The following is a 56,301-nucleotide window of genomic DNA, read 5'->3' as shown; positions in this document are numbered from 1 at the left end:
ATCAACAAGTACTCTACTTCCGACTTAGACTCAGACTTTCTTTTACGTGCAGCAAAGCACGTGAACCTATTAGTAGGAACGGAGATGTATATGATTTCAGTATTTAAATATTATTTACTTACGTAAACAGACTTATAAACCCAATAGCAAAGCAGTATAATAGGCAGTGTACACAACATGGAAAATATCCAAATATGAGTTAGAGAACTCAATAAACTATTTGGAGCGCTCAAATCGCTAAATATTATCCACTTTACATATCTATTTATGCTTATTTCCTCCGCTATAACTACACTAAATCCAGCTAAGAACGCGAAAAATAAATAAGCAAAAATAGTCCACAAGCCAAACCAATACCGGAAAGGTAAAAACCTTTTAGAATTTAAAAGTATTAGCAAAGCATATATAACGTAGGAAAGCACTATAAATGCTGGTCCGTAATATATCAACGCAAATGCAAATCTCATTGCTTGTTTATTTATAAATCTTCAATTGTTTTACCAGCAACCTCTGAAGCTCCGTTAATAATAGTTACTCTTATAGTTGATTCTTCTTCTGATGCAACTGCTTCATAGGAAGTAGCAGACTGTATATACTCGACAACTCCTTGATCGTTCGTTGGCCAATCAGATGAGAAATCTGATCCAACTGGCACTTGAGCGTGTTTATACATTTTCATTCCGTCAGCATACAGCCCTAGAGGCGTATCATCAACATCATTATTTATATAAATATGGTGAAACATTGTAAAGTCATATAGATGAGTGATTTTTCTCTATCATTTGTCACATAGGAGAGTGGTGTGGGAATACGAGGGAATTAAGAAAAGCCATCCACACTAGGCCCAGCAGAGCGGCTTCCGGCTACTTCTTTACTAGGATGGGCACGGGTACCATAATGCTTATGATTACCGCTTGCCCCTCCTGCTGGCCGGGAATGAAGGGTGGAAGCTGCCGCGTCGCCGCGATAACGGCCGAATCCACGTCGGCCCGTAGCCCCTTCACAATCCGCGGGTGGCGGACACGTCCTTCTTTATCCACTTCGAACGACACGAACACGCGGCCGTCCGGGGCGGCCGGTGGCACAACTAAAGTCCGGTAGATAGCAGCACTACTGGCCATGGACGCGTCCTGGCCGTTCAGCGTCGGCATTTGGTCTACGTAGGTATAGACGCCATTTAAGTCGAAGAACGGTTTTTCGCTGGGCAGGGGGTCGACGGGTCAATTCCATATTCTTGCGCCGCGTAAGGCACCCTTTTTGGCACTGGTGTCGGCACTGCCACCGGCTTGCTGGCGCATTTTTTAGGGCGGGTTTGGGCCAAGGCGTTGCTTGCTGGCAGCGCCACCAACAGGCTAGCGTAACAAGCATATTTCCGAAGCATAGGGAGAGACGGCTTAAGCGCTAGCCAAGATGATGAACTAAACAACGCAAGCGTTCATAAAACGGTCTTTTCACAAACCCTTACGCTCGGTAAGCGCTGGCTTATCGAGGCTTATTAAGGCAACTCATAACGTTCTGTAAGGGAGCCTTTACAGAATGTTATCCGTTATAATTGATCGTTTAGGAGCTTATCGTCTGCCAAGTCATCGGGAATTGGGTAGTGAGCGATCCACCAAGCTCGCACATGCGGTGTTATATGAAAGCCCTTTCCTTCGTACCCCCACAGACACCAATAGTGCGCGGTAGCGGCATGTAAGTCTGCGTTTTGGGTTAAGAGCGCCTCTATTTTTGCCCACGCTACGCGTCGCTTTTGGGGCGTGCGTTGCTCTGTAGCAGCTTGTAGGAGCATTTCCATCAGGACGATCCGCTCGGTATCACCAGCACGCGCATAGAGTTGAAGGTACTCTTCTACACACGCGGCATCTGCCACTTCCCACGGCCAGTCCTGCATATCGTCCTGATAAGGCAGGCCGAGTTGCTCGGCTACCCATTGCCGAGCTTCTGTGGTTTCTCCTTGGGGTGGAGGTATCGGCTTGATCAAAGCAAAGTGTAATTTTAGGCCAGCACTAGTAGCAAGCAAAAATTGCGCTTATTCCGAGAAGGTGGCCATAAGCAACATTATGTTTATCAACTTTTTCCAGGATTCAGACCCCTCGTCAGTCAGGCTCACTTCTTGCTTTCGTCTACTCGCAACTTCATCGTGATGACCCTACTGACTGCGCTGCATACCTGGCTGGCACTTGCGCCTTCGCCACGTGTGCACGTACCCAAAATAACGTATACGTACGGCGAGCTAATCCACTTCGAGCTACGTCACATGGCACCCGGTACAACCGGCTATATTAGCTTGGAAGCCAACTACCAAGACCGCTGGTACGAGGTGGATATGGACATTGCGTGTCAGACGAGCAATGCCGTGTCGCCAAAGGTCTTGCAAAACGGGGCACACTCCTACAATACCAGGCTGCTGGAGAAGACCTATGTGGAAGCGGGGGCCATCACCGTTCGCTTGGTGGTGGTGTATTGCGCCGATCTACACACCTGTACGACTATGTATCGGAGCGATCCGTTTCGGATCAAGAAATAAGTCTGATGGGCCTGCTATCTACCCGCTATTAAACATAACGGGACTTCTCGGACTGCAGTAAGCCTGATTTTAGCAATCCATCGGCACTGGTTTAACACTTGGCATAGGCGTGATAACGCACCCTTACCAGACCCTATTCAAAAGGCGATTGCAACCTGAGTAATTGGTTTCGCGCACTTTAGAGTACTGCCTAATTAACTCCTAGGAACTGCTGACGACACCGCCGCACGCTGCTTAAATAACCGATACAGTAGCAGGGCAAGTATTCCTGCGTTTACCCCCCACCAAAGCCACCAGCCGAACGTTACGCTGCGCTCAAACCGCTGATACGCTTCGTCCTCCAGCAGGTCAGTCTCATCACCATAGCTCATCGATAGCACGATCAAGAGAAGCAACGCCCCACTATCCAGCAGCAGAATGGCGCTGCCTAGTACAATTCTTTTCCAAGGAAGCATAGGTAAGGCTTCTTTTAGTAAACGATACCCAGTAATTCTACATGCGATGACTAGTGGGCTCTTAGTACGCGAGGCGAAGTTAAAAACGCTTCTACCAATCAGCTTTCCTGCAATAACGCGTAGGAAGGCATTTCGCAGACACTACACTAAATACTTTCACGAACACACGTAAATAAAATTTTAGGGGTAGTAGGAAATGGTAATTATTTCCTACTGTATCTAAGAATAATTTCTTTACATAATAATCGATACCAGACAAGCATAGGAATAATATAAATTCCTTGAACCCGCTCGCGATTATATAATCCAGGACTTTTTCTACTATGCTTTCCGCACAGCTTATCAGATATGCTTGTGTTTGGAAGACAATTCCTGTCGCATTAGCTCCATAGCATCAATGATCGTAAAGCTATTGGCATCATAGGTCAGAAACTTACCCGAACCAATGCCGCGCATTGGTGCCGCCGAAAAATGCCCGAAGCGGGTTACTTTCTTTTGCCGGTCCCACCAGAAAAAGCTGCTCTTGTCCTGGTAGGAACTATAGAAGACGACATTCTGGTGACTGGTTGTCAGCGCATGCGCTCCTTCAAAGTCAGCCGGGGTGGGTTGTTCGAGGAGTCGATAATCGTTTAAGCGCAACTCAAGCAACGGAAACTTGGTGTAGGTGTAGGCTAGGATACTATCCCGGCCTAACTTACACATCGCGTAACAATCGAGCAGGAAGTACGACTGACTAGAATTGAGCCCATAGCGTTGCTGGCCTGTGAAGTCAGAGACGGCGAGCCCGTCACTACTGGGTTTCTTGTCACTAGCCACGCCCTCATCAAAGTACGACACCACAATCTGGCGCGCTTGCACCAAGACGTCTTCTACGCCATCACCGGCTTCGAAGCTCAGGAGCTTATTGCCTGCGTAGTCGAAGATGTGCCCGTTGGGCTCGATGCGTTGCCGTCCCTCAATGATCAGGAACCGCGTTTTATCCAAGGCTCGAATCAGGGGAAACCGGAATTGGTGGGGCAACTGCACCTGAAAGGTAGGGGTCCAAACTTCCCCATGACTTAGCAAGGCAATGTAGTTGCCCTCTTCATCGGCATCAAGGTTGAGGATCTGGTGCTTCCCACAAGGCAGCGAATACGTCGTAGAATAGGTCACGGAAACCAGATAAGAGAAGAGAGAGGGAAGATAGAACGTTTTGTAAACATGCGTCAACCTTCCCTGTCGAGCCTATAACGTTTTCTAAAGGTCGAATTGGAAAACGTTATGGGGGTTCTTCTTCCAAAAGGATGGCTTTACACGCTAAGGCCCTGCTTCTCAAATCAGGTGATTTAGACCCTGGCAAAGTCTATGAGAGGCTCTTGCCTGTTCTGCTGGCGCAACTGGTCTATAAAAGTGGCTGTTAGGTGCGACGCTGTTGCTAAAACTTGGGCCGTTGCTGCCTGCCGCGCGACTTCTTGCTGCATGACAGGCGTGGCATCAATGAACTCATTCAGCTCAGCCGGAGGCAGGTCGAGGTCGGTCACATCTTGTACATACATATCCACCGTATCTCGGGCAGCGGTGGCACAGTGCACGACATGTTCCGCCTCTGCCTCTTGGACCAGGGCCAAGGCCTCGCCGAGCGCTACGCAGGCGTCGAAGGCATACGAAGCAACCGGGTTGGTACTTTCGTCTAAATCAGGCCAGAACGCTTCCAGTTGCTGCTGCAGACGGGCAAACTCGGCCATCCTAACGGGCTCGTTTGCCCCGAAGGCGCAGAGAGTATCAATGGCCTTGCGGAAAATGGGTGCACCAGACGACTCTTCGACCTCATCAAACCGAACGATGGAGGGAAGCATTTTCTCACAGGTTAAGGCCGCAAACACCGCTTGATGGGTAAGGGGCAGCGACAAGAGCAGAGGCGCAAGAGTATCTATCGGCATACAGGAGCCGCTAACTTAAGGTATTTGTAAAAGAGCACTGCTTTCGGTACTCGAACCCCTTTGCTTCTAGGCGTAATTATGGACCGTAGCGTACGGGCTCAGCTAGCTTGGACATTTTGTAAAGGGACTATTAGAAGGTGTCCAACCGACCCATCTATTCTGGTCCACTAAGCGGGCCGCGATGAGGTGCTCGACCGGGCTATGGCGTATATCCAGCAGCACTGACGGACCAGCACCAAGTGATGGCGGCAGGAATGCGGAATGCGCTCCTGCCTCGCGCAGGGTAAGCACCTGAGTCGCCGTGCGGGGGCGGATACCATTTCTCGCTCAAGAACCTGCGCTAGGCCAACGCTGCCGTCATGGCCTTGATGGGCAAGCTGCCGTTTCAAGCATGCCTTTAGGCTAACAAACCACCGCCTCGCCCACCGCCTACTTTTTAAGGCATGGCGTCAATAGTTACTACCCCATCGGCTAAACCCTGGGCACTGGCCTTAATCGTGATTTTACCGGTGGCTGCCTTCGCTTTAATTAAGGCAATACAGGTGCCTTTATACGTTTTGCGTTCTGTTGCCTGGTACGGAGCGTGATCGTTGCGATCGGCGTTATCCACCGCCGCGATCACCCCGCCGCCGCTTACACGGAACTGGATAAGCTTAGCGCTATTCGGGCATACCACGCCCTTAGCATCCACAACGCTAGCCGTCACAAAGGAGACAGCATCCCAGTTATTGCCAACTCGAGATTTATCGGCCGTCAGGATGATCTTGGCCGGTTCGCCGGCCGTTTTTAGCTCGTCGGTGGCAACTTCTTGGCCTTGGTTGCGGGCAATGGCTTTCAAGGTGCCTTTTTCAAAAGGTACATTCCAGAACAGCGCCGAATCGAGGGGCGACTTGTGTTTAACCCCCAACGACTTGCCGTTCAGGAACAGCTCGGTTTCATCGGCATTGCTGAAAACCTGTACCCGGGCCGTCGTATAGGTGGCCGGCTCGGCCGGTGTCCAGTCCGACAGGTACTCGATGCCGCCCCGGGCTGCGGCCGCGGTAGGTCCGTCCAGCCCAGCCGCCGGAGTACCGGCAGGGATTGCAGCAGGGGCAGCGCCGGCCGGTACACGCGCCGGCCGCGGAGGAGTTGGTGAACTGCGCTGGATAAACACCACCGGTTTAGCCGACCACCAGGCGGCCCGTTGCAACCCATTGGTATGCCAGCCGCCGGTCCGGTCTAGCAGCCCGAAGGTGGCGCCGCGGCTGGGCCAAACGTCCTCGCCCAGGTAATCAACACCCGTCCATAAAAACTGGCCCGACATAAAGGCATTATCCCGCAGCGCCAGCCATTGAGTAAGCACATGGGTGTTCTCCGTGCCGATCACTATCCGGTCGGGATGTTCCTGGTGATAGGCCACCAATTCATTCTCCCGATAATTCTGGCCCACAATATCCATTTGTTCGGCAAAGCCTGTTTTATAGACCTGGGAGCTACCGTTGGGTTGCAGCAAGGCCATGGTAACCGGCCGGCTGGGGTCCAACGAGTGGATCAGATCCTGCTGCATCTTATATTTTCGAAAGCCCGTACTATCTTTCAGGTTATCGTGTATCTCGTTGCCCACGCTGTAAATGACTACACTAGGGTGATTGCGGTCGCGCAGCACCTGGTTGCGGGTATCTTTCGCCCACCATTGCTTGAAATACAGGTGATACCCCCCGCTGCCGCCCTCTTTGCCCCGGCTTACTTTGTTGGCTTCCCAGGTATCAAAGGTTTCATCCATGACCAGCAGGCCCATGCGGTCGCACAGGTCTAAGAACTCGGGGGCCACTTCGTTATGCGCGGTGCGGATGGCGTTCACGCCAATCGCTTTCAGTTGCTTAAACCGGCGTTCCCAGACGGCAAGCGGAATAGCCGAACCAACCGCGCCCCCATCTTCGTGTAAGCACACCCCATACAGTTTGAGGTTCTTCCCATTTAACCAAAAACCGGTAGCGGCCAGGAATTTAGCTTCGCGGATGCCGACCGGCGTGGTTACCGCATCGGTAGTAACGGTGCCGGCTACTAATTTGGTAAGGACTTTATACAGCTGCGGGTGTTCGGTATCCCACAAGGCAGGGCTAGTCACCTCAAGCGTTTGGGTATAGTCCACTGTTTTGCCGGCCGCAATGGTTTGTTTGCTTTCGCTTGTTTTTACAGTTTTGCCCGTTGGGTCAATAAGGGTGGTTTGCAAGGTATAGCTACCCACCGCGGCCGACTCATTCGTTACGTTGGCCTGCACCCTTACTACTGCCTTTTGCGCGGTAACCTGCATGGGCCGGATAAATACCCCCCACTGGTCGAAATGGGTAGTGCCGGTCGATACCAAACGCACATGGCGGTAAATACCGGCGCCGGTATACCAGCGGGAGGAAGGCTGCGCACTGTTATCCACCCGCACGGCGATGAGATTGGGTTTGCCGCCGAACTGTAGCTGCGCGGTAAGATCGTAGGTGAAGCTGACATAGCCATAGGGGCGTTTACCGACCGAAACGCCATTCACAAACACTTCGCTATTGGCCATGACGCCGTCAAACTCAATTCGTACTTTGCGGTTAGCGTCAGCCGCCGCAACGGTAAACGTTTTCCGGTACCAGCCGATGCCGGCGGGCATATACCCGCCCCCGCGGCCGGTTGGGTTGGTTTGGGCCATCGGCCCTTCAATGCTCCAGTCGTGCGGCACATCCAGCGTCCGCCAGTGGGAATCATCAAAAGAGGGCTGTTCGGCGCCGGGAGCGTCTTCTTTAAGGAAGCGCCAGCTTTTATCAAAGTTGCGGATCGTGCGGCCTGGTTGGGTTTGGGCTTTTACGGCTTGAACAGAGAACAAACCACCTACTAAAAAGAGGAGAAGGCGCGCGTAAACCTGGTTGATCATCAGTAGCTTTAGTAGGATGTTAGGGCAGTTTAAAAGTAGCTAGGTCCCCTCCGCTAACTGTCCTGTTCTATCATGGTGGCTACGGGCCTGAATTCTTAAGCATCGTAAAGCTGACGCTTGGGTAAATAGCTTGGGCGACGTATCGAACAGCTGATCGCTCGAAAAAGGCGAAGAGTAGCGGACAGATGATCTTTCTATTAGGATGGGCATGGAAGCAAAGGGGAGCTAGCGAAGCCGGACACAGTAGGCACGTGTGTTTCGACGTGGTTTGGCGATTGGGATCGAGCCACATGGCCAGGTAAAGCCGGCAGTCGCCCTGCTGGGGTAGGTCGGTGACGAGAGCCTAACCAGACCCAATTAGAGCGGTGGGGACCCGGTGACCGAGCAAGGGGTTGGGCGCAGCGTGGCATGGCCAGACCCGAATTGGTGGGCCGCTGGTCCCGCTGCCGGCACCAGGCGTACGTATCTTCATCTAGCGTCCTTCTTTCCAGGCCGTGAGGTCCGTCGAGCAGCTGGTTGAGCAGGGGTGTGTAATCCTAGGCACCTCCCTTCCTAGAATTACACAGCACGGGTATCTTTGGGCATTTCCCACTAATAACCCGTTCCCCGATGCCCTACGTTGCTTATTATCGGGTTTCCACCCAGAAGCAGGGGGCATCCGGCTTAGGCTTAGAAGCGCAGCAAGCCGCGGTGCGGGGCTATGTGCAGGATCCAGCCGCGATTGTGGCCACCTTCCAGGAAGTAGAGTCCGGTAAGAACAGCCAACGTCCCGAGCTAGCCAAGGCCGTGGCCGAGTGCCGGCGCTTGGGCGCTACCCTGTTGGTGGCCAAGCTCGACCGCATGAGCCGGGATGCCGCCTACATCCTGCGCCTAGAGGTCCCGTTTGTGGCCGCCGACATGCCAGAGTTGAACACGCTTACCAAAGGCATCTTTGCCAGCCTAGCGCAACATGAACGCGAACTCATTAGCCAGCGCACGCAGGAGGCCCTGGCGGCCAAGAAAGCCCGTGGCGAGCCGTTAGGGACTCCCGTGAATCTGAGTACGGCCGGTAGAATCCAAGGGCGAGCCCAACAGCAAGAAAATGCGCGTACGCATAAAGCTAACGTCCAGGCGCAGCATCTCATCCACTTGCTGCGGGAGAAAGGCTTGAGCTTACGCCAGATCGCGCAGGCTTTAAATGAAAAAGGGTATCGCACCCGGCGCGGGTGCGCCTTCACCGGCAAAGGCGTGCAGCTCTTGCTTCAACGATCGGCCTAAGACTAGCAGCAAAAGGCTGGTTTGATAGCTAAACAAACGGCGCATACCTTACGCCTTCCACTACTTTACTCCTTTGTCGCTTGCCTGTATATCCCGGTCCATGAATCGGCACAAACGCTCAGCCATTCTCCACTTACCGGCACAAGAACGCTATAATATCTCTTGTGGAAGGTGGCCGATTTTAGAACCCTCTGGACGCTCATGCGCAGTGTCGTACAACACCAGCGAAACGAGGAAAGACGATCCATACAGATGAAAAAGATATTGCCCATGTACTGGATAGCACACAAAACAGCCCAGCTGCTTTCTCCCCTTGCGCTGGTGCTTCTGGTCGGCTGCGTTGCGAGCGAAGGCCCGCTAGAACGCACGCGGTTTTTCTCCTTCCACGCGTACGGAGAATCCTGCACCTTTTCTGATCGGAACGCCTGCGCTTCCTACTTCTTGTATGGCCGCGATACGATCCGCTACGCCGTGGGTAACCACGTGTGGACCGTCACAGAAGAAGAGCCCTTAGTAGCCGTGATCGCGCCAGGTCAAGAAAACTACTACGCGCTCGGTCCCACCATGCACATTGCCCGAACCGACTACTACGACCTAGATGAGTACCGAAAGCAGAATGTATTTTTCCGACGCCGACACCAGCAACGCTATAAGCTAAGCCGGCCGCGCGTCACGGGCAACGGACTAACCGGCATCTATATCGACAGCATTGGCGCTAACTTGTACGGTATGGTCTCCTTCCACATGTATGGCCGAGACTTGAGTGCGACCCAAGAGGCGAAATTGCTCAAGCTGTTTGACTCAATTACGTTCACCGCTATTCAAAATAGCTGCAACACGGCTATGGTAGACGCAGTTCGTTCCGGAAAATAGAGCCGGTGGCAGGTAGTCAGGAAGCTATAGTACTAAGCCGCAGAACGTCAGTTATCTGTTCCTGCTGCTTGCCTACTTGTTTGTCGTTCGTAACACACTACCCCCACCGTGTGATGTACCCGGTGGAGAGCTTGAGTGTCAAGTGGTTTGAAGAAGGCTATATCACCGTAAACAGCCCTAGTGTTGGGGGTTCTTCTAGCCAAAAAAGCCGATTTATACGTCAGGTCTCCAATTCTCTCTTCTTAGCAGAAGAACTTCTTGAAAGGCTTGTAACTGAGTGTTTCCAGTACAGCCAAGGCACTCACTAACAACTAGTAAAAGGGGAGAAAGCTAAATTGGAGCTTGGACACTTTGTGATAGTCCCTTTGCAAAATGTCCAAGCCTAGTAACGATTGCTTGGCATTGTGGGAGCTTTCATCAAGCTACTACACCTGTTAAGCTTTCTGAATGCACTGATCGTGTGCGTGTCGTGAAAAAAGTGCGTTTGGTGAGGTTGTTGGAGCAATCCTCCAGTAGCACCTCAATCGGCTTCTAAGACGTTTCTTTTAAGCCTGCCACAAATTGATACTCGTCTCGGCCTGAGTAGCTAATCGTGTGAGAGTGCCTTTCTGTTCGCTGACTAAATAAATTCCCTTTTGCCTTGGCAAACACTTTCATGTACGGATTGCTATTGCTTGACGACGACATTTTACGCTTTGCTGCCTTCCTGTTTAAGGCGGTTCCGACGGCTGTTCTTTACGGATTGTCCTTATATTTTCTTCTTAACAAGTGGCGTACCTCGGAGTCCAAGCCCATTGGCGTCATGTTAGCCTGCTTGGTGGCCTACATTGGTTTTCGTTGTTGGCCCGAGCCTACCATCTATGGAGCTCCTAGCACGTCAGACTATTTTCTAGTCTTCTTCTTGTGCATCCCGTTACTAACCGCCGTTTTTATTTACCTGTTAGTGGGAAAATCAGCTGAGAAATAGTCAAGCCGCGCTAAATAAGGCAACATGATTCGAAGCATGCTACTAATATCTTATAGAGGCCTTTACAGGACGTTATAGCTTGAGCGTAACGCCCATAACATCTTCCAAGCAACGGTTAAGAAACGTTATAGGCTTGATAAGAAGGCTTTGCCTACGAATTACAGGCAGGATGTACGCCCAGGTGCCTCCCATGAGTTACCGGGCAGAGGCTTAGGCGATCCAGATTCCTTCCGCCTGCTTGATGCGCCACCGTCCCTTCACTCTTTCCACCCACAACGCCTCCCCAAGCCCACACCGTGGGCCACACTGCCAGCTATAGGCAAGCAGCGCCTGGTCTTGGTGAGCATTGAACACCACGGAGGAGAGAGTAATCGTTCCCCCCGCCTCATGAACCCGCTGAGCAGCCTGCAACGGCACCAGCTTGGCTGTGCAAAGTTGGAACTCCTGTGCCTGCATATGCTGCTGGACCGTGTTGAGACTATCCAACGCTGCTTGTGGCTGCTGCGGCGCCAGCGCCGTGATCAGCGCTGCTAGGCGAGCTAATACTTTTGGTCCCGCCTGCACGGTGGTGAACTGAGTCGGCAAGTTGGCTAACTGCGTTTTATAAGCCCCCATGGTACGCAAATAGAAGGTCTGAAAGCGGGCTGTATCCTGGAAGAGTTGCTGTTGAAAGTGGACTTTTTGCGCACGAACCCATACCGAATCGGCGGCAGTAGGCTCCAGATGATCGCTGGTAACAAAGTGCTGCCAGATCACCTGTTGATCTTCCTTCGGGAGGTATGCATTATGCAAGCGCTGCTCGATGATTTCAATGATCACATCATTGTAGAGCTGCTTGGTGAGGTCTATGTGCGTGTTGGGGCAGGGTCGAAAGTCGCTCGACCCGCAAGCAGAACAGAGTACCAGCAGAACAGAGAGAAATTGACGCATGAGTAACTAAGGTGGCAAGTAGGCTTGCCAATAACGGAGAAATACTGTTTTTTATGCACTAGTACTCGCTAGGCGTAAATACGCTATTCCCAAGAATGTCCGAGAACAAATCTTATCCTATGCTCGAGAAAGGTGATCAGCATTGCTTTGGATACCCCTTCTGTTGAGTGGTAGAACTAAGTTGCACCCTAACGTACGCTCTACCACCCTTAGGCTATTTACGGTTCGCTATTGATAGAGCGATAGGATGGTAAACGTGAAGGCTACTTGGTGGCTCAGTGGATCCATCACGGTGTAGGTGTCCACCGCTTTCCCCTTGTTGATTCGCCGGTACTCCCGTTTGTAGAGCAAGGTTTTGGCTACGACGCCAGCCCCCATCGACGACATACCAGCGATGCCCAACGTTTCCGAGAAGTCTGCGTTGGGCTTATAGGTCCTACGCCATTGATACTCATTACGGCTCAGCGCCCCTTGTGTGGCCGTCACTTGGCGCTTTGCTACCTCAATCTGCCAACTGAGCTGCGTGCTATTGTTGCTGCGCCAGCGCCGCAAGTGGTTATCTATTCGCTCCCGTAGCTCCAGGGTACAGGTATCACCCGTAACGGAACGTGTTAAGTGGTAGCAGGCCACCGTATCGTTTCGTGTTTCATCGGCAAAACTCGTCGCATAGAGCCACTGGCCTTTCTTCGTTGCCGCAGCCTGAACTGTGAGCACGGCAATGGGATCAAAATCTTGCTGGATGAGGAGCTTTCCTGATTCAAAGAACAACTCATCCCGATAATTAGTAAAGACAGCAACAGCGCCTGTTGGATCCACTTTAGCCGTCGTGCCACTGAGCAGGTATTTTGCCTTGCTCACTTGACAGGTATCGTTATTTATGATTTCTAGGAAATAGTTCTCCCGTAGTCGCCGCTCATGCGTTTGATCATTGACGCTATATTCTAGTAAATAGCGCTTTCTACCCAATTGCAAGTAGCGTTTAACTGAGGTGGTGCCCAGCGGTAATACTGCTTCTTGATATTTATAGGTAGTCTCTAGCCGCTGATAGAATGTACTGGTTATGGCTGGCAAAGCGGGCTTAAGGTGTTGTGCATTGGCCACGAGAGAAGCGAGTGCAAAAAAGTGGGTCAATGCGATTCTGTTTACCAAGATTTTTGCTCTGTTATAAAGTGCGTTGCTCATCTAAGTATGCTGCGCCTGATTGCGCAATAGAAAAGAGCTTCAAGTTATCAGTAATAACTGCTTAGAATCATCTACCGTCTACGCTTGGCGTCCGAGAAGTCGAATCCATGTTTAATAGGGCTCGACTACGAAGCAGCCTGCTCAGCTAAACGTTGCAGCACGGTTTGATACAACTCTGCCACGGACCACTCCTTTGTATCCGAAACTTGGCCATCACCGACTTCGATGATCAGCGGCGTACCCGAGGCGGTGTAGGCCACATCCAGCGTGTACAACCAACGGGATTGCAGCCGGGCCAGCACGGGTTGCAACACCACTGGAAAGCGTTTTCTCGCAGCGCCATAGGCCTGTCCCTGGATGGCAAAATAGCGCTCTTCTGGCTGGTTGGAGAGTTCCTGATAGGAGCGAATGAAGAGCACCTCGTCGGCCGCTAAGGCATGCCGCTGTACGAGTGCGGTAAAAGCAGGCAACGAAGAAATCACGGAATCTGCGCCAAAAGATTTGGTCAGGCTCTTGACAAAACAACGATCCTGGAACTGCAAGGCTTGTTCGATCAAGGGGGCTGCTTGGTGGACCGGCGCAAACACACTCGCTGGGGTGAACGGTGCAATCGCCGAATACCAGCCCGAGGCTTGATGGGAAGCCAGGTACAGCTCCGGCGAGATGAACAGCGGCGTTAACTGGGCAAGTTGGCGGTACTCTCGCTCCGAGAGCATCCACCCGCGGTACAGGGTGGGCCACGTCGGATGAGGGGTCTGATAAAGCCGTTGCTGCTCGGCATCATAGAGGCACACCGAGTAGCCGTGATGCTGCGCTTGCTGGGCTTCCTGCTGCCACATCGGATCTAGCATCCGTTGATAAGGTAAGCTTGGGAATAGAAGGTTGAGCATAACGATAAAAGTAGACGAAAACTAGGTTCAGCCTTGTTGCTATGCTTACTGTGTCCTAGAAAAAGTCGATTAACGTAATGTTGCTTACAGGATAGGTCTGAGAATAAAACTAATTTACTTTGTGAGCCTATAGCTTTATAAATTAGGTTTTTCTGGGAAACAGCTTGCCTTTTCTAGCTTATTCAAGTGTTTCGAAGCTTGGCTAGTTGAAAAACAAGTTGACGTTCGAGTTCTGGTAGCGGTAACGTCGCGGAACCGCCAAGGGCCTGAATGCATAGGAGCGCCCCTAGTTGTAGTTGGCGATAAGACTTCTCAGCAGTCGTATCGCCCCTCTGTTCTGCCTGCGCAATCTGAGCATCATAGAGCAAGCCGCCATTTACCCGCCAAGCTAAATTCTTCGCTCCTTGCGCTTGCGCAACGGTATCACCTAGTTCGTAAGTGGACCGCAGTATAGCGGCACACCGTTGCGCCTGGGTCAATTCACCAGCTTGAGTCTGGAGCTTCCACTCCAGCGCTAAGGTTAATTCTACCCAGGTCCAGATATTATAATTGTTGGTAAAAACTAGGTCATTAAGCAATTGGCAGACTTGCAAGCATAAATCGGGTCTGTCCTGCACGTAGAGTTGATAAGCCAAGTTTTTAGTGCGCTCTAGGGAATCGACAACGGTAGACTTGAAGTTTTTGGCCAAGGCGTTGGCTAGCCGAGCTGTTTTCGGATAATCTGTCACTTGACTAGCCACTGTGGCGAGTACTTGGCGCTTAGCTTGGATTACGGCGGTCATTAGGGAAGGGGGAGAGTTAAGCCTGTAAACATAAATGGTTTATATGAACCCTGTTCAGCCTAACAGTCGCTCAGCACATCTCCAATCAGTCATCTGGGAAAGGCTAAAAGCCTTTTTACATTTTATGTTATAAGTCTCATAGCGAAGCTTATAATCTACTAGAAATGCTTCTCCACTTCAACGCGTGCTCAACCAACTCGACCGCTTAGCCCAGCACCAAGAAGCCATACCTGCCTTCGCCTGTGTCGATAGTCAAAGCTGTGAAGCTGGCTCCGCCCATTCATGAGCAGCGCGGGCTTGACAGCGGTAAGCGCGTCAACATCGGACAAAGCGTATTGTGGCCGCTTTGCCCGATGTTGACGCGGCTTGCACCTCACGCACCATATTAACCGCCAACTACTCGCGGCTTCGTGCCGGTTGCGCGTCGCTGGGTGGTGGAGCGCACCTGCGCCTGGTTGGCGTGCTTTCGTCGCTTGGCTGTGGACTACGAGTACACCCCGGACAGCCATGTGACCTGGCTCTATTTGACTAACATCACCATTTGTGTGAATCGTCTACGCTAATTCCTCAACACGCTCTAAATAACATTCAAATCCGCTATTTCAAACGGACTTGAATGTCCTTGCCTCTCAAATAATTGTACTACAGCTTGGGGGTACGCCGTCTAGTATTTTGCTCTAGGGTTGGCTGAATGTCTTTTATCTTCTCTTTTAGTTGGTCATTCCAATCATTAGCTCGCGACTTATCCATTTCTAGCCGCACAGTCATGGGATACGCATTCATCAAAGCTTGATTGAAAAAGGCTAATGCTTCAAGGCGCTTTGGAATGTGAAACCGGTAGCTGTTTTCAGCCTCCTTTGAGGCAATGATCAACTCGCTGGTTAACGTGCTGGAGGTTGCGGGCTCCCGCCCGGCCACTTGGTAGTACCCTTCCGTAACCTGCTGATTGTAGTTCTTGGCCTCGCGGTGCAGGCTGGCGAAATACTTTTCCTGGTCCGAGTAAATACTGACGGTGAGCAGCCCCGGCATATTGCGTTCGATGCGCATGGGCGTGGATGCATGGGCTAGGCCAGTGATAAGCTTCGTGTCAAATAGGTGGCCTTCCATGTTGTTATCGAAGGCTAGCTTCACCGTTTTCAAATTCTGGCTCTCTACCAGCCTCTTGATCTCGCCCACTTTGTTATTGGTCAAATTGCCCGAAGTGGACGCATACATAGTATTGTTTGGCTGCTTCAGCTGGAAATATGACAGGCTGTCGATGGCACTTTCTGATACGATGAGGGTGTGGGTCTTAGCGCCACTGTTGGAAAGCCACAATGCCGACGAATTCAGCGAGTCGGCGGCCTGCCCTTTGAAGCCGTTGGCTTTGATCTCCAAGCCTACAATCCTGTCCTTGTAGAGCTGCGGGAAGGCAGTGTTTACAAAACGATACGGCTGGCCATCCTTGCTTTTGCCCTCGTGAATATGATTCAGGATCCGGCCGGCAAAACAACTGTTCACCAGGGTCTCTTCACTGAGCCCGCGGCTGAGCAGGTAGCGCTTATCCGTGAGGGGCGTTGTCTTTAGCAGGAAGTCAGGCACATATTGGTCGCCATGCTTTACCGGCTCAATAGCTGCTTGCAGAGCGGGGCTGGGCTGCCGCTGCTGCTCTGGCAGGTTCAGGAAACGCTTTGCGTTGTCGATGACGCTGCCCCAGATGCCTTTGCCTGGACTGGCCACGATGCCAACGATACGGGGGTTCTCGATGCGATACTTGAAGAAGTCAATGACACTCCCCTTGTCCCGGTCATCGGCGCGACTGAAGTACAGGTAATCCCCCGAGGGTGCTTTGTAGATGATGACTTGATCTAGGTTTGGGTTGCCCTGGTAATCGAAGACGTGAAACTTGCCTTTGTCGGGGGAAGGGCCGCTTTTGGCTCGGTTGTGCTGATAGCCCAGGTGCAGCACCAAGTCAACCAAGTTGAGGTCTTTTTTGACTTGGCTGAAGTTTAGCTCAGGTTCGCGGGGCTGCTGCATAAGCAAGGGCAATTATTTGTTGTTGCATAGGTGTGTGGGTCGGGTCAAGAAATTATAGACTTCTGCTCAATATTGAGCAAAAGTCTGGAAGACTATCAGATGTAGGTCGGATTGGGTACTAATAGAAAATCAGCTCCCGGTATGCTCAGGAACTGATTTCCGTATTCAAATCAAGCAAATTATAAACGAACTCGTGGCCGTGACGCCGGCGCTTCTTGCTTTACCTCCTTCTTAATTTCCTTCGCAGCGTGGGGCGTGGCTTCCCGAAACGTGAGTTGGCGCTTCACCGGATCGAGCTGCACAACAGCATCAAACAGTTGCTGCTTGGTGTTAAGCATCCCCTCAATTTTGGTGGGCTTTCCCTCTAGTAGTAGCTTCTGCTGCGCAGGTTCCAGCGTGACGCCCATGAGTTGTTTGGGCACTACAATGCCCTCACGGCGCACGGCAACGACACGGTTCATCTCTTTGTCGACTGCTACGTAAGCGGCAAAGGTTTGCCCCTTGCCATCGCGAAAGCCATCTGACAACGGCACCACGCCATCAGTAGCCAGTTGCTTGCGCATGGCGGGCGTGATTTCCTTCCCTAGAATCTGCTCCGGAATAATGAGCTGGTGTTTGGGTAAGTCAAACTGCAAGCTGGGGGCGCCGGCCTCATCCCGCTTGAGCACCAACTTAGCGGCGAACGGCACGGCCTCTCCGTGCTCATTGCGTAGCGAGAAAGAAGAAATGAGGTCCGTCTTTTGTCCGCTGAGTAGCTTCTGTAGTTGGCCCGACTTCTCTAGGTCACTTATTTGCACGCCCATCTTAGCTAGTAGTGAAGCGGGTAAGTCCTCTTTTGTGAAGCCTTTCCCTCTCCTCTCAATGGATTGCTGATGAAGCTCTTTGGCCTTCTCAAGCAAAGAAGGGCTCAGCAAAGAAGCCGCCTTTTCCTGAGTGGGCTGGCTGGGCGCAGGTGCTTTTAGCGTTTGCTCTACCGATACTACCGGCGCGGCTGGCGCTGGGGCACTCGCGCCGGCTTGCTGCACCCGCGCCGCCGACGCCGCCGACTCTTTTACTGCCACTGGCTTTTGCTCAGGCTTTGGTATAGCCTGCTGGGCACTGGCGAAGTTCTCAGCGAAGTTGCTGACGAAGCTCACCACGACCCCGTTCCGAACCGTGATGTTGAGTAGGCCCGCGTCATCGAGGGCTTTACCTGACTTGCGTAGGCTCTGCGCCTGGGACATGTTTTTCAAGTCCGGATCCTTGTCAATCACCTCCCAGATGTTTTTGAGCACATTGCCTACAGAATCGCCCTTCAGGGCATCGCCTAGCACCGGCTGCTGCTGGGGCTGAGTGCCCACGGATACACCGATAATCTTTGCCGCCTGTTCAAGCTGAGTGGCCTCCGTTGCTTTGCCACTCTTGCGCAGGGCATCGGCTACCGGCTGCGTATTGATGATGAATTCATCACGTAGCGCATCAACATTGATGTCATGCGTTTTCTTTGGAGCCGCTGCTGGCCCTGTAGATTGGGGAACTAGCTGTTCTCCCGCACCTTGTTTAGGTTCGGTTTGCTCAAGCATATCACTGTTAGTAAATGAGTTATACCACCTGTCCACCATCACGGGGCCAGCTAAAGCAAATATAATAATTTACTCTTTTGATTATGACTATTTAATAACAGTAATTAAAAGTAATCATTAAGCCATAATGCGACAGCTACTCGGTTAACACTTCCATTAAGGTATCTACTTCTTTACCAATCTCTTCCTTGAAGGCGCTCAGCTTTTTAATTACATCGCGTGCATCAACAGTCTTGGTGTTTTCAGAAAGCGCCCGCTTGGAAACGGTGGTGTTGTCAGGCAACAGGATCCAACTGATATTATAGCCCTTGTTGTGATAGAATAACAGGATGGTCACGAACCCTTCAATACTGCCAGCAGCGGCTTGTTCCAGGCGTGCTACTTGGTTAAGGGTAAGACCGGTTTCTGCGGCCACCTTGCTCTGCGCCCATTTCTCTTCACCGGGGCTAGCGAGCTCATCCCGTAGGAGAGCTAGACGCTTGCCGATCTGCTTGCTGTTCATGATGCTTTTATCTTTTTGGTGTTGAGTAGATGCTGCAAATTGGGGTCTCGTTTAATCCTATCCAATTCTTTGGCCACGATAGAAGCAATTTCTTCCTTGATAGATTTATAGTTATCGCGGATTATCGCATCCATCTCATCCTTTCTCGTTTCAGGATTGATAAAGCTGGTGATGTCGGGAATTTCTTGGTAGGCTACCTCTTCCTTCTTGATTTTGGCCACATCAACCACGATTTGGGCGTGAAACACCTTCTGCGGTATCTCTTGCCCGAAGTTATCGGCAACGGCCCCCACAAACGTACCTTGGCTTAAGTTGGAAATCGTACTGGCGGGAATCATGTTGCCCATCTGCGTCGAAATGCTACTACTGGTATCCTTGCTGTTGATGCTCACACCCTGGCGCTGCTGCACGATTTGCCCAAAGCGCTCTGACAAGGACTTGGCACTGTTACCCGTTAATTGTCCGGAGATTACATTACCCACAAGTTCTTGTATGGCTGTTGATTCCAGTTTACCATAGTCCCGGTCTAGCAACGCTTGGGTTTGGATGCCCAGACAGGTCGACACCAGATTACTGCGGGCCTCCGCAATCAAGCTGTCTAAGCCACGGAAATACATCGTTGGCAGCTCGTCGATAATCAGCGACGACTTCAGCTTGCCCTTCGTATTGATGAGGGAAACCAAGCGAGAGTTGAACAAGCCCAGCGCTGCGCCATAGACGCCCTTACGTTTCGGGTTGTTGCCAACGCAGACGACCTTAGGAGCCTCTGGGTTGTTGATGTCAAGGGTGAAGTCATTGCCGCTCATCACCCAGTACAGGGCCGGAGAAGCCATTTGAGCGAGTGCAATTCGAGCTGAGGCAATCTGCCCCGACAACTGTTCCATTGCATCATCTTCGTAAGCATCCACGAAGGGCTTGACGTAGTTTTCGATCTCGTCATAAGCGCCTAGGATTGGGAACATCTCTTGGTAGTCGCGAGCTAGGAACTCGATGACATGGGGAAAGGTGCAGTACTTCCCCCGCTCGTAGAGCTTCAGAAACCAGATGATGGCGGCCACGAAGTTGATCGGACTTTTTACAAAGAAGTCGTCTTGTTTAGGTATCCAGGTGCGGTTCAAGTTCAGCATAATCGTCGCGGCCGCTTCGGTTGCGTCAATGATGTCCGTCATCATGGAAGGCAGCAAAGGATTGCCTCGGTGGCTCTGACGGGGATTGTCGAAATCAACCACGAAGAACTGCACCGGCACTGAATACTTGTCTTGATGCTTCAACAGCTCATTGTACACTACTAGGGTTAAGGATGGTATTTTGTAGTCGTACACGTACATAGCAAAACCCTTTGCGATGTGCTGCTTGATGAACTGGATGATTACCGCGTAGGACTTACCGGAACCCGGAGTACCATACACGACAGTGGCACGAAACGGATTGACAATATTCACCCAGCCCTGATACTTCTTGCCTTGCCACTGGTAGAGCGTCGGGATGTTTACGGAATACTCGTTTTCCATCTTCCGTTGCTCTTGGGGGAAGCTTTCATTGGCCGTGTTGAAAATGTCATTTCTCAGATTCACGTTGAGCATCCGGCTCATCTGTATGCCACCTCTGAGCATAAGCAGGAAACCTAGGATAGTCGTGCTGGCATACAACGCAGTTATAAGAGTTGCCGAGTAGCCAAGGTCTAGCACCCAGATGTTGCCCAGAAACATCAAGATCCCAATCGCTAGGTAGGCGATAATGGGCGGCCACGTCTGCTTGTCATCGGGCTTGCCTCGCGTACCAAAGCAGGTCATCGCCAAGCACAGCACAGCAGCACCCTTGGTGACGTAAGCAGATCGGAACAATGCGGTTTTCGTGCTGAAGCGCGTGAGAATGTTCCCGACCCAGGCAGCGGTCAAGTGATGTTCAATGAAGAATCCATAGCAGTAGTAGTAGAGGTGCAGCACTACTAAGAACGCCCCGATTATGAGCGTCATGTTGATGATCATGCGTAAGCCTTTTTCGTCTTCCATGGGTGTTTTCGTTTGGGTGAACTGATAGGGGGTTCCTCATTCCACCAATTGGTGGAGCGAGCTATTTAGAGCTTGGGCCGCCGACGCTTGCGGCGCACCTGGTTTTCATTCTGCTCGGCGTCATCTGCCGTTGGCCCGCCGCTGCCCTCCCCTGCCCTATCATTTAGACTGAGCAAGGGCTCGGTCCGCATACCCGTTCCGGCGTTGGCCATGTGGCTCCCGCCTCTACCTGGTGCGAGTGAGTCGCTGGGGCGCAATGCCTCGCGGCCGTATTGGCTGAAGTGGTCACGCAGCTGCTTGGCTTTGATACCAATCTCGGTGCCCTTCACATTGCTTTCCTGATAGCGGAAGCTGCTGCCTACCAGCAGGCCTTTTCCGTCGCGTTTCAGGTAGGCTTCAATTTCCTTCGTGCGCAGGTGCGCCACTAGCTGATCGACGGAACGAATGGCCCCATCTTGTAGCGCCGCTGTGAGCACGTCCCGCACATAGCCGCGGGCAAGCTCCTTTTGTGGGTCGAGGTCTTTGGTGCTTTGCCGGCGCGAGGGCAACGGCGCCATGCCGAGCTGCTCCCGAATCTGGCGGGTGGCCTTCACGTTACGCGCATAGTTCTGATCCGTGCGCAGGGCCGGGCCGCCATCAGTGGGCACGCGGTTGATGTAGATGTGAATGTGGGGGTGCTGCTTGTCTTTGTGCTCGAACACGGCGACCTGGTGCCGATCAAGGCTGGCCCCCATCAGCTCGCAATACATGGCCGCCGCCTTTAGCTTCTGTTCGCGGTCGACTAGTTCACCTGGTGCCCACGATAAAACGGTATGCCAAACAGCCTGCTTAATTCGGTCGCTCATGTCGGCGACGGCTCGCATTTCAGCAGCCATTCCGTGCACGTTATTGCTACCCAGATTAGCTACGCTCAGTAGTTCGGCCTGCTTGTTTGTTCGGTCCGAACGCAGGCCTGCGCCGTACTCCAGGGCACCTGTAAAGTCACTGCCGGTTACTGTTTTCGCTATCATTTTAGTAGCTCCAGTAAACGGTTGGCTAGGTCCGTTAACTTCTCGCCGCCAACAGAACCAAGCTTGCCAGCATTGGCTAGACGTGCGAGTTGGTTCAAGTTGTTGGCTGCACCAGCCATCTGATTGCGCAATTCTCTCGGCACTTTCTCTCCAATCTTTTTCCCGAGGGCCGCGCGCCGGACGTAATCACCGGTTGTGAGTCCGGCCTTCGCCGCCTTTTGCTCAATGGTTTTCTTGTCAACACTCGTAATTCGAACGTTAATGTGCGCGTCTTTGAGCAGTTCTTCGCTCGATTCGGGAGCTAATTCGGGTACGTCTGGTTCTTCCATTTCAACACTGGTTTAGGGTCTGCTAGCAGCAAGACAAGGGGAAATAGCTTGCGTCAATTTCCCCTTGTCTTTGGTAGCGCGAACCGAAGGTTTGTGCGCACAAAGACATGGCTTGCTGAACAACTTCTGTAAATAAGAGGGAAGGCAAAACCGGGCGCCTACCGAGTAGCTCAAAACGTTCGCCTCCACTCTTGCAGGTGCGCGTCGGTCAAACGAATAAGGTGAGCCGTAAGTCATGGATTTACAAGCTGATACTCTGTCATATTCATACATACCAGTTCTTATACTCTGGCTTATTGATGTGTTTATGTTTTGATGTCTTGATATAACAATAGACTTATGCCCTGATCTATTTATACCCTCGTGCTTCGGTTATCTGGTTCCCTGATAGTCTTATGTATTGTTCTATGCAAAGACATAAGAACTTATGTTTTGATGTTTTGATATTCTTATGTGGTTATGGATTGATGGATTGATTTTTTTATGTATTTGTGTCCTTATGGATTGATGTTTTTATACAATGATGAACTGGTACACATCTAAACTGATATCCTGATTCGCTGATGTTCTCACAATCAGGTACTCAACAAAAGCTTGTATCATCGCATAGCTGTACCCATCTAACTCTTTCCAAGATTAATGAATGAACGAGTGAGTTAAAATGATTTCATCATAATTATTTCTCATGATGTTGCTTTATTCATTCACGACGTTAAATTTGTAATCAGTGAAAGAGTGAAAGGATTCCTTTGATGTGTGCAACCACATTCCATTTCTCTCCACTAACCATTTACCTGTATTCGCCATGAGTACCACGAAGTACATTTCTATCTCCTCCCAAAAGGGGGGTGTTGGAAAAACATCCATCAATATTCTGGCAGCCTCGGCCTTTCATTTCCTAGCGAAAGAGAAGGTCGCGGTTATTGACTGTGATTATCCGCAGCATTCGCTAGAAGGCCTGCGCAACAAAGAACTAGAGCAACTGAAGGCTAGCCCTGAGAAAGCGGCTGAGTTTCAAGCACTAGGGCAGCAGGCTTATCCAATCGTCGGCTGCACCGTGAAAGAGGCCCTGTCCATTGCAAAGGATATGGAGGGGGAATTCGACCTAGTGTTTATTGACACTCCGGGTACGATCAACGTGCCTGGCTTACTGGAGCTTTGGAAAATGCTCGATTACGTCTTTATTCCAATGGAAGGAGACATACTCAGTGTCGAGGCCACTCTGCCGTTCGCAGCCGCTCTCCAAGAGTTTGCAAAGGGTAAGCCTGGGAGCCGACTAAAGGAGTACTATGCTTTCTGGAACAAGCACATTAAGAGTGAGAAGCAGGACTTCTATGTAAAGACCGAGGAGCTTTTCGCGCAGGAGAACATACCCTTCCTGAAAAGCCGGTTGGAGCATAGCGTGAACTACCGAAAGGAAGGCATGCGCTCTACCATGTTTCCCCTCTCAAAAGAATACCTACGCCTGGGTATCAAAGGGTTAATTCAAGAAATGTCGGAAATCATCTTCCATGACCAGGCTCCGCAGGCCATGGAGTCGACGCCGGCAGAAACGGACGAAACCGAAAGCCTTTAGACCCAGACGCATGGCCACCAATAAGAATGCCTCGACCGACGTCACTGATTTTGTTAGCTCGTTTCAGCGCAAACGTCACGCTGCACCCGACCCACCCGAGCCCGCCCAAGCTCCCGCACCTGAGCCTGAGGCTATTACTGCTCCAGAAGCCGCTACTCAAGTCCCTTCTGAATCACCTGTTCCTTTGCCAATGCCACCAGCTGAAGCGCCGGTGGAAAGCCAAAAACAAAAGGGAAAGAAAAAGCAGTCCTCATCTGTGCAGGGAGTTAATTCTACCTACGCTGATACCTTCTTGAAGCCAGTAGTTAGCAAGAAGAACAAGGCTATTTATGTGGATCAAACATCCCACAACGCCTTATCGGTGCTTTCACAAGCCGCAGATATTGGTTTAGCTGATATAATAATCAACGTACTCAATCATCATTTCGAAACGTACGGCCCTGACATACGCACCTTCTTGAACGAGATGGAAAAGCGGCGCAAGGGCAACCTGCCTTACTAGCCCTTCAACTTATAAACAATTGATTTACAAGGCCCCAAAATGGAGCCTCTAGCTACTGCTTTGCCTTTCCTGTAACCTTATCAATTCTAGCTACCATGTTTAAAATGATCTCGTGGCCGCAGTTCCTAGGCGCTGTGGCAGTGCTGCTCGTCTTGTACTATGTGTTTGTGGTCGTGGTGTATTACCGAACGGAGCTACTAGGCTTGATGAAAGGAAAGGGGCGGGCCGTTGGTGATGAATCGTTGGCACCCACGCCTGCATCCGTGCTGGGCAAGGTGCCATTGGTATCCAAGGCGGCGGCTATCGTGCTTCCGAAGCAGGAAGCACCAGCGGCCGCCCAGCAAGTAAACGAGCAAGAGCCCGCCGAAGTGGTGCAGGAAACAACTACATCACTAGAAGCGAAAGAGGCGGATGAGATTAAAGAAAATGATTTAGATATATCTATAGAATCTAATAATGACGAAACGATTATTTCTGGGAATTCTGTCCCAAATCAGGAAAGGGGAGAGGAGTTAGAAGAGTTTGAGCATGATTACACGGTTGGTGTAGCCCAGCTCAGCGACTACTTTGACCGAGCAGCAGAGGGAGAAATCACCCAGGAGCAACTAGTAGAAGAGATTCCTGCCCTAGAGAACACGGAAGTGTTAATGGCATTTTATAAGAAGAGCAGTAAGAGTGCGCAGCAACTTACCTCGACGCTCTATGCTGACGTGGTAGAACCCGCCGTCAGCTAATATTTTTAGTAGCCTTCATCTTTTTTCTTTCACTCATTTCACACCATTCTTACTCATTAAAGCCATGCTTAACAAACCTTTCATTTTCACCGGACCTGGCAAATCTTCCCGGGCAAAAGTTAAAGCGATTCTGACTGCACTCGTGGTGCTGGCCACCGCCACGGCCTCACTGGCCCAGGGTGACGGCTCGGGCGGCATCACGAAAGCTACCTCCATGATCTCAGGGTACTTCGACAACCTCACGCTGCTCATGTATGCCATTGGAGCCGCCGCGGGCCTGGGTGGTGCCATCACGGCTTTTATCAAGTGGAACTCAGGTGACCAAAACACCCAGAAGCATCTTACTGCCTGGTTTGGCAGCTGCATCTTCCTGGTTGTGTCTGCTACCATCTTGCGCTCCTTCTTCCTGTAGAGCAATGGGCCACTACCTATTGAATAAGGGCGTTAATAAGCCAATTGAATTCATAGGGTTGGTAGGCGCGCGCTATCTCTTTATGCTGGTTGGGGGCCTCGGCGCCGTGTTTATGTCGGCCATTGTCCTGCTCGGCGTCGGGGTCAACACCTACCTGACCACCTTCCTCACTCTCGGTAGCGGGTTTCTTTGGTGGATCCGGGTATTCAGTCTCTGCTCGAAATATGGCGAGCACGGTGCGATGAAGCACCAAGCCAAGGGCCGCCAGCCCGTTCGGATCGTGAATCGCAATGCTCGCCTCTTTAAAGACCTAAAGCGCTCATGAGCAACCTACTTCTTCCCTCTGCTACGCTGGAAAGCAAGCAACCGATCTACGCGGTTGAAAACGACTGCCTGATCAGCAAGAACGCCGACGTGACGGTGGCCTACCGGTTGGACCTACCGGAAATCTTCACCTTATCGGAGGCCGACTACGAGTCTCTGCATTCTGCCTTTGTAAAGGCTGTGCGCTTGCTTCCCAACCATACGGTCGTACACAAGCAAGACTGGTTTGTAGAGGACAAGTACGTAGCTAACTTTGAGGTAGAGCGGTCGATGCTCTCACAAGCCTACGAGCGGCATTTCAATGAACGTCCTTTCCTGAATCATTACTGCTATCTGTTCTTGACCAAGACGCCTACTAGTCGGGAGAATTGGACTAGCCTGGCCACATTGCTTACCCGATCCAAAATCGTCCCGAAAGACATGATGGACGAGAAGTTGTTGGCTGCCTTTTTTAACGCAGTCGGGCAGTTTGTAAGAACCCTCGCGGCCGTAGGCATCAAGTGCACGCAGCTCACCGATGATGACTTGGCCGGCGCAGAAGGAAAGACCGGCCTACTGGAAAAGTATCTCTACCTGAACATGAGCGATACAGCGCCAGTGGCTGACCTTGATTTTTCGCAAGGGCTGAAAGTGGGCTCTAAACGGTGCACGTGCTACTCACTCGGTCAACTCGATGACTTGCCCGAAATACTGGAGACGAGCACCAGGCACGGCAATCTAAGCACCGATTATAGCAACTTCTTTATTGGTTTCGCATCCCCTCTTGGCTTGCAGTTGAACTGCAATCACATCTACAACCAGTATCTCTTTGTCGATGACGCTGCCAAGACCCTGAAGGACTTCGAAAAGAAGCGGGATAGGCTGAATTCGCTCTCCTTGAATTCACGCCAGAACGCCATCAACAAAGATTTTTATGACTGGTACCTGAATGAAGCCCATTCTCAGCAGCGGCTACCAGTCCGGGCGCACGCGAACATCCTGGCGTGGACGGAACAGGAGATGCACGAGAAAGAACTGCGGGAGCTAACGGGCGATGCCATCACCAAAATGGGGGGGAAGGCCCGCGAGAACACGGTTGATATCGGTACGCTCTTTTGGGCCGGTATTCCGGGCAACGCCGGCGACTTCCCCAGCGAGGAAACCTTCTACACCTTTGCCGGGCCCGCCTGCTGCCTGTGGAACGTGGAGACCAACTACCGCAGCTCCAGCAGCCCCGTTGGCATTAAACTGTCAGATCGCCTGACGGGCAAGCCAGTCCACGTCGACATCTCGGAAGAGCCGCGCAAGCGGGGCATCATTACCAACCGTAACAAGTTCGTCCTGGGCGGCTCGGGCAGTGGGAAGTCGTTTTTCACGAACGGCTTGGTGCGGCAGTTCCATGAGCAAGGCGGGCACGTGCTGCTGGTGGACACCGGCAACAGCTACAAAGGGTTGTGCCAGCTACGGGGCGGGGTGTACTACACCTACGAAGAAGCCAAGCCCATCAGCTTCAACCCCTTTTATGTAGTTGGAGCGCCGGACGTAGAGAAGCGCTTAAGCCTGCATAATCTGCTCGTGACGTTATGGAAACGCCAAAACGAAGCGCTCTCGCAATCCGAGTATGTGTCCATTTCGACAGCGCTCACGCAGTACTACCAGGCATTGAAGAATGATCCCACAATCAAAGCTTCCTTCAATACTTTCTATGAGTTTCTACAGGGGCCGTTTGATGCCTACCTGAAGGGAGAGAAGGTACGCGACCATGACTTCGACATGCAGAACTTTCTCTACGTGCTGCGGCCCTACTACCGCGGTGGAGAGTACGACTATCTGCTGAACGCTGAGCAGGAGCTAGATCTAGTGGGTGAAAGCTTTATCGTCTTCGAGATTGACAACATTAAGGACCACCCCATCCTGTTCCCCGTTGTTACGCTGGTCATCATGGACACCTTTCTGCAGAAGATGCGCATGCTCAAGGGTGTGCGCAAGATGATCTTGATCGAGGAAGCCTGGAAAGCCATTGCCACCCCGGCTATGGCCGATTACCTGAAATACCTCTTCAAGACCGTCCGCAAGTTTCAGGGGGAAGCCGTCGTGGTCACACAGGAGGTCAAAGACATCCTCGATAATCCGATTGTCAAGGATACGATCATCACGCAGTCTGATTGCATGATCCTGCTGAGCCTGGAGAAGTTCATGGGCAAGTTCGATGAAATTCAAGAGGTGTTGGCGCTCTCCGAAAAGCAAAAAGCCTTGGTGCTTAGCATCAATGCCGACCGCCGCCCGGATGAATTCTACAATGAGGTCTATATTGGTCTAGGGACCAAAGTGGCCACGGTGTACGGCGTGGTAGTGTCGAAAGAAGAGTACGTGACTTACACGACGGAAGAAACTGAGAAGATGGTTCTCTTTCAAAAGCTAGACGCTGGCTTAGATATAGAAACAGCTATTCAGGTGTACGCTCAAGAATTACGGGACGCTGGTTAAGAGCGTCAACTTGATTAAGTTACTCCTGCCATACCACCCACCGACTATGAAAACGACCTCACTATTCTTACTCGCTAGTCTGCTGTTTGCCTCTTGCGGACAAGATGCAGCTTCAAAAAAGCTGGCATCTGATCAGGAAGCGCATGTGACTGCATCCATCAAACAGATTTACAAGCTCGGTGGTGAAAAGGCGACAGCTAGCTTTGGCCCCTTGCTGCACGAGTGGTACCAGAGCGAGGTGCCCAATACGATTAAGCTGAATCCAAGAGTTGCCAACATCTACGAGACCCATGCGGCCATCCTACAGGAAGTAGCGGCTAACGGACCGAAGCTGACGAAAGCAGAGGTTATCTCCGTTGAGCAGGCCCAGGGTATCCGCTCCCAGTATAAATCGTTGGTCAACCAAAGCACTTCGAATGTGCAGGAACTATCGAACCTAGCTACTAGTGGAACGAGCATGAGTGAGGCAGAGCAGCTCAAGTACGTCTCGGACTTGGAAGAGAAGGAGAAGCATCAACTCGCATTGGTACAATACTATAGCAGACGGACCGCGGCGGCGATAGCTCAGAAGGAGCAAAAGCTGAAACACCAGAAGTACAACCGGGAAATGTGGGGCCACGAATAGCCCAGCCCGCACCCATTCACTAACTACATCTAGGTCATGAAAAAAACACGGTTTTTACTGTGTCTGGCAGCGCTTTGCCTTTTGGGTAAGCCTTCCGCGCACGCACAAGCAGTGGTTTCGGCGCCGATTTTAGAAGGTACCAACTTCATTCAGACGGGGTTACAAGCCACGTTGAAGGCGCTAAGTACCAAAGCAAATACGCTGGTGAATGCCGGCGTGGTCGAGCAGGTGTTGACCAAGGGGTTCACCGAAAAGAACATGCTCCTGGCCAAGAACTGGTACGATGGGTTGATGCAGGTCAGCAACACCGTCAAGCAGTACCGGCGCGTGCGCCACCTCTTTGAGCGGCAGACGGCCATCATCACCATCTACTCCAACTACATCGGCAAGTTCAAGGCGGATCCTAACCTTCGCCCCGAGCAGGTGGCCGGTATCGTACGAGGCTATACCACCCTGATTCAGGAATCAGCTTCTTATCTGGATGATCTGACCGCCATCGTCTCGCCGCTGAAATCTAAGATGACGGATGCCGAGCGCATGGAGTTGATTGATGCCTTAGACGATAAGGTAACGCATCAGTACGACTTGGTTTCCTACTTCACGCGCCGCAACATGGCCATGTCGTTCCGCCAAAATCAGGCGGCGAAAGACCTGGCTACCATCAAGCAACTCTACGGCCTAGCCAAATAGGACCTAGGCTATGAAACAGCTCAAAACCTTATTTGCGATAGTAGCCATGGGGCTCCTGTCGCACGCCACGCGCGCTCAGTTCGTGGTCACGATGCCCATTGCAGAGAAGCAGGCCACCAAGCAAGCAACTCACCAAGGATTCTTGACCACACTGCGGGCCTTGGGTAACACCATTGTGAAGAAGGGTACCAATACCCAGGCAGTTATCAAGCAGCTCACTGATCAGACGGCAGCCATGCACGAAGACTGGTACACGAGCCTGCTTAAGATCAACTCAGTGGTGAAGGATTACCAGCGGGTGAAAACGATCTGGTCTTACCAAGACCGCACCCTGGCTCTGTACACCCAGAACATGACCCAGCTGCGGAGCAACCCCTACCTGACGCCGCCACAAATTCAAGGGATGATCAAGGGCTACACGGTGCTGCTCTCGGAGAACGTCGGGCTGCTTGATGATCTGACCACCATCCTCACACCGAATGCGGCCAAGATGACGGATGCCCAGCGGCTGAAGTTCATCAACAAGCTCTCGGATAAGGTGGTGCACCAATACGAGCTCGTCTCCTACTTCACCAAACGCAACCAGGCCATTGCCTCGGCTCAAACCAAAGCGGCAAAAGACCGCCAGCTACTCAAACAGCTTTACGGATTATCCAACTAACGACTATGCTTCTTTCCTTCTTCTCCTTGCTGCTTCAGGTATCGATACCGGTCGAATCACTGCAACAACTGCTCGACAATCTCTACAATGAGATGCTGCCCCTATGTTCAGATCTAGTCAACGTGGGGCGTGCCCTGGGTGGCCTAGGTGCCTTGGTATTCATCGGCAGCAAGATTTGGCGCAACCTGGCTACTACCGAGCCGATTGATTTCTGGCCACTGATGCGCCCGTTTGGAATCGGTATTGTAATCATGTTTTTCCCCTCTATGCTCGCTGTTTTGAATACCGTCCTCGGCGGTGTCTCTTCCGCAACAAACTCTATTGTGCGGGTGCAGAATCAAAATATCATTCAGCTACAAGAGCGTAAAGCTGAACTACTCGCCGCACGGCCGGAAAATGCGCCCTACGAATCGAACGAAGCATTTGACAAGGAGCTGGAGAGCAAGGATGCTTTAGACTTCGGCGGGAAAGCGGCGCTGTACTTTGACCGCATGGCCTATGACGTGCAGAAGAACTTCCGTGAGTGGATCCGCAATGTGCTGGAACTGGCTCATAACTCGGCGGCGCTGGTCATCAATACCATTCGCACCTTCTTCCTGATCATCTTAAGCATTGTCGGCCCCATCAGCTTCGGCTTTGCTATCTGGCCTGGCTTCGAGGCCACGCTGACCAACTGGCTAGCCCGCTACATCAATGTGTTTCTGTGGCTGCCAGTGGCCAACATCTTCGGGGCCATCATCGCCAAAATTCAAGTAATGATGCTCAACCTAGACATTGCCCAGATTCGCTCAGGTGGTGATTTGGAAGCGGCGGATATGGGCTACATGATCTTTCTGGTGATTGCTATTGCTGGCTACTTCACGGTGCCTTCCGTGTCAAGCTGGATTGTAGCGGCGAGCGGCATGAGCAACATTCTACGCTTCGCTACTGTGCAGGGCGGCGCAGCTGCTAGTGGCGCTGCCAGTTTCGCCGGCGCCACTGCTGGACAAGTGGCCGGCCGGGGTGTGAATACCGCGGGTGCCATGCTCTCCGACATTCGAAATAACACGGTGCCTGGCAGTGTGGGTAATCAGACAGGCTTCAAGAATACGGCTGCTTAATCCATCCTAGAAACCACGACTATGTTCCGTTCCCTCAAGAATATCGACTCGGCTCACCAACAAAGCAGAACCATGTTTTTCACCCTGGCGCTGTTCTGCCTTCTGATTACGGTGTATGCTATCTACTCGGGCCACAAGAGTACGATGATTGCGCTGGACAATATTTACCTGCTGAATAATGGGCAGCTAATGACGGCTAGCGCCCACAGTGTAAAGGAGAACCGGCCAGTTGAGGCGCAGGATCACGTCAAACGCTTTCACGAACTGTTCTTCACGCTGGATCCGGACGACAAAGCTATTCAGTACAACGTGAGTCAGTCGCTGTACCTGGCCGATGCTAGTGCGCAGCAGCAGTACGAGTACCTGAAAGAAAGCGGTTATATCAACGAGTTGATTCAGAAAAACATCAGCCAGGATATCCGCGTGGATAGCGTCACCGTGCAGCCTAGTAGTAGTGGTTATTACGCCAAGTGCTATGCCCAGCAACACATCATTCGCACTTCCACTGTCACTACCCGCAACCTGATTTCGGAGTGCTACCTGCGCGATGTGTCGCGCTCGGCCAACAACCCCCACGGCTTTTTAATGGAGCGGTGGCGCGTGGTGCAAAACAACGACCTGCTGACAGAGAACCGTCGCTAAATCTCTCTTATTCCTACGACTATGAGCGCTCCAAAACTTACCCAGGAGTTCATCAAGAAGCGGCGGCTCCTGCTGTTCATTCCACTTCCTTCCGTCATTTTTCTGACGATTCTCTTTGTTTTAGGTGGTGGGGGCAAAGGCGTGCCCACGGCTGAGGCGGGACCTGGCGTTGGCATGAGTGGCCTCAACACATCCCTTCCCTCTGCTGGCAAAACGTCGCTATTTGAAAGCAAGCTGGATGCGTACGCAGCTCCCCAGGATAGCACCAACCACAACGGCTTAGCCTTTAGTGCTCCCGCGCCTTCAGCCACGCTGGATAGCTCCGCCGCTGCTATCACTGGTCAGCCCGCGACAGGTTTAAACTACGCGGTACAGCCTGGCCAACCCTCGCAAGCTTATGACCCAAAGGCTGATCCAAATGTGGCGGCGATGCAAAGCCGCATGCAGCGCACGCAGCAGCAACTCTACGCTCCGGAGCCTACTTACTCTTCCGGCAGCGTGGCCACGAGCAGTAACTATGGTGGTAGCTCGGCCAAGGATGAGCAAATGGATCAGAGCCTACGGGAGCTAGACCAGCTGCGCCAGCAATATGAAAAGCGGCTGCAAGACTTGGATAAGCCGGCACCAGCGGCCACGCCCGCGGCACCCGTTGCCACAGCCTCTACTAAATCCAGTAAGCCAGCGCCCTCCGTTGTGGCGGCCGAACCTGTCTCGGTGGTGAATCGCCTACAAGCGAACACCGCAGCCTCAGGCAAGGGCAATAGCTTTCATGGCCTAGGGGGAACGTCTCGATCTGCGGCCGCCGTGAATGCGGTACCTGCGGTGGTCCACTCTGATCAGGTGGTCGTGCAAGGCCAAACGGTGAAGCTTCGTTTGCTTGCCGATGTGCAACTCGAGGGGCGCGTGATTCCAGCTAACACCTTCGTCTACGGGGTATGTGGCCTGAGCGGACAACGGCTCACCATCACGATCAATTCTATTCAGTACGATAACAGCATTGTACCTGTCAGCCTATCGGCTTACGATCTGGATGGTGGGGAAGGACTCAACATTCCGGGCTCAGTGGATCGGGATGCTGCTAAACAAGGCATGGCCAACGGCGCAAGCAGCGCCGACCTGCTCACCATGTCGCCGAGCCTTGGGGCGCAAGCTGCGGGCATTGCTATTCAGACCGGGAAGGCTATCGCCGGCAACAAGATCAAACTGGTCAAAATCAACCTGAAAGCCAACTATAAACTTTTGCTCCAGTAATGAAAACACGTCGGTTTGTATTCGCCTCGCTCGCTAGCCTTGGCCTTTCCTTTTCAGCACTGGCTCAGCAGAAGCCCTTGCCATTTCTCACGATTGAGGCGCAATACCTCATCTCCAGCTACCACCTAGGGGTCGGCTTTCAAAAAACAACTCACTTGATCTTTCCCAGCGCGGTTACCTACGTGGACCTGGGCAGCGGCAGCATCATAGCCGATAAGGCACAAGGGGCGGAGAACATTGTAAAGGTGAAAGCAAATGCCGCCAGCTTTGCCCAGACCAACATGACCGTGCTCACTTCCGATGGCAAGCTGTACTCGTTTCTCGTGGATTACGAGCGTGACCCAAAAATCATCAACGTTAATTTCGCTGGGGCAGCTGTTGGCGGGGGAGGGGTACCAGTGGTGCAGGCCAGCAAAGCAGCCCAAGCCAAAAACAGCATGGAATCTACGGCCGCTGAAGTAGCCGCCAAGAAGCGCACGGTGCGCCGGCATGATGTGCGTAAGGATGACATTACCCTCGGCCTGCACGGACTCTACACGGCGGACGATCTGTTTTACTTTCAGCTCTATATGTTCAACAAGTCGAACATTGGGTATGACATTGACTTTGTGAAGTTCTACGTACGTGACAAGAAAACCGTCAAGCGCACGGCCGTGCAGGAGTCCGAGGTAGCGCCACGTTACGTGTACAACAGTGGCCGCAGCGCCTTTGCGGGGAACACCTTACTGGAGCGGGTGTACGTCTACCCCAAGTTTACGATTCCCGATGACAAGCAGCTGGTGGTGGAGATGTTCGAGAAGGGCGGCGGGCGCCATCTCTCCCTGAAGATTACCAACCAAGACATTCTAAAGGCGCGCATGCTCAGCTCGCCGCCGGCGACAGTGGCTACACGTTAGTTTCCGCATGGCTAGCCATAAAAAGGGTATAACGAATCGTTATACCCTTTTTAGTTTTTTGAATAACCGTCCGACTCTCACAAGGCCGGGCTTTTGAGTTAATCCCTACTTTCGATATGGTATATTTGAAGCTGTTATATCTATACCTGGCATTAGCTCCATTGCTTGTGCTGTTAGCTCCGGCTGAGAAACTGGGCCGACTTTGATAGAGGCTAACTTGAATTCCTCCTCTTCATCAATTAACGGAATCTCCAAATAAGGAATAGAGACACCCTTGACATCTCTAAACTTCTGGGTAGCCTGGACAGTTTAGGGCGTTAAGTGGAAGAAGTTGTTGGTGAGTGTGATAGGGGGTCTGGTAGTCGATGCTGGAGTGCAGGCGCTCGTGATTGTAGTAGTCAAAATAATCGGCGACGCTGGCCCGGGCATCAGCCAAGTCCGCAAAAACGGGCCGCTCGCGTAGTTCGAGCACCTCCGTTTTGAGGCGGGACCACAGGCTTTCGGCCTGCGCATTATCGTAGCAGTCGCCGCGGCGGCTCTGCGAGCGCACGGCCTGGTGGTCGTGCAGCAGTTGCCGGTAGGCCGTGCCGCAGTATTGCCCGCCGCGGTCCGAGTGCACGAGCAGGCCCGGCGTGGGCGGTTGGGCCCAAAAGGCGCGCTGCAAGGCGGTGGTCACCAGTTCTTCGGGCATCGTGGCCCCGACCTGCCAGCCCACCACCTGCTTGCTGGCCACGTCTTGAAAGGCGCACAAATAGGCCCAGTCGCCGTTAGCCAGCGGCAAATACGTGATGTCGCTGACCCAGACCCGGTTCGCCTGGGTGGGCTTAGGCTGGTCGAGTAGCCGATTGGGCGCGCAGCGCAGTCCGTGCGTCGAGTCGGTCGTGCGCGGGGTATAGGCCTTGGGTTGCAGCGCGTGCAGGCCCCGCTGGCGCATGGCCGTGCGCAGGCGCTGACGGCCTACCCGGTAGCCCTTTCGGCGCAAGGCGACTTGCAGCCGACGGGTGCCGTAGCGGCGTTTGTGCCGGCCAAAGACCTGCACCAATGCCCTTTCCCAAGCCGGCTCACCCGGGGCTACTGCTTGCTCTTGTGCTTGTTGCCAGACATAGTAGCCGCTGGCGGGCGCCCCCACTACTTGGCAAAGCAGGCGAATCGGGTACTGCCCGCAGTGCGCTTCGATAAAGCGGTAGCGGCTCATCGGGTGTCGGTCACGGAGAAGATGGCAATGGCTTTTTTTAAAATGTCCAGCTCCTGCGCCTGCCGCCGGGCCAAGGCCCGCAGCTGGCGCAGTTCGGCCGCCGTGGCCGGGTCCAACTCCGCCCCGCGGGCCGCCGCGACCGGCGTGAGGGCTTCTTTTTGCCACTTATAGAGCAACTTCGGATTGATATTGAGCGCCCGGGCGGCAGCTTGCGTCGAGCGGCTTTCACTGGCCAGGCGTAAGGCTTCGGCGCGGAAGGCGGCGTCATAACGCCGACGCTTGGCGGGTTGGGGGCTGTCTTTCATGACATGCGAAAGATAAGGCCCTATTCTGTCCTGATTTACCCGACCACCTCACTCTTTCTCCTTTTGGATCTAATGTATCCTTGATCAGTCGCCACTCTTTTTCTTCTCTAAACTGAGGGTGTTTGAGCACTGGAGCATACTGAGCCAACGAAAAGCCCATCGCGCGCCACCCGCGGGTGCGAGCATGATGGGCATAACCGTCCACTGTGTTCTTGTCAAAGGATACTGCGGCTGCTTTTTGATAAAGCTCGCTCCAAGCTGCTGGCAGCATTCCGATCACTTTGGATCGAATTATTTCCTTTTGTGCCTCTACATCATAAACACATTGTACAAGCTCTAGATTGTAGCGATTGATAACATTGGCTAGCATCTGATGCTTAAAGGAAAAGGCAAAGCCCCCATCTGGGGTGTACCCTCGCCATTGGCTTAACGAGTCATTATCTCCCGTTAGCGAGAAGGTATAGATAGGGACGTCTTCTTTAAAGTAAATACCATGATAAGGAATAGGCGGATCATACTCCTTAAGCACCTCCAGTGTTAGCTTAACAGCGTAGCTGTACTCCTCCATATCGTTTTGATAACGAATATTTGTCATCCACAAGGATTTGCTTTTTGATATTCCGGCAAAACCCGCAGGAGTAGAATAATGATAAAGCTTATCTAGTTCGATACCGAAATCCTTCATGCCTACACTAATTAGAGTTTAATTGTAACTACCTCCCCATCTGCGCCATCGTGAGCTTCTGCGCTAGGTCCGGCCACTCCACCGCCGTATCCTGATCCACCAGTTGCCAGTTGGCGCGCTGGGCCTCGGTGGCGTGATAGAGAAACGTGCACGGCACGGTCGCATACGGACCCGGCCAGAACGTGCCATCGGAGAAGAAGACGTAAACGCTGGTCGTGGTGAGTTCGATGCGGTTGATGTTTGCCATACTGCGAAGGTAGGCACGCGGGTTGTAGTGCGGCAAGTATGTACAACGAACCCAGCTTTCTTGAAAAGATGCTTACGCGGCTCGCCCTGGCTGGCGTCGCTGGCGGGGCTGTGCTGCTACTCAAGGCCTGCGGCGTGATGCCCTAACAGAGAAGTTGATGCGTGCAACGGCTGCCATTGCAACGCAATCCAGCAGCACCAGAAGCCAAATAGTCGAACTAATTTTTGCTGTTTGTGTAGATTAGGTAATCCTTAGGCGCTTATTCACTTCAGCTATGCGCACGTTCCTCATTATCCTGGTTACCGCGATCTTCCTGTACAGTCCCTATGGCCCCAGCTGGGGCCGCGACGTGGTGAATATGACCATCGTTCTTGCCATCTTCGGCACCATCGGCAAGAACATGCCTCGGCGCCGTTATCACCACGACCACGATTAACCTCCGGACCCATGCTCGCCACCTTCGACCCACTTGTCTTTGTAAAAATCACGTTGGGCTCGTTTATGCTGGGGTACATCGGCTGCATGGTGCTCCAGGGAGTCTTTGGTTTTCGTATTGGCCGGCGTAAGTAATTACTTGCCCTCAACCTGAAGCCAAGTGCGGCACGTCATACAATCCGTGCACCGCATCTTGAGCTCGGTTACTCCCTCAGACCTGTCTAGTACTTCCTCATGGGTGTGCAGCGTGTCATCTTGGCACGTCTCGCAGTACAGCAGCTCTGCATTGGCAAGACTATCCTCTAAAAAGTGTAGCTCGTCCGCTTCCATGGGTGCTGCTTTTGCTGTTACCAAAAGTAAGAAGTTTTGCCAGCCGCCGCGCCCCTAGTTTGCGCAGCCCTTTCTTCCCGTTTCGGGCGATTTGCCGACGCTTCCGATCGTGCCCATATTTCCTTTCTGTGGCACGCGCCCTTTTCGATTGATGACTTTATCGTATGATGGTACGCGCGTTCAACCTGCGTAAGCTATGCCTCAAACTCGGGTGGTTTCGCTCGATTATCCCGCCTGAACATCACTCTAAAAGCTAATTTTCTTTCTCTTGGGTGTGGTCGTTGTGGTGCTATTCTTAAGATTCTATTTTCTCTCTATAAGGAGTAGGTGAACGAAAACCGACAGATCAAGGAACGAAAACCGACACAGACGGTGAATGAAAACCGACAGAGGTGAACGAAAACCGACAGACTAGTGAACTAAAGCCGACAGTAAGTGAATGAAAACCGACAGGGAGGTGAATGAAAACCGACAGCATAAAAAGGCATAAAAAAGACCATCCCGCGTATAGCAAAATGGACTTTTTTGGACTACTGAAAACGGCCTTTACGCTAGTTTGCGTGTAGATTTTGGGCTAGGTTCTGTAGGCGCGGCTGTCCTACTTGCTGCTGCTGCTCTTGGTGCTGTTGCTCAGTGGCCATGCGCATCTGCTCGCCTTCCTCTGCACGCTGGGTGGCCTTCTTGGTTAGGATTACCTGGTAGGCATCTGGTCGGCTGCCGTCTTGCTGCCGGCGTGCATTCTGGGTGGTTACCTTTTCAATGCGAGCCGTGAAGGGGATGCTCGCTAAAGTGCAAACTCGCTCTAGGTAGCCGCGAAGTAAGCTGGCTGCTTTCTTAGGCGGCGTTTTCACAAAGCCTGCTATCTCCAGCAGCTCTTCAAAGTTCTCGGTGAACTCAGCTTTGGCTTTGTTCTCGGCTGTGCACCATAAGCCCCAGGCGTAACGCATCCGCAGGTATAAGAAGCGGCCTACCGTCCAACTACTTCCTTCTTTGGAATGCTCAGTGCCGGCCGTGCGCAAGCTCACGTAGTCCGGAACACTAATGGCTTGGCTGAGCAGGTGGTTGTTCTGCACGAAGTCAGGGTTTGCCTGCATCGTATAGCGCACGTAAGCCCGCTGGCTGCGCTCGATGGTGAGTCCCTTGAACACTTTTAGTGACGTGAGGGTATAGCGCGTGCGGCGACGCTCGTCGACAACGCGGTACTCCTTTTCACTGTAGGCAATCGAGTTGGTGGACATGCTGTAGAGCACAGCATCTAGGATGCAACGGCCGTATTCTTTGCGGTGCTTCTCCCGATATGCAAAGATGGCTTCACCACCTGGCGTTAAGGGCTTGAGTACACTATTGCGCCGATGGCCAAAGAGGTTGTAAAAGTCGGCGGCGTGAAAGATGAGGGTAGGCGTGGGAATTAACAGGTCCAACCGCTCCCGAAAATTGGGCACGTAGGTTTCTCTTGCCGCCCACACGAGTAAGTCAATTGCGAGGCTCCCGTAGGGTCCAAATTGCAATACCTCGTTAGGATACCTGCATATGTTAGAATCCAGGTAGATTTTTTCTACATTTGTCATGCGAATACTTAATACTTAGCGGGAGTCCTTGGTTGCACAGGGGCTCCCGCAGTGTTTTTATGCCAGCCAGCTAATTCTCAGCGGCCTGCTATTGACTTCTGAAAGGTAGCATTTTTGCTCAGATTGTTTTCAATATGATAACAAAACAGTTTTGAGCCTACCTAGCCAAAGGATAGGAATCACAAGCAAAGCCTAGCTTTCCTGCTTGGGTTTACGAGGGTAGTACTTCCGTCCTGTAGCCTGTTTTACAGCTTCTTCTCGCTCCTGGGCGGCTTGCTCATCCTGCGCTACTTGCTCCAGTACTACCGCCATCACCTTTTTGATAGGTTTTTCGATGAGCAGCGCCAGCACCATTAAATCATTAACGGTAAAAAGCGAAGGATCTGCTTCTAGGCGTTTCAGCTTCGTGTGGCTTATGCCCAGCACCTTCATAAAGTCGCGGTCAGTGAATTTATTGCCTTCGCGTAGCAGCTCAGTGAAGGTTGGCGGGGGCGTTGTGCTATCCATACGAGACGAAAGTAGTAGAACGGGCTGTTCCATGAAGCATGTATCAATAAACAAAAGGGAAGAAAAGAGCCCGTAAGAAAGCCCCACCTGTAGCGGCCGGGGCTTTCTCGTGGCTTCTATACTGTGGCTTTCGTAGCTACGCCTAGGATTAGATTTGCGGCTTTCTGAGCGTGGCTGGCAGCTTTTACCAGCAGGGTCTTATCGGCTTTCAACCGACCGAGCCAAAACTGAAGGTAAGCGGCCGTATTATCGTCAGTGGCCTCGGGGCTGATACCAGCGGCACCACAGAGGAAAGCGGCACCCATTTCGGCAGTCAGTTCTTCCCGCGCATAGCCTTCGGCTCCTTTCACGGCCATGTTCTCGGCCAGGTCGGAACGGTTTAGGCGCTGCCGGTGGCCGGTGGCGTGGGTCAACTCGTGAAAGAGCGTCTGATAGTATTGCTCAGCCGAACGGAAGCTGCTGAACAACGGCATGTTCACGTAGTCGGTCGAAGGTACATAGTACGCCTGTTGGTCCATATGCGTGATGCGGGGCCGGTCGACCCAGCTCGTCACAATGGCTTCCGCTGCTGTGATGGGCTCCTGCTCAACTGCGGCAAACTCAGGCACCACCAACTCGATGCCTTCCACGTCGTCAATGTTAAACACGGTGCAGTACTTCACGAAGGGGGTTTTCTTCGTCGTACCTTCCTCAGTCTCCTTCTCGACCACGTTGTAGAAAATGATCGGGAAGCCCTTCGCACCCTTGCGAATGTGCCCGCCTAGGTCTTGAGCTTGACGGAAGGTCATGAACAGCGGCAGTCCTTCGCTGAGGAAATGCAGCAGGAAGGCATTGATGCCGGTGTATACGTGGCCGGTCACGTAGTTGCGCGGAGCACCTAGCGAGTGCCAAGGCTTCTGCCACGGAATTTCACCGCCTTCCATCTTGGCGATGATGCGGTCAGTGATGACCTGATACGCGTCGGCTGTTGCAGGGCCGGCGCTGGTGGAGGTGTTGCGAATACCTGTCATAAAAGTGAGCTTTAGAAAAGAGCTTTGTTGCTCTCTCTATACTCTAAAGATAACACTTTGTTTTCAAAATGAAAACAAAGTGATGTGTATTTTTACTGTTTCCCCAGTAAATACGCTCTCAACTGCTTGATAATTAACTTTCACAACAACCTCCAGAAAACCTACTATAGAAAATGCAGGCGCTCTTTTTCTTCCCCTTTATTTGATCGATATGTTTCTATAACATTTTCTAAACGTGCGTGGCTGTTGCAGAACTCGGAGCAGCAGACTGTAAGCACTTCGACCAACCGGCACAGCACGTAAAATGGTTGGTGTAAGTGGCTTTTTACCTCGCTTTTCAAGTCGACTAAGCAAGGTAAAAAGCCACTCCCTTGAGTTTTGCAACAGCCACAGTTCTTTTCTGAACACCTAGAGCACTTGCACAAACGCCCCCGAAAACGCAGGTTTTCGGGGGCGTTTGCAATTAGGTAATTCGAACAACTGAATGTCGTCTAGGCAAGAAGTAGTGCCTACGTGGTAGTTATAGATCCAAATGTTGAAGCCCTGATTGAGCCATAACGAGCAGCCCGTCGCTTAGCCTTTTTGCGAACGCGAGCTGCCGAAGGTATAGCCGACATACCCGGCTAAGACGCCGCTAGAAGTGTAGCGTCCGCTACTAACCGTATAACGGACACCCACCTGCGGGCCGGAACCCCAGGCATAACCCAGGCCCGCTGTGGCCCCTAGGGAGAACTTAAACTCCGAGTGTTCCTCCACAGAGTAGGCTCTATCTTGCCCGTTGAAGTTAGTCTCATTGGTACGGTTGGCGAGAAAATAACCCACCTGGGGGCCGACTTCCGCAAAGAAGCCCTGCTGGGAGAAACGGACAAGTAAGGGCAGCTCTAGATACTGATCCCGCTCGCGTAGGCGCTTGGGCTTGTTCTCGATGGAAAAGCCCCGCTGCAAATAGACCAGTTCGGGTTGGAACGCGAAGTGGGTGCTGCGCCGGATAGGCATACTCAGGTTCACGCCCCCATAAAAGCCAGCAATGCTCTGCGCTTTCGTTTGGTAGGCAGACTCGAGGTTCTGGCGCCGATTGCCCAGTACCTGGGAGCGGCTGCCCCCCACCTTGAGCCCTAACTTCACGCCTTGCGCGGCGACGGGCAATGACCAAATGCTTGTGCAGACACTAAGCAGCAAGATGGTTCTCATAATGATAGAAGTGACGAATAGTGAGCAGAATAGATTATAGCGATTCAACGATGAACGTTGCTGTTTCGTGTAGGCTTACCCTGTGCCAAAAAACATCTTTTTCGGCACAGGGTAAGCCGCTCAAAAAAGGGAGGCGAAAAAAGTCTCTAAAAACGGCGTTTGCAGCTTATTCTCGCGGTATCTAAAACTGCGTAGAAACCGTTCGTGGCTGTTGCAGAACGCTTATACTCGCTCGATAGGAGGGCACCTTGGATGCAGAGGCAGACACAAAGCAGCTTCCCCCAGGTTTATAGTGCTGATTCGACTGCTGAGGATAGTGCGGGAGATCCTGTGCTGCGTTCTGCAACAGCCACGTGCGTTTGGAAAACGTTATACGCCGTACTTTGCGGCCCCATGAGCCTCCCCCGTTACGTTCCCTACTACCGCGTCTCCACCCAGCGGCAAGGCCAATCCGGCCTCGGCCTGGAAGCCCAGCAAGCGGCTGTTCGGGCGTTCGTGCCCGATCCCGCACAATTACTCCCGGCCTTTACGGAAGTGGAGAGCGGCAGCTAGAACCAGCTGCCCCAGCTGCTGGCCACTATCGCGGCCGCCCGGGAGCAGTGGGCCACGCTGCTCATTGCCAAGCTCGACCGGCTGAGCCGTCAGAAGGGTAACACCCCTTGCCGGGCATTGCCCCCGAACTACTGCTGAGCCGACTCAGCTTCTCCCACTTTGTAGAATTGAATTGCTGACGCTGGATCAGCCGTTGCCGCGGCGCTTTGAGGAGTTAACATAGACCACGCCGGCGAGTCGCCGGTGGCGGGCGTACTCGTCAAGCGTTGTTAGGACTCGGGGGATACAACTGCGCCAGCAAGTGCCGGCGCTTTGCCCCATCTTGTTCCCCGTGCAACTGCCGGTGTAGGTCGCTAAACTGCTGCGCGCTGGTGCGGAATTCCGCGGTGCTCGTCAGCTCGCCTAACCACTCGGCCACGTCCTGTAGGGTAGCGGGACTGCCCAGCGTGGCAAAGTAGCGCGCATACGCCTCAGCGGCCAGCGGGGCGTTTTCCCAGGCTTCCACGGGCGGGGCGGGCGCGCCCAGAAAGCGCGCCAGCAACTGCCTATCGGCCCGAAAGGTCGCGGTGGCTTGGCGGGCCGCTTCCAGGAGCTTGCCCTGCTTACAGAGAATAATGGTGGCCTCGAAGAGGAAGTCGGCAAAGCCCGCGTCGGTGGGAAAGTTGCGCCAAAACCAGCGCAGATAGGTCAGCCCGCCTGCGAAGTCGGCGAGCTGCACGTAGTAGCGGGTGGGCAGGTAGCGCAAGCCCCGGCTATCATCATAGCCGCCGAACTTACGCTTCTCCGCGGCCAGGGTACGGCGGATAGCACTGATTTGGCGGCGGAGTCGGTCGGCTTGTTTGGGGGTCATACGAGCAGGCCCCAGCGGAACGCCTCGCCAGGGTCGGCGCAAGATAGCCTCTTTCAGCGCCCGTCGTTGAGGTGGCACGCCGGGGCGAACGAGCGGCAATCCGGTCCCGGGCCGGGTAGCGGGGGCCAAGCGGTCCGGCTTACCCCAGGGGGAGCTAACCGGGGGTGGGGACCTTGGCCCGCAGGTACAAGCGTTTGACCTGCTCGGCGCGAAACGCCTTGCCGGTGCGGGTGAGAAAGCGCAGGGCATTGAGCCGCTCCGCAATCTGGGAGTAGTTGAGGCCTTTCTCGCGCAACAGCAGGATGTGCGCGGCCGCCCGCTCGTTATGCTCATGGGCGTGTGCCTGCGCCTGGCTCCGGTCCCGGCCCTTCTGCGTGGCCGCCGGCGTGAGGTTGGCCGGCGTGCCCAGCTGCGCGCCCTGCGCTTTCTTCGCAGCGAGGGCGGCCTTCGTGCGCTGGGAAATGAGTTCGCGCTCGTGCTGGGCGAGCACGGCGAAGATGCCGACGGTGAGGGTATTGGCATCGGGCATGTCGCAGCAGACGAAGTCCACGCCCGCGTCGCGCAGGGCGAAGATGAATCCCGCATTCCGGGACAAGCGGTCGAGCTTGGCAATGAGCAGCGTCGCGCCCTTGGCCTTCGCCAGGGCCATGGCCGCCTGGAGCTGGGGCCGCTCGTTCTTCTTGCCGGATTCCACTTCGACAAACTCCCCTAGTAAGTGGGCCGCCTGGGTGAACGTCCCCACCGCGACCCGCTGGGCTTCGAGGCCGAGGCCGGACTGGCCTTGCTTCTGGGTGGAGACGCGCAGGTAGGCGACGTAGGATTTCATAGAGACCGGGAAGTTTAGGCAAAAGTAGCCCAAATTTCGCGCATTTCACAGTCGTTAAACGGTCGTTCAACGACTGTGAAATGAAATTTACCCCTCTGTTAGCTTAGTTAGACTGACTTCCCGAGGGCCTCTTTTTTAAGCCGGCGTTTATCCTATGTTCGCCTATCTGCCGTATTTGCGGCGACTGAGCAGGAAAGAGGAGAGTAAGATTCAGGCGTTTGGGAGCCGTCGAGCTCGTATTACATGTAATGATACAAGCTCGACTGTAGCCTTCCTGAACCTAATTTAGTAGCTCGTGTAGCATTTGTTAAGCGACTGTGCCTGGAACAACGTGCCTGCTCAACAGCTGCTACGCGACCGATGAGCGCCGGCTCGGTACGGCCTAGGTTGGGCAGTGGGGCAGTGGGGAGGAATGATAGGCTCGTTGGACACTTTACTGGGACCGTTTGTCCTATGTTTGCCTACCTGCCGTACTTGCGGCGCTAAGCAGGAAAAGAGGGGAGTAAGATTCATCCGTTTGGGAGCCGTCGAGCTCGTATTTTATGAGAATCCCTCCTCTTTTCTAGCGCTACTTTGGACCGTTCCATGAGGCCATTGAGCCTGTATTAGGATAATAAAGATGCCCTAGAAGTCCTTCTTACTGATCGCTCCTTTCACTTCGTTCTTCTCGCTAGGTATGGATCCGCAACTTCCTCTTCCCGTCGTGGGCATTGACATTAGCAAAGCGACGCTCGCCGTGTGCTACCAAGTAAATCAGCAGGTCAAGCACCTGGAAGTCAGCAATAACAAAGCGGGCTTTCAGCAGCTGGTGAAGACCTGTGGTGCGCAGTGCTTGTTTGTGATGGAAGCCACCGGCGCCTACTACTTAGCCCTAGCCTACTACCTGCATGAGCAGGGTGGGCAAGTGGCAGTGATGAACCCGTTGATCATTCGCCGCTTTATTCAGATGCATTTGAGCAAAGGCAAGAGCGACCGCAAAGATGCCCAGTGGCTGTTGCGTTACGGCCAGCAGCAAGCCGTGAAAATCTGGCAACCGGACGAGCAAGTACTCGTGGAGTGTCGGCAGTTGGAGCAAGTCACCGAGCAGCTACTTAAGCAGAAAACCATGGTCAGTAACTCGTTAGAGGCGCTGCAGCAACAACCTGTGATCAGCAAGACCGCCTTGAAGCAGCTGCAACAAACCCTAACAGCTTTGACCCACCAGGTAGAAGCCGTAGAAGCCGAACTGCTGACCTTGCTCGAGCAGCGTTTCCAGGCGGAGATGACGTTGCTGCGCTCCATTCCCGGGATCGGGCGTAAGACGGCGGGCATGCTTCTGTTGTTTGCCGGCGGCTTCCGTCGCTTCGATAACTATCGCCAGCTCATCGCTTTGGCTGGCCTCTCCCCGCGCGAACACACGTCCGGCACCAGTGTGCGGGGGAAAGTGCGCATCACCAAAATGGGTGGTGGCTTGATCCGAGGCAAACTCTTCATGTGCAGCTTCGCGGCCAAGAAGAGAAATACAGCCTGTAAAGCCTTGTACGACCGGCTCGTGGCCAAAGGCAAGAACGGGAAAGTGGCCCTGATTGCCGTCTGCAACAAACTACTCAAGCAAGCCTTTGCCATTGTGAAGTCTGGCCAACCTTATCAAGCCAATTTTACCTCAAAACTTGCCCTCAACCCTTGACTTTCAACACCGTTCATAAAATGTCCAAGCACCGTTTACAACCTTTAATCTATACCTAACTATACCTATTTATGATACTTCAAGCTTTCAGCGTAAGGCCTTCCACTATTCAAAAATCCTGCACTGATTACCAACTTAGTAGAGGAGCAAGCTTACTGATCATCCTTTGCCCTTTACTTAGGGTAACTATTTAAAAACTTGCGTACTCTCTGCTCCCAAGTATCTGTATGAGGTATTCTTTTAATCATCAAATCATTAGCAATTATTTCTTGCTTATCCTTTACAATGATAGCCTCGTGTCCTTGCTCGTTGAAGAAATAGGTAGCATTATCCCGTTTGATAGATTCAGCAGCTACTATGCCTTTGTCCTTGAAGATGAAAGCGTAATAGCCAGTTAATCCCATACCGCCTTGACGGATTACTGGGTTAAACTCCTTAAATAGCTCCAAGCGGTGTAGCAATGGCTTAAGCTCTTGTTCAGGAGCATGCCGTTCAGCTATTCGCATAAGAGCATCAAAGTTGTCCTTGTCAGCCAAGTTACCAGGAGGCAATATCTCATCATCAAAGGACCTCTCGTATTTATATAGAGGGCTTAGATTCGTTCGATAAAGGTCGATTGTGCCGAAAATTTCAAGAAAAACATTCATTACATGAGTGTTCTTCATGTTGTTAGCAGGCGTATTGTCAAAGATGAGCAACGGTGAAAACACCGTATTCTCTCCATTAACGTCTTGCTTAAACTCTAAAGCAATATCGTACTTATGCTTTAGCTCTTTCTTATACACCTCATAGATCCGGTCATACTGCACACGAGTATTATCTTTCTTCCTAATATAGTCGATGTGCCTGGTAACCTCATGCTTCTCTTCTGGTTGAGTACGCCCATATTTGCCATTGATGTTATTTTTAGTATTAGGCCCTTTAGCTAGGGGCACCTTAACATCTCCCGGCTTGGCTGTATCAAGGCCAAACTTTTTTAGGTCTAACCGGCTAACTAGATCTGGAGTAAGCGGTACTCCTATATAGAACTGCTCTTCCAAAGTCAAATAGCCTGATAAAATGCTCTCAGACTTCAGCACACGGGCTTTTTGTATATGTTGGGGCATATATTTCGTTTACTACTCTATGCATCGTGCGTAAAGCATTCATTAACAAACAAAACAAAGACCAAATAATTAGGTAGACTTTATTGAGAATATTTAGAAGTCAATTATTATCATACTACCTTGAATACCTAAGAATAAACGTCTATGGGCATTCGATTTTAGCAAGAGCATACTCAAAACAGCCACTCATAGTATGGGATACAATTTCAAACGGTCTGACCTGAAGTTTGACTATAAATGGACCGCAAAAGCAGAGGGCGATAACGCTAAGATCACAGGCTTTCCTGACAACTTTCTGCTAGACAGAAATGAAGGCTATGAGGTACTGCCCTTTATCAAACGTTATGTTGAAAAACGTAAATGGGTAGACGCTAACAAAAAAGCCGTTGAACCCAGCATAGCTACTGGGCAGAAGGTAGAACAACTGATTCACAAGTGCCCCAGTGACAAACGCAGTCACAAGAATATAGAAGCTTGGATTCAGGTCAATTGGTAAACGTATAGACTACACATTTACTAAGCATACATTAGAACATGGCAGTCTATTGCATCTCTTATGACCTTAACAAGCAAGGTCAGGACTACAAGGCTTTTTACGACGAGATCAAAAGAACAGACTGCTTACATATTTTGGATTCTACTTGGCTAATCTCGACTACGCAGTTGTGAGACAGGTTGTGCCAAAGAATGGATGACAATCGACCGCTACTCGCGCAAAGTGGTCGGATTTGGTGCCTCCGATGAGGCACGTAGGACGTGCGCGAGGCCATGCCCGAAGACTTGATTAGCGAGGCCCTGCGCCGGCCCGCGCCTGAGCTTGTCGTGCATTCCGACCAAGGTAGCCAGTACTCCGCCACCAACTTCAAAGCCTTAGTGGCACGCTACGAGGCAGTTCAGGGCATGAGCCACCTCGGTAACTGCTATAATAACGCGCACGCCAAGTCATTTTGGAGTCGGCTTAAAATCGAATTGCTCGCTAGCAGTAGCTTTGCGAATCTCGCCGAAATCCGACAGGAAATCAGTCACTATCTGGTCTGTTACAACGCTGAACGACGGCATTCGGCGCTCGGCTATCTCGCCCCAACCACTTCGAAACCCATTTTCAAACTAGGTCCCAACTCTGTGCGGCATAGTTAGACCATCTCACATAACACATGAGCGAGACTACCCAACCAACCTCGGTTAGTATATTAACTCAAATCAGGGACAATCTACCACTTGCTACTTTACTCTTGTTGATAATCTGCCAAATAAGATTAATAGTGTTTTACAAGGTATTTGGGGTGACCATAACCGAATATATTGAGGTAACAGAGGTTTTGTCTTTATTGTCAGATTACTTACTTTCTATATCTGCAATAATTATAATCATCATGGGTATTATGATGTTTACAGATAGGATAGCTGATAATCTACTACGTAAATGGAATACTCCTAAGTTGTTACTCAATACATGGTTGAGCAGTAAGTTGTTGTCAACCTTGTTCTTTATTGGAACTTTGTTTGGATATATTTGCGTATGTTGGTACTTTAATACATGGTTGATGTTATTTACTATATTAACTATTACAATTATATCCATATCCAGTGCTTTTTTAGTTAATAAAATTATGAAAGCCTTTGCTAAACAGGGATATGGAATTGAGATTGATAAGTTTAATAATGAATTAAAAAGAATATTGGATACTTCATTCATATTAATAATACTTGCTTGTTTTAACATTCTTATAGCTGTAATTGATGCACAAGCATTGAAGGAAAAGTCGGGATACCAACGTATGGTAATTGAATATGATAACAAATTAATTAGAGCCAGTGCTACATCACATTATATTTATTTGGGTCGAACAAAAAACTATACTTTCTTCTATAATAAGCAAACTGAACGTGCTCACTCCTATCCGAACTCCGGAATTAAAAGAATTTATATGAAGAATGCATATAAACTCTTGGATTGATTTCTTACTTTTTAGGGTCACCTGTATTTACAACTGTTAAACATTTCAGAAAACCCTCTTGGTATTCGGAAATGTTTTTTTACATACCTACGGGCACATTCGCTTCAGCATTCGGGTGCCGATGGGTGGTAGCGGACTGCTACCATAAAACTTGGGCCGCGAGCCGTCTACTTGGCTTAACGTAATAATGGCTAACCCTGGGTACACGAACACCAGCAGTATGGTAAAGTGAATGCCCTACGTTTTGCGCATGCCACGAGGTAGCATAATCAACATTAAAATAAGACCAACAATGGGCTCCTCAATTACAATCCAAATTGGATTATTCTCTCCAACGTAGTTCGGCTCTTGGTATTCCACTTTGTTAATCCATTCTTCGTCAATTGTATTACTGGAAGGCATCAAAAAGTGTGGAGCGATACCACTTTGAGTCAAGAAGCTATTCGCTCCATTTCCAGTCTAGACCAATTGGAAAATAGGATTGCCCCACACTTTTTGATGCTCTCAATAATGGAGACATGCTTTCCTGCCCACCTATACGCTTAACGCCTGCTTTGAACCACTACCGAATAGTTAGTTATTGTGGCTAAGATTTTTAGCGTTTTCTGCTGTAAAGACGTTACTTTTAGCTCTTTTGTTATGTTAATGTGCTTAGAGCAAGCGGTGAAGTTACATCAACATTCATGTTGTCGGAACGAGACCATCTTGGTTAAATAACACTTTGATAACCAACATGTTCATAGGAGTAGTTGGGGTAACTAAAAGCTTTCTTCTATTCTTAATCAATGTAGCTTGTCTTTTAAACAGCTGTAGACTGATGTTACGCGGCACCTGCCTAAAAATGCTGTAAACAAGCTTTTGCGGTTTGCCTGAAGGCCCTTCCAGCAAACTGACGCAGGTGGCGCGTAACATCAGTTATAGACTTGAGTCGGCATGTTACAAATTCAAGAGTTAAGTTTGTGTCATGGCAGCAGCGGATCAAATAAAAAATTTAATAGCCTCCTTCGGAGATGGAGATGAAGGGCGCTTCTTTGCTACAGCCATGCAAATTGCTGCTTCTGAGGCACGGCAAGGCCATACTAGTTTTGCTCAAGAGTTAAAAAAAATAATTGAAAAAGCTAAAAAAGAAAGATCGCTCTCCTTCTTAGAGTCAAATAAAACTATATCAATTTCAGCTCCTAAACGTGAGCTAAACGAGCTGATAGAAGTATTTCAGCCCAAGATCAAGTTAGATGATATGGTGCTTAACGATTCGGTGAAATACGACTTGGATCGACTAGTTAAAGAGCAAAAAAAGTGGGAAATTCTTAGAAAACATAATCTGAGCCCTAGAAGAAAGATTTTGCTTATCGGCGGGCCGGGCACTGGAAAAACAATGACTGCTCAAGCTCTTGCAGGGGAGTTAGGTATTGCTGTTTATATTATTCGTCTTGATGGATTAATATCGAAATTTATGGGTGAATCTATAGTTAAGCTCAGGTTGATTTTTGACGCGATGAATGACCACCGAGCAGTGTATTTATTCGATGAATTTGACTCAATTGGTTCAGACAGAAGCCAGGGTCAAGACGTAGGAGAAATAAGACGCGTTCTCAATAGCTTTTTGATTAATATAGAGAAAGATCAAAGTAATAGCATTATTGTGGCGGCGACGAACTTGCCAGATAGCCTAGACAAAGCATTGTTCAGGCGTTTTGATGATGTGATTCACTATCCCTTACCAGGTAAAGACCAAATTATTGAAATAATCAAGCGGAGTACCAGGGGTTTTTCTTTTAACCAACGAGCCAATTATCAAAAATTAGCTGAAATGGCTTTTGGGTTAAATTATTCAGTTATCACTAAGGTTTGTCAAGATGCATTAAAGGAAATGATCCTTAATGGGGATGAAAAATTGAGTTTGACGTATTTCAAACAATCGCTTGAAAAAAGAACTTCATAAATGGCTAAAAATAGAATTAAGCCGCATATCCTTGTTAATGGGTATGCGGATATTTTTTTATATAAATACCCGGGTAGAAGACCTATAGCCAAAGATCCAAAAGCTCAGAATAGAATCATTCACGGAAATAAGCTTTTGCAGGAGCTACAATCTGTTCGTAATCAAATTGACGTAAATAATAATGTCGTACTAGCACATGAATTTGTTCGTGACGATATTATTTATGTAGATTTTGCATCAGAATGGGGGTTCGAGCTGAAATTTGAAAGCCTCGATCAAGATAAGTATGATCCAGCTTTTCAAATATTAAATATTCGTGAAGAGAAGAGAGTTGTTGGTATTGATAGCGAGGAATCTCGCTATCATGCCACTTTGGTGATGACCAAAGGTGGAGTTGGGCAGTTTATAAAGAAAGTCGAGAAGTATTTAACTGAGAACGGTAGAACCAGAGAAGGAGAAGATAACGGCAAACCCAAAAATTATGCTCTGATTAATAACATCCATAATATTCAACTCGCTACACTCAAGTCATTTTGGACTGATGAGCCCGAAATTCCATTTCCTGAGGCAAGTGAGAGTATATGGTGGGAAGTCTGGTTTAGACGGACTAGAGATAATGAGAATATCAGTAGGATTCTGCAGAATCTTAGAGCTTCAGACGTTCAGATCGGACAGTCAGAATTGCTATTTGCAGAACATCGTGTTCGTTTAATAAAAGGCACGGCGGCTCAACTATCGCGCTCACTACTCTTGTTAGATAGTTTGGCTGAGCTTCGCAAGCCGCAAGAGCTAGCAGACTTCTTAATTCACAAAGACGATAGCAGTAGCTCAACCGGACACAATGAATGGCTAGAGGATCTAGGTAAGAGGACGCAGGCTTCTCTTGATGAGAACAGCGTCCTAGTTTGTTTATTGGATAGTGGGGTCAATAACGAACATCCTTTGCTTAAGCCCTTTCTCCCTGACGCACATCTTTACACTTATAATGATGCGTGGGGTACATATGATGGCTGGGACAATGGCGGGCATGGCACCGGCATAGCCGGTTTGGCTTTATATGGTGATCTAACTGATGCCGTTGCAACTCCTGCTCAGATACGAATTGCGCATGGGCTCGAATCATTCAAGATTGTTCAGCTGAGTGATCCTAACGATGTCGAGCTGTATGGCGCTGTTACAGAGTATGCCTGTAGCGTACCACTAATTGATAGAGCAAATACGCCTCGTGTATTTTGCATGACTATCACAGATAAGACACAAGCTTTCAAAGGCCGCCCTTCCGCTTGGTCTGCTGCAGTTGACAAGATTGCATTTGGTTCCTCTATGGATCCAATTGATCCACAGCTAATAATCGTTAGTAGCGGTAATACTGTTATCAATAATCTTGGTGAGCACCCGGATGTTAATTATATCGAGTCAATTCATGATCCTGGTCAAGCCTATAACTGTTTGACTGTTGGGGCATATACCAGGAAAGACAAGATAGACCAGAGCCAATGGCCAGGTTGGCGGGCATTGGCGCAACATGGGGCTATGGCTCCTTGTAACTCTACTTCTATTATCTGGGAACACCAGTGGCCTATCAAACCAGATATTGTAATGGAAGGAGGGAATCTTTCTACAAATGAGTATTTTGTGGTTAGTCATCCTTCTTTAAAAGTTCTGACTACCGACAAAGATTATCCAAGCGCAATTTTTTTGCCATTCGGTGACACAAGTGGTGCAGCTGCCTTAGCTGCTAAGATGGCGGCCGAATTAAGAACAGCATACCCCCAGTACTGGCCTGAAACAATTCGTGCGTTGATGGTGCATTCCGCCGAATGGACTTCGGCGATGCTAAATGGGCAACAGTTCGAGAGTCTGACGGAGAGGGCTCGAATAAACTTACTTCGGTCTGTTGGCTATGGCGTTCCTATACAGGAGAAGGCCATGTATAGCGCAGAGAATAGTTTGACATTGATTGCAGAGCGGGAAATCCAACCTTATCAGCTACAGGGTTCTATTGCAAAGTATAATGAATACCATCTATTTGCGCTGCCTTGGCCAGCTGACATTCTTGCTGATGAGCTATATGCCGAAGATGTAACTCTCAAGATTACACTCTCATATTTCATAGAACCCAACCCGGGAAGCAAGAACAAGAAATACGCTAGCAATTTCCAATATCATTCACATGGACTGGATTTCGCTGTCATCAAACCCGGTGAGGCCCTTAGAACATTCAAGCAAAGAATTTCTGCGGCATCAGAATCGCCCGAAGATGATATTGATACCCGCGATGAGCAATGGCTAATTAAGCGAGTGCGCTCAAGAGGCTCGGTCAAAAAAGACTTTATTGTAATGTCTGGTGCTGATATGGCTAGGAGAAATACCATAGCTGTGTATCCCAAAAACGGTTGGTATAAGAACCGAAAGAAACTAGGTAAGGCCAACTCTAAAGTGCGTTACAGTCTCATCGTAACCCTAGAAACCCCCACTACAGACGTTGACATCTACACTCCCGTGCAGATAAAGATTACGAATCTTATCCCGTCTTAGAAGTGGTGATCAGTCAACCTCGTTCTTGTTTTCGAGCAGGATGTTTAGTGTCTGTTTGATTTTATGTCTTGTCTGTCTCAAAAGAGGGACGTGGCTGTTGCAGAACCTTGTCTTGATTCTAGAAAGGCTATACTTAACCCTTCCCCAGGGTGGGCTTCTTCTTGCAAACGGGCAGATTTACACGCTAACCATGTAAATACTTGTATTACAGACTACTAGAGATCTAATTTACTTGTCTTATCAAAAAGGAAATCCTTCTTGATAAGCAAGGCATACCCGCTTGATTGCTTGGAACCGCCCTTTTTGAGCCAGTTTTCGAGCTACCCTTTTTGATAAAGTGCTGCCGAAGGGCTTAGCGTGTAAATCCGCCCTTTTGGAAGGAGTACCCCTGTTTGAGCCCAGCTCGCTCGAAGGCCAGACCCTCAATATCAGCGGGCTGCGTGACGGGCTAGGGCTGGCTCCCTTCCACGGCTCGGTGCTCAGCAAAAAGGGCGCCCCAACAGTGCCCTCTGGTCGCGGCCACACTAGCGCAGCCCCGCAGTGGGCCGCCTTGCCCTATCTACTTCTATTTGGCCTTCTTATAGCAGCGGGGGATAAAGTTACTTTAAGGACTTTATTGGCCATCAATGGCATTAATTGAAGTCGGCACTAGAACTTCGTTTTGAAATAGCTCATCTAGGTGGTTCAACAAGTCAGGCTCAAAAAGCAAAGTGCCTATTCTTTTCTGAACCGTCTTGTTGAACCGCATCTGGGAGATTATTGGGCTCAACTTTCTTCAATCTGTAGTAGCTCAATGAGTTGACTTTCTGGCCCTGCTTAGAAACAGCTTACAGTAATTTTACTCCCTCCCTGCTATAAGAAGGCCATTAAGCTATCACTTTCGCAGGTTCAACATCTGAGTATGGGGCCGACCTAGGAGGCGCTGAGCTCCGCGAAAACGGGGTAGGAGGTGAAGCGCTCGTAGACTATGCCCAGCTTAAGGTTTTTGTAGTACTGGTCGGCTTCCTCCCGAGTGGTGAAGGAGTACCTTTCTTCCTGCCCGGCGCCGGAGGCCCAAATGGTTACATAAAAGCGGACGTTTTTCATTGATGCTGAGGTAAATAATTGGTTGATGATGCTGCGAAGCTGGCAAGGGGAAGCAAGCCTGTCCAGCCTCGACGGGCCAATTATTTACCTCAGCATCAATGAAAAACGTCCCCTTGCGCAATGTCAAAGAGGGCTGTGCTAATCTTTATAGCATGGTTCAGAAAAAACTATAAATAATGATGGAAAAAAGTATGTATTACTACTATCTTTAGCAACCATTCTTCACTTATCAATATTCACATAAACCAATCATCAGTATGCCTCAAGATTATAAACTCTTGACAGAGAGCGTTAAAGACCGCATCAACCCTGACCATCTAGCTTTTCAGAGGTCTTTTGATGAAGAGCTTGGTACTTTATCCTACAGTGGTGACGTGCTGGTATATGTAAGACTAGCTATGAAAGGAGTGCCACCGGAATACACTAGAAGAAGTAGATTAGCTGGTGAGAGAGTGAAAGATCACTTGAGTTCGCTAACGAATGTTAGCTTCAGATATCAGGGGTCAGTGATGACCAACACCCATATTATAGCGAACAGTGACATTGACCTCTTAACTATTTCAGATAAGTTTTATTACTGGGATGCTAGCTCTGCTAAAAAAGCTATCAATGAGAATATTTATCCAGCATGGCAATCGGAAAAACTTAATAGAGAATTCAATTACTCGTCCTACACAGGTAATGTATTAGATGATTTACATAACCTTCGTATGGATTGCGAAAGGATTTTGTCTGATAAATACTCTGTGTGTAATATAGCAAAGCCTAAGTCTATTAAGATAAGAAATCTCGATCTGAAAAGAGATGTTGATGTTGTTATTGCAAACTACTACGATGATGTACTTGCTATTTTGAATGACAAAATAGCAGATTATCGAGGTATTCAAGTTTATAATAAGGATACTCGTACTCGTGGTATTCCTGACTATCCTTTTCTAAGTATTAGCAGGATAAACAGTAGAGGTGACGAAACTGTAGGTCGAATAAAAAAGATGATTCGTTTCCTGAAGAATTTAAAAGCTAAATCGAAGGCGGATATTATTTTGAGTAGCTTTGACTTTAATGCTATATGTTACGAGATAAATCCTGATTCTTATAAAAATCTTGCCTTCTATGAATTGGTACCAGTTCTCTATAGGCAAACAAAGAGCTTGTCGCAGAACAAATGGCATTCAGATTCACTAATGTCTGTGGATGGAAGGGAGCCAATATTTTTAAATAATCCAGAAAAACTGAGTAGTTTACAGGCGATACACTACGAAATATCAATAGTGTATAACGATCTGTTGAGTACAGGGAAATTAGGTAAGATCTACGTGTGATTTTTTAAACTCATGAAAAAAGAAGAAAAAAAGAAAGCAGGTACTCCAAAAAAGAGAATCTTCATAGGTTCTTCTACTAAGGAAGTGCAACTCGCTGAAATTGCAAAGAAGATTTTAGAGAAGGATTTTGATGTCACAATCTGGAATGACAGAATATGGGACACCGCTGTATTCAAGATAAATCAGAATTTCCTCTCGGATTTGATGAAAGCCTCACTCTTATATGACTGTGGAATATTGATAGGAACAACAGACGATAAGACTATATACAACGGTAAAATGGTTCTTCAACCTCGTGATAATGTATTATTTGAACTAGGCCTGTTTATGGGTAGATTAGGCCTCTCCAAATGTGCATTCTTGGTAGAAAAGGAGTTGAAAGTATTGACTGATTTGAATGGTATTTCTCTTGCTAGATTTGAAAAAGATAATATAGGTGAATTTGATGTCGCTGTTAAACAAATTAGAGACCTATTTTTGTCTAACGTTGATACCGAAATAAATTTTTTCCCTTCAGCAACATTGGCATCAACTTACTTTGAAAGCCTTGTTTTACCTATATGCAAACATGTGGTAGAAAACAATGGTTTTTTAGTAGATGATGAGTTGCATAAAGATTGTATGCTGAATATTATCATACCTGAAAAGATTAAACAGGATGTGAATATTCAATTTGAAAAGATGAAATCATCGGTAGAAACTAAAAGCGTATCTTTTAAATATGCTGGAAGACCTAGGTATATTAGTGTTGAAACTAAGATAAAGGAGGGAGTATTGGAGTTTATCGACTTTCCAACCATTCTAGGAGGAATAAATCACGCTATACAGAATTTGTTGCCAAATGATTTCAATACGCTGAGCAATGATTACGATTTGATTTTGGAGCGAGAGTTAAATAAATTTATATCTACTCTTAAACTCCTTATTTTAAGGAATGACTTTGATGATATGGTTCGTGTAAAAAGAACCATACAACAGTAATAATATACAAAAAGGG

Annotated in this window: 57 protein-coding genes; 28 read left to right on the top strand and 29 right to left on the bottom strand. The window is 50.4% G+C overall.

The genetic code is table 11. The features are described from left to right. Window positions 1-478: 478 nt before the first annotated feature. The 3 genes from IEX74_RS21935 to IEX74_RS21925 all read right to left on the bottom strand — a co-directional run bounded on the left by IEX74_RS21935 (window position 479) and on the right by IEX74_RS21925 (window position 1,981). Window positions 479-745 carry a hypothetical protein gene (locus IEX74_RS21935; RefSeq protein WP_188816236.1) on the bottom strand — a complete coding sequence of 89 codons (267 nt, stop codon included), beginning with the start codon at window positions 743-745 and terminating at the stop codon, window positions 479-481. 118 nt (window positions 746-863) lie between these two features. Continuing rightward, entirely contained in the window at window positions 864-1,151 is a 288-nt protein-coding gene (locus IEX74_RS21930; protein WP_188816235.1) for an energy transducer TonB, read from the bottom strand. A 395-nt stretch (window positions 1,152-1,546) separates the two neighbouring features. Further along, on the bottom strand, window positions 1,547-1,981 hold the full coding sequence (locus tag IEX74_RS21925) for a hypothetical protein (protein WP_188816234.1): 435 nt from the start codon (window positions 1,979-1,981) through the stop codon (window positions 1,547-1,549). A gap of 132 nt (window positions 1,982-2,113) precedes the next feature. Between IEX74_RS21925 and IEX74_RS21920 the strand changes: the two genes are divergently transcribed. Continuing rightward, window positions 2,114-2,527 (top strand): hypothetical protein, encoded by a 414-nt coding sequence (locus tag IEX74_RS21920; RefSeq protein ID WP_188816233.1) that lies wholly within the window; start codon window positions 2,114-2,116, stop codon window positions 2,525-2,527. Between the two features lie 194 nt (window positions 2,528-2,721). Here the strand turns inward: IEX74_RS21920 and IEX74_RS21915 are convergent, their stop codons facing one another. The 4 genes from IEX74_RS21915 to IEX74_RS21900 form a co-directional block, all read right to left on the bottom strand. Further along, window positions 2,722-2,982, bottom strand: coding sequence for a hypothetical protein (locus IEX74_RS21915; protein ID WP_188816232.1), 261 nt, complete (start codon window positions 2,980-2,982; stop codon window positions 2,722-2,724). A gap of 342 nt (window positions 2,983-3,324) precedes the next feature. Then, the gene (locus IEX74_RS21910) at window positions 3,325-4,134 is read right to left on the bottom strand and encodes a hypothetical protein (protein WP_188816231.1); all 810 of its coding nucleotides are present in this window, start codon (window positions 4,132-4,134) and stop codon (window positions 3,325-3,327) included. A gap of 173 nt (window positions 4,135-4,307) precedes the next feature. Then, window positions 4,308-4,901 (bottom strand): DUF416 family protein, encoded by a 594-nt coding sequence (locus IEX74_RS21905; protein WP_188816230.1) that lies wholly within the window; start codon window positions 4,899-4,901, stop codon window positions 4,308-4,310. A 436-nt stretch (window positions 4,902-5,337) separates the two neighbouring features. Further along, window positions 5,338-7,746, bottom strand: a complete 2,409-nt coding sequence (locus IEX74_RS21900; RefSeq protein WP_229755414.1) for a glycoside hydrolase family 2 TIM barrel-domain containing protein — start codon at window positions 7,744-7,746, stop codon at window positions 5,338-5,340. A 657-nt stretch (window positions 7,747-8,403) separates the two neighbouring features. On the opposite strand from IEX74_RS21900, the gene IEX74_RS21895 reads away from it, so the two are divergent. Both IEX74_RS21895 and IEX74_RS21890 read left to right on the top strand, forming a co-directional pair. After that, window positions 8,404-9,051, top strand: a complete 648-nt coding sequence (locus tag IEX74_RS21895) for a recombinase family protein (protein WP_188816228.1) — start codon at window positions 8,404-8,406, stop codon at window positions 9,049-9,051. Between the two features lie 252 nt (window positions 9,052-9,303). Beyond that, the gene (locus IEX74_RS21890; protein WP_188816227.1) at window positions 9,304-9,924 is read left to right on the top strand and encodes a hypothetical protein; all 621 of its coding nucleotides are present in this window, start codon (window positions 9,304-9,306) and stop codon (window positions 9,922-9,924) included. Between the two features lie 1,177 nt (window positions 9,925-11,101). Here the strand turns inward: IEX74_RS21890 and IEX74_RS21885 are convergent. The 10 genes from IEX74_RS21885 to IEX74_RS21835 all read right to left on the bottom strand — a co-directional run bounded on the left by IEX74_RS21885 (window position 11,102) and on the right by IEX74_RS21835 (window position 22,106). Next, on the bottom strand, window positions 11,102-11,821 hold the full coding sequence (locus tag IEX74_RS21885) for a hypothetical protein (RefSeq protein WP_188816226.1): 720 nt from the start codon (window positions 11,819-11,821) through the stop codon (window positions 11,102-11,104). Window positions 11,822-12,049: 228 nt separating this feature from the next. Then, entirely contained in the window at window positions 12,050-13,003 is a 954-nt protein-coding gene (locus IEX74_RS21880; RefSeq protein ID WP_188816225.1) for a hypothetical protein, read from the bottom strand. 125 nt (window positions 13,004-13,128) lie between these two features. Further along, window positions 13,129-13,893, bottom strand: a complete 765-nt coding sequence (locus tag IEX74_RS21875; protein WP_188816224.1) for an ATP-grasp domain-containing protein — start codon at window positions 13,891-13,893, stop codon at window positions 13,129-13,131. Between the two features lie 182 nt (window positions 13,894-14,075). Further along, a complete protein-coding gene (locus IEX74_RS21870) occupies window positions 14,076-14,675 on the bottom strand; it encodes a DUF6707 family protein (RefSeq protein ID WP_188816223.1) in 600 nt (199 codons plus the stop codon). A 642-nt stretch (window positions 14,676-15,317) separates the two neighbouring features. Beyond that, on the bottom strand, window positions 15,318-16,691 hold the full coding sequence (locus IEX74_RS21860; RefSeq protein ID WP_188816221.1) for a toprim domain-containing protein: 1,374 nt from the start codon (window positions 16,689-16,691) through the stop codon (window positions 15,318-15,320). 179 nt (window positions 16,692-16,870) lie between these two features. Continuing rightward, window positions 16,871-18,253, bottom strand: a complete 1,383-nt coding sequence (locus IEX74_RS21855; protein ID WP_188816220.1) for a DUF3945 domain-containing protein — start codon at window positions 18,251-18,253, stop codon at window positions 16,871-16,873. Between the two features lie 136 nt (window positions 18,254-18,389). Continuing rightward, on the bottom strand, window positions 18,390-18,755 hold the full coding sequence (locus IEX74_RS21850; RefSeq protein ID WP_188816219.1) for a hypothetical protein: 366 nt from the start codon (window positions 18,753-18,755) through the stop codon (window positions 18,390-18,392). After that, the gene (gene mobC, locus IEX74_RS21845) at window positions 18,752-20,767 is read right to left on the bottom strand and encodes a conjugal transfer protein MobC (RefSeq protein ID WP_188816218.1); all 2,016 of its coding nucleotides are present in this window, start codon (window positions 20,765-20,767) and stop codon (window positions 18,752-18,754) included. Before mobC ends, IEX74_RS21850 begins: the two co-directional genes overlap by 4 nt. Window positions 20,768-20,832: 65 nt before the next feature. Further along, window positions 20,833-21,777, bottom strand: a complete 945-nt coding sequence (locus IEX74_RS21840; RefSeq protein WP_188816217.1) for a relaxase/mobilization nuclease domain-containing protein — start codon at window positions 21,775-21,777, stop codon at window positions 20,833-20,835. Continuing rightward, window positions 21,774-22,106: a plasmid mobilization protein gene (locus IEX74_RS21835; protein ID WP_188816216.1), complete on the bottom strand. Its 333-nt coding sequence runs from the start codon at window positions 22,104-22,106 to the stop codon at window positions 21,774-21,776. The genes IEX74_RS21840 and IEX74_RS21835 overlap by 4 nt, the downstream gene beginning before the upstream one ends. 805 nt (window positions 22,107-22,911) lie before the next feature. Here IEX74_RS21835 and IEX74_RS21830 point away from each other — a divergent pair. The 13 genes from IEX74_RS21830 (at window position 22,912) to traN (ending at window position 33,985) form a co-directional block, all read left to right on the top strand. Beyond that, window positions 22,912-23,682: a ParA family protein gene (locus tag IEX74_RS21830; RefSeq protein WP_188816215.1), complete on the top strand. Its 771-nt coding sequence runs from the start codon at window positions 22,912-22,914 to the stop codon at window positions 23,680-23,682. 10 nt (window positions 23,683-23,692) lie between these two features. Beyond that, window positions 23,693-24,184: a DUF3408 domain-containing protein gene (locus IEX74_RS21825; RefSeq protein ID WP_188816214.1), complete on the top strand. Its 492-nt coding sequence runs from the start codon at window positions 23,693-23,695 to the stop codon at window positions 24,182-24,184. A 95-nt stretch (window positions 24,185-24,279) separates the two neighbouring features. After that, window positions 24,280-24,918 carry a hypothetical protein gene (locus IEX74_RS21820; RefSeq protein WP_188816213.1) on the top strand — a complete coding sequence of 213 codons (639 nt, stop codon included), beginning with the start codon at window positions 24,280-24,282 and terminating at the stop codon, window positions 24,916-24,918. Between the two features lie 64 nt (window positions 24,919-24,982). Continuing rightward, window positions 24,983-25,330, top strand: coding sequence for a DUF4134 domain-containing protein (locus tag IEX74_RS21815; RefSeq protein WP_188816212.1), 348 nt, complete (start codon window positions 24,983-24,985; stop codon window positions 25,328-25,330). A 4-nt stretch (window positions 25,331-25,334) separates the two neighbouring features. Then, window positions 25,335-25,655 carry a DUF4133 domain-containing protein gene (locus IEX74_RS21810; protein ID WP_188816211.1) on the top strand — a complete coding sequence of 107 codons (321 nt, stop codon included), beginning with the start codon at window positions 25,335-25,337 and terminating at the stop codon, window positions 25,653-25,655. Then, window positions 25,652-28,120, top strand: coding sequence for a TraG family conjugative transposon ATPase (locus IEX74_RS21805; protein WP_188816210.1), 2,469 nt, complete (start codon window positions 25,652-25,654; stop codon window positions 28,118-28,120). The genes IEX74_RS21810 and IEX74_RS21805 overlap by 4 nt, the downstream gene beginning before the upstream one ends. Before the next feature lie 46 nt (window positions 28,121-28,166). Beyond that, on the top strand, window positions 28,167-28,745 hold the full coding sequence (locus IEX74_RS21800) for a hypothetical protein (protein ID WP_188816209.1): 579 nt from the start codon (window positions 28,167-28,169) through the stop codon (window positions 28,743-28,745). An 81-nt stretch (window positions 28,746-28,826) separates the two neighbouring features. Then, the gene (locus tag IEX74_RS21795; RefSeq protein WP_229755412.1) at window positions 28,827-29,435 is read left to right on the top strand and encodes a hypothetical protein; all 609 of its coding nucleotides are present in this window, start codon (window positions 28,827-28,829) and stop codon (window positions 29,433-29,435) included. Window positions 29,436-29,445: 10 nt separating this feature from the next. Further along, a complete protein-coding gene (locus IEX74_RS21790; RefSeq protein ID WP_188816207.1) occupies window positions 29,446-30,096 on the top strand; it encodes a hypothetical protein in 651 nt (216 codons plus the stop codon). A gap of 5 nt (window positions 30,097-30,101) precedes the next feature. After that, window positions 30,102-31,196, top strand: a complete 1,095-nt coding sequence (gene traJ, locus IEX74_RS21785) for a conjugative transposon protein TraJ (protein ID WP_188816206.1) — start codon at window positions 30,102-30,104, stop codon at window positions 31,194-31,196. A gap of 21 nt (window positions 31,197-31,217) precedes the next feature. Further along, window positions 31,218-31,838, top strand: a complete 621-nt coding sequence (gene traK, locus IEX74_RS21780; protein WP_188816205.1) for a conjugative transposon protein TraK — start codon at window positions 31,218-31,220, stop codon at window positions 31,836-31,838. A gap of 21 nt (window positions 31,839-31,859) precedes the next feature. Then, window positions 31,860-33,089 carry a conjugative transposon protein TraM gene (gene traM, locus IEX74_RS21775; protein WP_188816204.1) on the top strand — a complete coding sequence of 410 codons (1,230 nt, stop codon included), beginning with the start codon at window positions 31,860-31,862 and terminating at the stop codon, window positions 33,087-33,089. After that, window positions 33,089-33,985 (top strand): conjugative transposon protein TraN, encoded by an 897-nt coding sequence (gene traN / locus IEX74_RS21770; RefSeq protein ID WP_188816203.1) that lies wholly within the window; start codon window positions 33,089-33,091, stop codon window positions 33,983-33,985. Before traM ends, traN begins: the two co-directional genes overlap by 1 nt. 283 nt (window positions 33,986-34,268) lie before the next feature. On the opposite strand, the gene IEX74_RS21765 is transcribed toward traN, so the two are convergent. The 4 genes from IEX74_RS21765 to IEX74_RS21750 are packed head-to-tail and all read right to left on the bottom strand — an operon-like array spanning window position 34,269 to window position 36,417. Further along, window positions 34,269-35,180 (bottom strand): IS3 family transposase, encoded by a 912-nt coding sequence (locus IEX74_RS21765; protein ID WP_188816255.1) that lies wholly within the window; start codon window positions 35,178-35,180, stop codon window positions 34,269-34,271. Continuing rightward, window positions 35,177-35,485: a transposase gene (locus tag IEX74_RS21760; protein WP_188816202.1), complete on the bottom strand. Its 309-nt coding sequence runs from the start codon at window positions 35,483-35,485 to the stop codon at window positions 35,177-35,179. The genes IEX74_RS21765 and IEX74_RS21760 overlap by 4 nt, the downstream gene beginning before the upstream one ends. Next, window positions 35,445-36,170 (bottom strand): DUF2971 domain-containing protein, encoded by a 726-nt coding sequence (locus IEX74_RS21755; RefSeq protein ID WP_188816201.1) that lies wholly within the window; start codon window positions 36,168-36,170, stop codon window positions 35,445-35,447. The genes IEX74_RS21760 and IEX74_RS21755 overlap by 41 nt, the downstream gene beginning before the upstream one ends. Window positions 36,171-36,198: 28 nt before the next feature. After that, entirely contained in the window at window positions 36,199-36,417 is a 219-nt protein-coding gene (locus tag IEX74_RS21750; RefSeq protein WP_188816200.1) for a DUF2442 domain-containing protein, read from the bottom strand. Between the two features lie 274 nt (window positions 36,418-36,691). Between IEX74_RS21750 and IEX74_RS21745 the strand changes: the two genes are divergently transcribed. Then, on the top strand, window positions 36,692-36,853 hold the full coding sequence (locus tag IEX74_RS21745; RefSeq protein ID WP_188816199.1) for a hypothetical protein: 162 nt from the start codon (window positions 36,692-36,694) through the stop codon (window positions 36,851-36,853). Window positions 36,854-36,864: 11 nt separating this feature from the next. After that, window positions 36,865-36,987 (top strand): hypothetical protein, encoded by a 123-nt coding sequence (locus tag IEX74_RS23405; RefSeq protein ID WP_262892053.1) that lies wholly within the window; start codon window positions 36,865-36,867, stop codon window positions 36,985-36,987. A 746-nt stretch (window positions 36,988-37,733) separates the two neighbouring features. Here the strand turns inward: IEX74_RS23405 and IEX74_RS21740 are convergent. The 4 genes from IEX74_RS21740 to IEX74_RS21725 form a co-directional block, all read right to left on the bottom strand. Further along, window positions 37,734-38,690 (bottom strand): hypothetical protein, encoded by a 957-nt coding sequence (locus IEX74_RS21740; RefSeq protein ID WP_188816198.1) that lies wholly within the window; start codon window positions 38,688-38,690, stop codon window positions 37,734-37,736. Window positions 38,691-38,942: 252 nt separating this feature from the next. Continuing rightward, complete coding sequence (locus tag IEX74_RS21735; RefSeq protein WP_188816197.1) at window positions 38,943-39,257, bottom strand: hypothetical protein; 315 nt, start codon at window positions 39,255-39,257, stop codon at window positions 38,943-38,945. Between the two features lie 116 nt (window positions 39,258-39,373). Then, window positions 39,374-40,267, bottom strand: coding sequence for an ArdC family protein (locus IEX74_RS21730; protein ID WP_188816196.1), 894 nt, complete (start codon window positions 40,265-40,267; stop codon window positions 39,374-39,376). 573 nt (window positions 40,268-40,840) lie between these two features. Further along, window positions 40,841-41,458, bottom strand: coding sequence for a porin family protein (locus tag IEX74_RS21725; protein WP_188816195.1), 618 nt, complete (start codon window positions 41,456-41,458; stop codon window positions 40,841-40,843). 393 nt (window positions 41,459-41,851) lie between these two features. Here IEX74_RS21725 and IEX74_RS21720 point away from each other — a divergent pair, with 393 nt between their 5' ends. Next, a complete protein-coding gene (locus IEX74_RS21720; RefSeq protein ID WP_188816194.1) occupies window positions 41,852-42,010 on the top strand; it encodes a hypothetical protein in 159 nt (52 codons plus the stop codon). A 259-nt stretch (window positions 42,011-42,269) separates the two neighbouring features. Here the strand turns inward: IEX74_RS21720 and IEX74_RS21715 are convergent, their stop codons facing one another. Then, entirely contained in the window at window positions 42,270-42,860 is a 591-nt protein-coding gene (locus IEX74_RS21715; RefSeq protein ID WP_188816193.1) for a hypothetical protein, read from the bottom strand. Window positions 42,861-43,014: 154 nt separating this feature from the next. Further along, the gene (locus IEX74_RS21710) at window positions 43,015-43,686 is read right to left on the bottom strand and encodes a recombinase family protein (protein ID WP_188816192.1); all 672 of its coding nucleotides are present in this window, start codon (window positions 43,684-43,686) and stop codon (window positions 43,015-43,017) included. 676 nt (window positions 43,687-44,362) lie between these two features. Here IEX74_RS21710 and IEX74_RS21705 point away from each other — a divergent pair. Next, entirely contained in the window at window positions 44,363-45,352 is a 990-nt protein-coding gene (locus tag IEX74_RS21705; protein WP_188816191.1) for an IS110 family RNA-guided transposase, read from the top strand. Window positions 45,353-45,525: 173 nt separating this feature from the next. Here the strand turns inward: IEX74_RS21705 and IEX74_RS21700 are convergent, their stop codons facing one another. After that, window positions 45,526-46,458 (bottom strand): hypothetical protein, encoded by a 933-nt coding sequence (locus IEX74_RS21700; RefSeq protein ID WP_188816190.1) that lies wholly within the window; start codon window positions 46,456-46,458, stop codon window positions 45,526-45,528. Window positions 46,459-46,651: 193 nt separating this feature from the next. Between IEX74_RS21700 and IEX74_RS21695 the strand changes: the two genes are divergently transcribed. From IEX74_RS21695 to IEX74_RS21670, 6 genes are all read left to right on the top strand, one after another. Then, the gene (locus tag IEX74_RS21695) at window positions 46,652-46,954 is read left to right on the top strand and encodes a hypothetical protein (RefSeq protein WP_188816189.1); all 303 of its coding nucleotides are present in this window, start codon (window positions 46,652-46,654) and stop codon (window positions 46,952-46,954) included. Window positions 46,955-47,226: 272 nt separating this feature from the next. After that, window positions 47,227-47,595, top strand: coding sequence for an integrase core domain-containing protein (locus IEX74_RS23550; RefSeq protein ID WP_188816188.1), 369 nt, complete (start codon window positions 47,227-47,229; stop codon window positions 47,593-47,595). A 17-nt stretch (window positions 47,596-47,612) separates the two neighbouring features. Further along, window positions 47,613-48,416, top strand: coding sequence for a hypothetical protein (locus IEX74_RS21685; protein WP_188816187.1), 804 nt, complete (start codon window positions 47,613-47,615; stop codon window positions 48,414-48,416). A gap of 964 nt (window positions 48,417-49,380) precedes the next feature. Continuing rightward, window positions 49,381-50,358 carry an AAA family ATPase gene (locus IEX74_RS21680; protein WP_188816186.1) on the top strand — a complete coding sequence of 326 codons (978 nt, stop codon included), beginning with the start codon at window positions 49,381-49,383 and terminating at the stop codon, window positions 50,356-50,358. Next, entirely contained in the window at window positions 50,359-52,896 is a 2,538-nt protein-coding gene (locus IEX74_RS21675) for a S8 family peptidase (protein ID WP_188816185.1), read from the top strand. Between the two features lie 373 nt (window positions 52,897-53,269). After that, on the top strand, window positions 53,270-53,536 hold the full coding sequence (locus tag IEX74_RS21670) for a hypothetical protein (RefSeq protein WP_188816184.1): 267 nt from the start codon (window positions 53,270-53,272) through the stop codon (window positions 53,534-53,536). 272 nt (window positions 53,537-53,808) lie between these two features. On the opposite strand, the gene IEX74_RS21665 is transcribed toward IEX74_RS21670, so the two are convergent. Beyond that, window positions 53,809-53,982 carry a hypothetical protein gene (locus IEX74_RS21665; RefSeq protein WP_188816183.1) on the bottom strand — a complete coding sequence of 58 codons (174 nt, stop codon included), beginning with the start codon at window positions 53,980-53,982 and terminating at the stop codon, window positions 53,809-53,811. A gap of 257 nt (window positions 53,983-54,239) precedes the next feature. Here IEX74_RS21665 and IEX74_RS21660 point away from each other — a divergent pair, with 257 nt between their 5' ends. Together IEX74_RS21660 and cap12 are read left to right on the top strand one after the other, a co-directional pair. Then, the gene (locus tag IEX74_RS21660; protein WP_229755411.1) at window positions 54,240-55,304 is read left to right on the top strand and encodes a nucleotidyltransferase-like protein; all 1,065 of its coding nucleotides are present in this window, start codon (window positions 54,240-54,242) and stop codon (window positions 55,302-55,304) included. A gap of 12 nt (window positions 55,305-55,316) precedes the next feature. After that, window positions 55,317-56,285, top strand: a complete 969-nt coding sequence (gene cap12, locus IEX74_RS21655; protein ID WP_188816182.1) for a CBASS system CD-NTase-associated NAD(+) hydrolase Cap12 — start codon at window positions 55,317-55,319, stop codon at window positions 56,283-56,285. Window positions 56,286-56,301 lie beyond the last annotated feature (16 nt).

This window comes from Hymenobacter cavernae, assembly GCF_014641455.1.
Classification (GTDB): Bacteria; Bacteroidota; Bacteroidia; order Cytophagales; family Hymenobacteraceae; genus Hymenobacter; species Hymenobacter cavernae.
Note: the sequence above shows the minus strand (reverse complement) of the source record. Positions and strands in the feature narration are given on the sequence as shown.

What these genes read in the sequence shown, in the direction of transcription:
- IEX74_RS21765 (WP_188816255.1), bottom strand. Translation starts at nt 35,180, where the DNA reads ATGAGCCGCTACCGCTTTATCGAAGCGCACTGCGGGCAGTACCCGATT.
- IEX74_RS21890 (WP_188816227.1), top strand. Translation starts at nt 9,304, where the DNA reads ATGAAAAAGATATTGCCCATGTACTGGATAGCACACAAAACAGCCCAG.
- IEX74_RS21810 (WP_188816211.1), top strand. Translation starts at nt 25,335, where the DNA reads ATGGGCCACTACCTATTGAATAAGGGCGTTAATAAGCCAATTGAATTC.
- traJ (WP_188816206.1), top strand. Translation starts at nt 30,102, where the DNA reads ATGCTTCTTTCCTTCTTCTCCTTGCTGCTTCAGGTATCGATACCGGTC.
- IEX74_RS21800 (WP_188816209.1), top strand. Translation starts at nt 28,167, where the DNA reads ATGAAAACGACCTCACTATTCTTACTCGCTAGTCTGCTGTTTGCCTCT.
- IEX74_RS23550 (WP_188816188.1), top strand. Translation starts at nt 47,227, where the DNA reads ATGCCCGAAGACTTGATTAGCGAGGCCCTGCGCCGGCCCGCGCCTGAG.
- IEX74_RS21825 (WP_188816214.1), top strand. Translation starts at nt 23,693, where the DNA reads ATGGCCACCAATAAGAATGCCTCGACCGACGTCACTGATTTTGTTAGC.
- IEX74_RS21895 (WP_188816228.1), top strand. Translation starts at nt 8,404, where the DNA reads ATGCCCTACGTTGCTTATTATCGGGTTTCCACCCAGAAGCAGGGGGCA.
- traN (WP_188816203.1), top strand. Translation starts at nt 33,089, where the DNA reads ATGAAAACACGTCGGTTTGTATTCGCCTCGCTCGCTAGCCTTGGCCTT.
- IEX74_RS21680 (WP_188816186.1), top strand. Translation starts at nt 49,381, where the DNA reads ATGGCAGCAGCGGATCAAATAAAAAATTTAATAGCCTCCTTCGGAGAT.
- IEX74_RS21875 (WP_188816224.1), bottom strand. Translation starts at nt 13,893, where the DNA reads ATGCTCAACCTTCTATTCCCAAGCTTACCTTATCAACGGATGCTAGAT.
- IEX74_RS21915 (WP_188816232.1), bottom strand. Translation starts at nt 2,982, where the DNA reads ATGCTTCCTTGGAAAAGAATTGTACTAGGCAGCGCCATTCTGCTGCTG.
- IEX74_RS21675 (WP_188816185.1), top strand. Translation starts at nt 50,359, where the DNA reads ATGGCTAAAAATAGAATTAAGCCGCATATCCTTGTTAATGGGTATGCG.
- IEX74_RS21750 (WP_188816200.1), bottom strand. Translation starts at nt 36,417, where the DNA reads ATGGCAAACATCAACCGCATCGAACTCACCACGACCAGCGTTTACGTC.
- IEX74_RS21755 (WP_188816201.1), bottom strand. Translation starts at nt 36,170, where the DNA reads ATGAAGGATTTCGGTATCGAACTAGATAAGCTTTATCATTATTCTACT.
- IEX74_RS21695 (WP_188816189.1), top strand. Translation starts at nt 46,652, where the DNA reads ATGGGATACAATTTCAAACGGTCTGACCTGAAGTTTGACTATAAATGG.
- mobC (WP_188816218.1), bottom strand. Translation starts at nt 20,767, where the DNA reads ATGGAAGACGAAAAAGGCTTACGCATGATCATCAACATGACGCTCATA.
- traM (WP_188816204.1), top strand. Translation starts at nt 31,860, where the DNA reads ATGAGCGCTCCAAAACTTACCCAGGAGTTCATCAAGAAGCGGCGGCTC.
- IEX74_RS21830 (WP_188816215.1), top strand. Translation starts at nt 22,912, where the DNA reads ATGAGTACCACGAAGTACATTTCTATCTCCTCCCAAAAGGGGGGTGTT.
- IEX74_RS21790 (WP_188816207.1), top strand. Translation starts at nt 29,446, where the DNA reads ATGAAACAGCTCAAAACCTTATTTGCGATAGTAGCCATGGGGCTCCTG.
- IEX74_RS21660 (WP_229755411.1), top strand. Translation starts at nt 54,240, where the DNA reads ATGCCTCAAGATTATAAACTCTTGACAGAGAGCGTTAAAGACCGCATC.
- cap12 (WP_188816182.1), top strand. Translation starts at nt 55,317, where the DNA reads ATGAAAAAAGAAGAAAAAAAGAAAGCAGGTACTCCAAAAAAGAGAATC.
- IEX74_RS21905 (WP_188816230.1), bottom strand. Translation starts at nt 4,901, where the DNA reads ATGCCGATAGATACTCTTGCGCCTCTGCTCTTGTCGCTGCCCCTTACC.
- IEX74_RS21855 (WP_188816220.1), bottom strand. Translation starts at nt 18,253, where the DNA reads ATGCTTGAGCAAACCGAACCTAAACAAGGTGCGGGAGAACAGCTAGTT.
- IEX74_RS21700 (WP_188816190.1), bottom strand. Translation starts at nt 46,458, where the DNA reads ATGCCCCAACATATACAAAAAGCCCGTGTGCTGAAGTCTGAGAGCATT.
- IEX74_RS21735 (WP_188816197.1), bottom strand. Translation starts at nt 39,257, where the DNA reads ATGGATAGCACAACGCCCCCGCCAACCTTCACTGAGCTGCTACGCGAA.
- IEX74_RS21885 (WP_188816226.1), bottom strand. Translation starts at nt 11,821, where the DNA reads ATGCGTCAATTTCTCTCTGTTCTGCTGGTACTCTGTTCTGCTTGCGGG.
- IEX74_RS21860 (WP_188816221.1), bottom strand. Translation starts at nt 16,691, where the DNA reads ATGCAGCAGCCCCGCGAACCTGAGCTAAACTTCAGCCAAGTCAAAAAA.
- IEX74_RS21685 (WP_188816187.1), top strand. Translation starts at nt 47,613, where the DNA reads ATGAGCGAGACTACCCAACCAACCTCGGTTAGTATATTAACTCAAATC.
- IEX74_RS21935 (WP_188816236.1), bottom strand. Translation starts at nt 745, where the DNA reads ATGTTTCACCATATTTATATAAATAATGATGTTGATGATACGCCTCTA.
- IEX74_RS21820 (WP_188816213.1), top strand. Translation starts at nt 24,280, where the DNA reads ATGTTTAAAATGATCTCGTGGCCGCAGTTCCTAGGCGCTGTGGCAGTG.
- IEX74_RS21710 (WP_188816192.1), bottom strand. Translation starts at nt 43,686, where the DNA reads ATGAAATCCTACGTCGCCTACCTGCGCGTCTCCACCCAGAAGCAAGGC.
- IEX74_RS21805 (WP_188816210.1), top strand. Translation starts at nt 25,652, where the DNA reads ATGAGCAACCTACTTCTTCCCTCTGCTACGCTGGAAAGCAAGCAACCG.
- IEX74_RS21840 (WP_188816217.1), bottom strand. Translation starts at nt 21,777, where the DNA reads ATGATAGCGAAAACAGTAACCGGCAGTGACTTTACAGGTGCCCTGGAG.
- IEX74_RS21730 (WP_188816196.1), bottom strand. Translation starts at nt 40,267, where the DNA reads ATGACAGGTATTCGCAACACCTCCACCAGCGCCGGCCCTGCAACAGCC.
- IEX74_RS21835 (WP_188816216.1), bottom strand. Translation starts at nt 22,106, where the DNA reads ATGGAAGAACCAGACGTACCCGAATTAGCTCCCGAATCGAGCGAAGAA.
- IEX74_RS21715 (WP_188816193.1), bottom strand. Translation starts at nt 42,860, where the DNA reads ATGACCCCCAAACAAGCCGACCGACTCCGCCGCCAAATCAGTGCTATC.
- IEX74_RS21665 (WP_188816183.1), bottom strand. Translation starts at nt 53,982, where the DNA reads ATGAAAAACGTCCGCTTTTATGTAACCATTTGGGCCTCCGGCGCCGGG.
- IEX74_RS21850 (WP_188816219.1), bottom strand. Translation starts at nt 18,755, where the DNA reads ATGAACAGCAAGCAGATCGGCAAGCGTCTAGCTCTCCTACGGGATGAG.
- IEX74_RS21815 (WP_188816212.1), top strand. Translation starts at nt 24,983, where the DNA reads ATGCTTAACAAACCTTTCATTTTCACCGGACCTGGCAAATCTTCCCGG.
- IEX74_RS21745 (WP_188816199.1), top strand. Translation starts at nt 36,692, where the DNA reads ATGCGCACGTTCCTCATTATCCTGGTTACCGCGATCTTCCTGTACAGT.
- IEX74_RS21705 (WP_188816191.1), top strand. Translation starts at nt 44,363, where the DNA reads ATGGATCCGCAACTTCCTCTTCCCGTCGTGGGCATTGACATTAGCAAA.
- IEX74_RS21870 (WP_188816223.1), bottom strand. Translation starts at nt 14,675, where the DNA reads ATGACCGCCGTAATCCAAGCTAAGCGCCAAGTACTCGCCACAGTGGCT.
- IEX74_RS21725 (WP_188816195.1), bottom strand. Translation starts at nt 41,458, where the DNA reads ATGAGAACCATCTTGCTGCTTAGTGTCTGCACAAGCATTTGGTCATTG.
- traK (WP_188816205.1), top strand. Translation starts at nt 31,218, where the DNA reads ATGTTCCGTTCCCTCAAGAATATCGACTCGGCTCACCAACAAAGCAGA.
- IEX74_RS21930 (WP_188816235.1), bottom strand. Translation starts at nt 1,151, where the DNA reads ATGCCGACGCTGAACGGCCAGGACGCGTCCATGGCCAGTAGTGCTGCT.
- IEX74_RS21720 (WP_188816194.1), top strand. Translation starts at nt 41,852, where the DNA reads ATGAGCCTCCCCCGTTACGTTCCCTACTACCGCGTCTCCACCCAGCGG.
- IEX74_RS21880 (WP_188816225.1), bottom strand. Translation starts at nt 13,003, where the DNA reads ATGAGCAACGCACTTTATAACAGAGCAAAAATCTTGGTAAACAGAATC.
- IEX74_RS21760 (WP_188816202.1), bottom strand. Translation starts at nt 35,485, where the DNA reads ATGAAAGACAGCCCCCAACCCGCCAAGCGTCGGCGTTATGACGCCGCC.
- IEX74_RS23405 (WP_262892053.1), top strand. Translation starts at nt 36,865, where the DNA reads ATGCTCGCCACCTTCGACCCACTTGTCTTTGTAAAAATCACGTTGGGC.